This is a genomic window from Mycobacterium innocens (assembly GCF_900566055.1).
GTDB lineage: Bacteria > Actinomycetota > Actinomycetes > Mycobacteriales > Mycobacteriaceae > Mycobacterium > Mycobacterium innocens.
On the sequence record NZ_UPHQ01000052.1, the window covers coordinates 1 to 57,182 of the forward strand.

Annotated in this window: 51 protein-coding genes, 1 other RNA gene and 7 pseudogenes; 27 read left to right on the forward strand and 32 right to left on the reverse strand. The window is 65.5% G+C overall.

Annotated features, from left to right (window positions below):
- Positions 1-1,286, forward strand: a pseudogene (locus tag EET03_RS30090) (hypothetical protein); the annotation flags it as partial.
- Positions 1,287-1,713: 427 nt separating this feature from the next.
- On the opposite strand, the gene EET03_RS06345 reads toward EET03_RS30090, so the two are convergent.
- The 8 genes from EET03_RS06345 to EET03_RS06380 are packed head-to-tail and all read right to left on the reverse strand — an operon-like array spanning position 1,714 to position 9,299.
- Positions 1,714-2,052, reverse strand: a complete 339-nt coding sequence (locus tag EET03_RS06345) for a DUF6285 domain-containing protein (RefSeq protein WP_075543367.1) — start codon at positions 2,050-2,052, stop codon at positions 1,714-1,716.
- Entirely contained in the window at positions 2,049-3,014 is a 966-nt protein-coding gene (locus tag EET03_RS06350) for a phosphotransferase family protein (RefSeq protein ID WP_075543366.1), read from the reverse strand. Before EET03_RS06350 ends, EET03_RS06345 begins: the two co-directional genes overlap by 4 nt.
- Positions 3,011-4,249, reverse strand: a complete 1,239-nt coding sequence (locus EET03_RS06355) for an acyl-CoA dehydrogenase family protein (RefSeq protein WP_075543365.1) — start codon at positions 4,247-4,249, stop codon at positions 3,011-3,013. The genes EET03_RS06350 and EET03_RS06355 overlap by 4 nt, the downstream gene beginning before the upstream one ends.
- Positions 4,250-4,260: 11 nt before the next feature.
- Positions 4,261-4,881: a TetR/AcrR family transcriptional regulator gene (locus tag EET03_RS06360; protein ID WP_075543364.1), complete on the reverse strand. Its 621-nt coding sequence runs from the start codon at positions 4,879-4,881 to the stop codon at positions 4,261-4,263.
- On the reverse strand, positions 4,881-5,777 hold the full coding sequence (locus EET03_RS06365; RefSeq protein WP_075543363.1) for a hydroxymethylglutaryl-CoA lyase: 897 nt from the start codon (positions 5,775-5,777) through the stop codon (positions 4,881-4,883). The genes EET03_RS06360 and EET03_RS06365 overlap by 1 nt, the downstream gene beginning before the upstream one ends.
- Positions 5,774-7,015, reverse strand: coding sequence for a CaiB/BaiF CoA transferase family protein (locus tag EET03_RS06370; RefSeq protein ID WP_075543362.1), 1,242 nt, complete (start codon positions 7,013-7,015; stop codon positions 5,774-5,776). Before EET03_RS06370 ends, EET03_RS06365 begins: the two co-directional genes overlap by 4 nt.
- The gene (locus tag EET03_RS06375; RefSeq protein ID WP_075543361.1) at positions 7,012-8,193 is read right to left on the reverse strand and encodes an alpha/beta hydrolase; all 1,182 of its coding nucleotides are present in this window, start codon (positions 8,191-8,193) and stop codon (positions 7,012-7,014) included. Before EET03_RS06375 ends, EET03_RS06370 begins: the two co-directional genes overlap by 4 nt.
- A gap of 2 nt (positions 8,194-8,195) precedes the next feature.
- Positions 8,196-9,299, reverse strand: a complete 1,104-nt coding sequence (locus tag EET03_RS06380) for a homogentisate 1,2-dioxygenase (RefSeq protein WP_075543360.1) — start codon at positions 9,297-9,299, stop codon at positions 8,196-8,198.
- 336 nt (positions 9,300-9,635) lie between these two features.
- Between EET03_RS06380 and EET03_RS30730 the strand changes: the two genes are divergently transcribed.
- Both EET03_RS30730 and EET03_RS06385 read left to right on the forward strand, forming a co-directional pair.
- On the forward strand, positions 9,636-9,872 hold the full coding sequence (locus EET03_RS30730) for a PPE domain-containing protein (protein WP_208649010.1): 237 nt from the start codon (positions 9,636-9,638) through the stop codon (positions 9,870-9,872).
- A complete protein-coding gene (locus EET03_RS06385) occupies positions 9,812-10,963 on the forward strand; it encodes a PE-PPE domain-containing protein (RefSeq protein WP_208649011.1) in 1,152 nt (383 codons plus the stop codon). Before EET03_RS30730 ends, EET03_RS06385 begins: the two co-directional genes overlap by 61 nt.
- Positions 10,964-11,200: 237 nt before the next feature.
- On the opposite strand, the gene EET03_RS06390 is transcribed toward EET03_RS06385, so the two are convergent.
- From EET03_RS06390 to hisN, 6 genes are all read right to left on the reverse strand, one after another.
- Entirely contained in the window at positions 11,201-12,172 is a 972-nt protein-coding gene (locus EET03_RS06390) for an NADPH:quinone oxidoreductase family protein (protein WP_075543359.1), read from the reverse strand.
- A gap of 51 nt (positions 12,173-12,223) precedes the next feature.
- Entirely contained in the window at positions 12,224-13,222 is a 999-nt protein-coding gene (locus tag EET03_RS06395; RefSeq protein WP_075543358.1) for an acrylyl-CoA reductase family protein, read from the reverse strand.
- Between the two features lie 138 nt (positions 13,223-13,360).
- The gene (locus EET03_RS06400; protein WP_075543357.1) at positions 13,361-14,569 is read right to left on the reverse strand and encodes an acyl-CoA dehydrogenase family protein; all 1,209 of its coding nucleotides are present in this window, start codon (positions 14,567-14,569) and stop codon (positions 13,361-13,363) included.
- Positions 14,570-14,601: 32 nt separating this feature from the next.
- Positions 14,602-16,023 carry an acyl-CoA dehydrogenase family protein gene (locus EET03_RS06405; RefSeq protein ID WP_099194023.1) on the reverse strand — a complete coding sequence of 474 codons (1,422 nt, stop codon included), beginning with the start codon at positions 16,021-16,023 and terminating at the stop codon, positions 14,602-14,604.
- Between the two features lie 82 nt (positions 16,024-16,105).
- Positions 16,106-17,212, reverse strand: a complete 1,107-nt coding sequence (gene amrS, locus EET03_RS06410; protein WP_063470735.1) for an AmmeMemoRadiSam system radical SAM enzyme — start codon at positions 17,210-17,212, stop codon at positions 16,106-16,108.
- Between the two features lie 19 nt (positions 17,213-17,231).
- Positions 17,232-18,014, reverse strand: coding sequence for a histidinol-phosphatase (hisN, locus tag EET03_RS06415; protein ID WP_075543354.1), 783 nt, complete (start codon positions 18,012-18,014; stop codon positions 17,232-17,234).
- A gap of 23 nt (positions 18,015-18,037) precedes the next feature.
- Between hisN and EET03_RS06420 the strand changes: the two genes are divergently transcribed.
- Positions 18,038-18,382, forward strand: a complete 345-nt coding sequence (locus tag EET03_RS06420; protein ID WP_075543353.1) for a hypothetical protein — start codon at positions 18,038-18,040, stop codon at positions 18,380-18,382.
- A 5-nt stretch (positions 18,383-18,387) separates the two neighbouring features.
- On the opposite strand, the gene EET03_RS06425 is transcribed toward EET03_RS06420, so the two are convergent.
- From EET03_RS06425 to EET03_RS06445, 5 genes and pseudogenes are all read right to left on the reverse strand, one after another.
- Complete coding sequence (locus EET03_RS06425) at positions 18,388-19,524, reverse strand: PPE family protein (protein WP_075543352.1); 1,137 nt, start codon at positions 19,522-19,524, stop codon at positions 18,388-18,390.
- 506 nt (positions 19,525-20,030) lie between these two features.
- Positions 20,031-21,171, reverse strand: a pseudogene (locus EET03_RS06430) (PPE family protein).
- Between the two features lie 372 nt (positions 21,172-21,543).
- On the reverse strand, positions 21,544-22,341 hold the full coding sequence (locus EET03_RS06435; protein ID WP_075543351.1) for a slipin family protein: 798 nt from the start codon (positions 22,339-22,341) through the stop codon (positions 21,544-21,546).
- Entirely contained in the window at positions 22,338-22,964 is a 627-nt protein-coding gene (locus EET03_RS06440; protein WP_075543350.1) for a hypothetical protein, read from the reverse strand. Before EET03_RS06440 ends, EET03_RS06435 begins: the two co-directional genes overlap by 4 nt.
- Positions 22,965-22,967: 3 nt before the next feature.
- Positions 22,968-25,310, reverse strand: coding sequence for a nitric-oxide reductase large subunit (locus EET03_RS06445; RefSeq protein WP_075543349.1), 2,343 nt, complete (start codon positions 25,308-25,310; stop codon positions 22,968-22,970).
- A gap of 237 nt (positions 25,311-25,547) precedes the next feature.
- On the opposite strand from EET03_RS06445, the gene EET03_RS06450 reads away from it, so the two are divergent.
- The 3 genes from EET03_RS06450 to EET03_RS06460 are packed head-to-tail and all read left to right on the forward strand — an operon-like array spanning position 25,548 to position 28,773.
- Positions 25,548-26,348 (forward strand): universal stress protein, encoded by an 801-nt coding sequence (locus EET03_RS06450; protein ID WP_063470742.1) that lies wholly within the window; start codon positions 25,548-25,550, stop codon positions 26,346-26,348.
- A 34-nt stretch (positions 26,349-26,382) separates the two neighbouring features.
- Positions 26,383-27,030, forward strand: a complete 648-nt coding sequence (dosR, locus tag EET03_RS06455) for a hypoxia response regulator transcription factor DosR/DevR (RefSeq protein WP_023371952.1) — start codon at positions 26,383-26,385, stop codon at positions 27,028-27,030.
- 9 nt (positions 27,031-27,039) lie between these two features.
- Positions 27,040-28,773, forward strand: a complete 1,734-nt coding sequence (locus EET03_RS06460) for a GAF domain-containing sensor histidine kinase (RefSeq protein WP_075543348.1) — start codon at positions 27,040-27,042, stop codon at positions 28,771-28,773.
- On the opposite strand, the gene EET03_RS06465 is transcribed toward EET03_RS06460, so the two are convergent.
- Positions 28,753-29,751: an Acg family FMN-binding oxidoreductase gene (locus EET03_RS06465; protein WP_075543347.1), complete on the reverse strand. Its 999-nt coding sequence runs from the start codon at positions 29,749-29,751 to the stop codon at positions 28,753-28,755. The genes EET03_RS06460 and EET03_RS06465 overlap by 21 nt on opposite strands.
- A 184-nt stretch (positions 29,752-29,935) precedes the next feature.
- Here EET03_RS06465 and EET03_RS06470 point away from each other — a divergent pair, with 184 nt between their 5' ends.
- The gene (locus tag EET03_RS06470; protein ID WP_099194337.1) at positions 29,936-31,327 is read left to right on the forward strand and encodes a WS/DGAT/MGAT family O-acyltransferase; all 1,392 of its coding nucleotides are present in this window, start codon (positions 29,936-29,938) and stop codon (positions 31,325-31,327) included.
- Between the two features lie 40 nt (positions 31,328-31,367).
- On the opposite strand, the gene EET03_RS06475 is transcribed toward EET03_RS06470, so the two are convergent.
- The 3 genes from EET03_RS06475 to EET03_RS06485 are packed head-to-tail and all read right to left on the reverse strand — an operon-like array spanning position 31,368 to position 33,237.
- Positions 31,368-31,796 carry a pyridoxamine 5'-phosphate oxidase family protein gene (locus EET03_RS06475; RefSeq protein WP_063470746.1) on the reverse strand — a complete coding sequence of 143 codons (429 nt, stop codon included), beginning with the start codon at positions 31,794-31,796 and terminating at the stop codon, positions 31,368-31,370.
- Between the two features lie 4 nt (positions 31,797-31,800).
- The gene (locus EET03_RS06480; RefSeq protein ID WP_099194024.1) at positions 31,801-32,817 is read right to left on the reverse strand and encodes an Acg family FMN-binding oxidoreductase; all 1,017 of its coding nucleotides are present in this window, start codon (positions 32,815-32,817) and stop codon (positions 31,801-31,803) included.
- Between the two features lie 18 nt (positions 32,818-32,835).
- The gene (locus EET03_RS06485; RefSeq protein ID WP_244232258.1) at positions 32,836-33,237 is read right to left on the reverse strand and encodes an MMPL family transporter; all 402 of its coding nucleotides are present in this window, start codon (positions 33,235-33,237) and stop codon (positions 32,836-32,838) included.
- A 58-nt stretch (positions 33,238-33,295) separates the two neighbouring features.
- Between EET03_RS06485 and EET03_RS06490 the strand changes: the two are divergent.
- The 4 genes and pseudogenes from EET03_RS06490 to EET03_RS06505 all read left to right on the forward strand — a co-directional run.
- Positions 33,296-33,667 (forward strand): annotated as a pseudogene (locus EET03_RS06490) (zinc-binding dehydrogenase); the annotation flags it as partial.
- A gap of 168 nt (positions 33,668-33,835) precedes the next feature.
- A complete protein-coding gene (locus tag EET03_RS06495; protein WP_075543346.1) occupies positions 33,836-35,206 on the forward strand; it encodes an HNH endonuclease signature motif containing protein in 1,371 nt (456 codons plus the stop codon).
- A gap of 29 nt (positions 35,207-35,235) precedes the next feature.
- Entirely contained in the window at positions 35,236-35,439 is a 204-nt protein-coding gene (locus tag EET03_RS30735; protein WP_075543345.1) for a hypothetical protein, read from the forward strand.
- 9 nt (positions 35,440-35,448) lie between these two features.
- Positions 35,449-37,032 (forward strand): FAD-binding oxidoreductase, encoded by a 1,584-nt coding sequence (locus EET03_RS06505; protein ID WP_075543344.1) that lies wholly within the window; start codon positions 35,449-35,451, stop codon positions 37,030-37,032.
- On the opposite strand, the gene EET03_RS06510 is transcribed toward EET03_RS06505, so the two are convergent.
- Positions 37,033-38,406, reverse strand: coding sequence for an FAD-dependent oxidoreductase (locus EET03_RS06510; protein WP_075543343.1), 1,374 nt, complete (start codon positions 38,404-38,406; stop codon positions 37,033-37,035).
- Between the two features lie 109 nt (positions 38,407-38,515).
- On the opposite strand from EET03_RS06510, the gene prfB reads away from it, so the two are divergent.
- The 11 genes from prfB (at position 38,516) to EET03_RS06565 (ending at position 47,602) form a co-directional block, all read left to right on the forward strand.
- A complete protein-coding gene (gene prfB, locus EET03_RS06515; RefSeq protein ID WP_075543342.1) occupies positions 38,516-39,634 on the forward strand; it encodes a peptide chain release factor 2 in 1,119 nt (372 codons plus the stop codon).
- Entirely contained in the window at positions 39,621-40,616 is a 996-nt protein-coding gene (locus EET03_RS06520) for a mechanosensitive ion channel family protein (RefSeq protein ID WP_099194025.1), read from the forward strand. The genes prfB and EET03_RS06520 overlap by 14 nt, the downstream gene beginning before the upstream one ends.
- Positions 40,617-40,618: 2 nt before the next feature.
- Complete coding sequence (locus EET03_RS30095) at positions 40,619-41,083, forward strand: Rv3103c family proline-rich protein (protein WP_081254898.1); 465 nt, start codon at positions 40,619-40,621, stop codon at positions 41,081-41,083.
- 44 nt (positions 41,084-41,127) lie between these two features.
- A complete protein-coding gene (gene ftsE, locus EET03_RS06530; RefSeq protein WP_075543402.1) occupies positions 41,128-41,817 on the forward strand; it encodes a cell division ATP-binding protein FtsE in 690 nt (229 codons plus the stop codon).
- Complete coding sequence (gene ftsX, locus EET03_RS06535) at positions 41,818-42,711, forward strand: permease-like cell division protein FtsX (protein WP_063470754.1); 894 nt, start codon at positions 41,818-41,820, stop codon at positions 42,709-42,711. It begins immediately after the preceding gene.
- Between the two features lie 2 nt (positions 42,712-42,713).
- Positions 42,714-43,211 (forward strand): SsrA-binding protein SmpB, encoded by a 498-nt coding sequence (gene smpB, locus EET03_RS06540; protein WP_075543340.1) that lies wholly within the window; start codon positions 42,714-42,716, stop codon positions 43,209-43,211.
- A gap of 51 nt (positions 43,212-43,262) precedes the next feature.
- On the forward strand, positions 43,263-44,483 hold the full coding sequence (locus EET03_RS06545; RefSeq protein WP_167470595.1) for an ATP-binding protein: 1,221 nt from the start codon (positions 43,263-43,265) through the stop codon (positions 44,481-44,483).
- Positions 44,484-44,506: 23 nt separating this feature from the next.
- Positions 44,507-45,517, forward strand: coding sequence for a tetratricopeptide repeat protein (locus EET03_RS06550; RefSeq protein WP_063470766.1), 1,011 nt, complete (start codon positions 44,507-44,509; stop codon positions 45,515-45,517).
- Between the two features lie 19 nt (positions 45,518-45,536).
- Complete coding sequence (locus EET03_RS06555; protein WP_063470757.1) at positions 45,537-46,382, forward strand: maleylpyruvate isomerase family mycothiol-dependent enzyme; 846 nt, start codon at positions 45,537-45,539, stop codon at positions 46,380-46,382.
- Positions 46,383-46,468: 86 nt separating this feature from the next.
- Positions 46,469-46,836: a transfer-messenger RNA gene (gene ssrA, locus EET03_RS06560) on the forward strand.
- A 43-nt stretch (positions 46,837-46,879) separates the two neighbouring features.
- Positions 46,880-47,602, forward strand: a complete 723-nt coding sequence (locus EET03_RS06565; RefSeq protein WP_099194026.1) for a site-specific integrase — start codon at positions 46,880-46,882, stop codon at positions 47,600-47,602.
- 23 nt (positions 47,603-47,625) lie between these two features.
- Here the strand turns inward: EET03_RS06565 and EET03_RS30100 are convergent, their stop codons facing one another.
- Both EET03_RS30100 and EET03_RS06575 read right to left on the reverse strand, forming a co-directional pair.
- On the reverse strand, positions 47,626-47,880 hold the full coding sequence (locus EET03_RS30100) for a DUF732 domain-containing protein (protein WP_167470596.1): 255 nt from the start codon (positions 47,878-47,880) through the stop codon (positions 47,626-47,628).
- A 599-nt stretch (positions 47,881-48,479) separates the two neighbouring features.
- Positions 48,480-48,739 (reverse strand): annotated as a pseudogene (locus tag EET03_RS06575) (type II toxin-antitoxin system PemK/MazF family toxin).
- On the opposite strand from EET03_RS06575, the pseudogene EET03_RS06580 reads away from it, so the two are divergent.
- Positions 48,683-48,997, forward strand: a pseudogene (locus tag EET03_RS06580) (hypothetical protein); the annotation flags it as partial. The pseudogenes EET03_RS06575 and EET03_RS06580 overlap by 57 nt on opposite strands.
- A 164-nt stretch (positions 48,998-49,161) precedes the next feature.
- Positions 49,162-50,346, forward strand: a complete 1,185-nt coding sequence (lipY, locus tag EET03_RS06585; protein WP_082274718.1) for a triacylglycerol lipase LipY — start codon at positions 49,162-49,164, stop codon at positions 50,344-50,346.
- A gap of 26 nt (positions 50,347-50,372) precedes the next feature.
- Here the strand turns inward: lipY and EET03_RS06590 are convergent.
- The 6 genes and pseudogenes from EET03_RS06590 to EET03_RS06620 form a co-directional block, all read right to left on the reverse strand.
- Positions 50,373-50,492: pseudogene (locus EET03_RS06590) on the reverse strand (universal stress protein); the annotation flags it as partial.
- Between the two features lie 3 nt (positions 50,493-50,495).
- Positions 50,496-52,286 (reverse strand): serine/threonine-protein kinase, encoded by a 1,791-nt coding sequence (locus EET03_RS06595; protein ID WP_075543335.1) that lies wholly within the window; start codon positions 52,284-52,286, stop codon positions 50,496-50,498.
- Between the two features lie 104 nt (positions 52,287-52,390).
- Positions 52,391-53,219, reverse strand: a pseudogene (locus tag EET03_RS06600) (phytanoyl-CoA dioxygenase family protein).
- A gap of 149 nt (positions 53,220-53,368) precedes the next feature.
- Complete coding sequence (locus tag EET03_RS06605) at positions 53,369-54,130, reverse strand: enoyl-CoA hydratase/isomerase family protein (protein ID WP_099194027.1); 762 nt, start codon at positions 54,128-54,130, stop codon at positions 53,369-53,371.
- Positions 54,127-54,891 carry an alpha/beta fold hydrolase gene (locus EET03_RS06610; RefSeq protein WP_075543333.1) on the reverse strand — a complete coding sequence of 255 codons (765 nt, stop codon included), beginning with the start codon at positions 54,889-54,891 and terminating at the stop codon, positions 54,127-54,129. Before EET03_RS06610 ends, EET03_RS06605 begins: the two co-directional genes overlap by 4 nt.
- A gap of 211 nt (positions 54,892-55,102) precedes the next feature.
- On the reverse strand, positions 55,103-55,300 hold the full coding sequence (locus EET03_RS06620) for a hypothetical protein (RefSeq protein WP_075543331.1): 198 nt from the start codon (positions 55,298-55,300) through the stop codon (positions 55,103-55,105).
- Positions 55,301-55,469: 169 nt separating this feature from the next.
- Between EET03_RS06620 and EET03_RS30740 the strand changes: the two genes are divergently transcribed.
- Entirely contained in the window at positions 55,470-56,135 is a 666-nt protein-coding gene (locus EET03_RS30740; RefSeq protein ID WP_075543330.1) for an SDR family NAD(P)-dependent oxidoreductase, read from the forward strand.
- Positions 56,136-56,445: 310 nt separating this feature from the next.
- Complete coding sequence (locus EET03_RS06635; protein WP_075543329.1) at positions 56,446-57,144, forward strand: MspA family porin; 699 nt, start codon at positions 56,446-56,448, stop codon at positions 57,142-57,144.
- The last annotated feature ends 38 nt before the right edge of the window (positions 57,145-57,182 follow it).

Genomic DNA, 57,182 nt, shown 5'->3' on the forward strand with positions numbered 1-57,182 from the left:
CCAGTGCGCAGGGGGTGCGCAATATTGCGACGGCGGCCACGGTGGTGGGCAATGACAATGCGACCGATGCTGCCAGTGCGATCGCGGTGGGGGAGACCAATGTGGCGACGGCGGCCACGGTGGTCGGGGATGCCAATAGCGGGGTGGCGGCCACTGCCGATGGCCGCATCAATGTGGCGACGGCGGCGACGGCGGTGGGTGATGGCAATAGTGGGGTTACCGCGGATGCCGATGGGGACATCAATGTGGTGACGGCGGCCACCGCGGTTTTTGATGGCAATCAGGCGATTTCGGCCAGCGCTGTCGGTGACACCAACATCGCGACCGCGGCCACGGTAGTGGGCAACGCCAACAATGGGGTTGCGGCCAGTGCGGATGGCAGCGTCAACATCGCGTCGGCGGCCACGGTGGTGGGGGATCGCAATGCTGGGGTGTTGGCCAGTGCGCAGGGGGTGCGCAATATTGCGACGGCGGCCACGGTGGTGGGCAATGACAATGCGACCGATGCTGCCAGTGCGATCGCGGTGGGGGAGACCAATGTGGCGACGGCGGCCACGGTGGTCGGAGATGCCAATAGCGGGGTGGCGGCCACTGCCGATGGCCGCATCAATGTGGCCACGGCGGCGACGGCGGTGGGTGATGGCAATAGTGGGGTTACCGCGGATGCCGATGGGGACATCAATGTGGTGACGGCGGCCACCGCGGTTTTTGATGGCAATCAGGCGATTTCGGCCAGCGCTGTCGGTGACACCAACATCGCGACCGCGGCCACGGTAGTGGGCAACGCCAACAATGGGGTTGAGGCCAGTGCGGATGGCAGCGTCAACATCGCGACCGCGGCCACGGTGGTGGGCGCCAACAATGGTGGGGTTGCGGCTAGCGCTGTCGGCGACAACGACTTCGTCACCGCTGCTACCGTCGTGGGCCCGGGCAACAACGGGGTCGCAGCCGACGCCGTAGGCAGCAACTTCGCCAACGCCGCTGTGGTCGTCGGCGGCAACAACAGCGACGTCCATGCGCAACGAGGCCACTTCAACGCGGCGGTCGTCGTAGGCAGTGACAGCACAGCCTTTGCGGGCGGTGAAACAGGCGAAGAAGGCAATCGCGACTTCGCGATCGTCGTCGCCAACAACGCCCAGGCTCGAGCATTCAATGGCAACAACGACATCGCAATCGCCAGAGCAGACGGCGCATCTGCGATCGCAGGTCCCGGCGACAACATCGTGGACATCCAGCCGCCGTTATTTGCGTTGTTATTGGGGGCCTTGCGCGGATTGTTCTCCTAACCATCTCCACCGGCGCACACCGGGTAGCGGTGCACGCCGGTCACGCCCACCGACCTGGGCGCAGCGAGGCGACCGAAACGCACGCAGATGATGCATCGAGCGCCGATCCGGGCAGTTCATCCAGTCCACGGGGCGGCGGCCGCACCGCGACATCAACGGTCCTTGGGGCAGGATGTAACCCCGTTGGCTGTCGAGGCGACGGCGGGCCGGTGATGTCAGTCAGTCGAGTCACCCGGGTCAGCGCCTGCCCGGAAATTCAGCATGCCCGCCGTTGTGCGATAAATCCAGGTGTGCAATGGATTTGTCGCTGAGTTGTCGCTCGAAGGTGGGCAAACCGGGTACCGGCTCGGTCAGAGACCAATGAGAAAGATGTGATTGCCCTGACCCAGCGCTCCGGTGACAGCCAAATCAGTACCGTCAAAACCGCCTATTCACTGTCGTATCCGGGATGAGAGACCGCCAACCGATGCCGTACCAGGGTGCGCAGACAGGCAATGACCTCGTCGTCGCGGCCGTCCAGGTCACCGGCCCGGATCGAAGCGGCGAGGTCGGCCTCATTGGGGAAGCCGAGGCCGGCCAGCGCCTCCCGGACGTCAGCGTCGCTGGGACTCAGCAATTCTCGCTCGACGATGCGCAGGGCGTTGGCCGCCACCCGGGCATGGAAGTTGACCTGTCCGCTGGTCGCCGGCCGTACGTCGCCTTCGAGGAATTCGGCGACGGCGGCCACGAGTTCAGCCGCGGTCGGACGGCCGTAGAGCTCGATCATCGTCCACCTCCCTCGAGCAGCTCGAGCAGATCCCATTCGTTCTCGCAGACCCGGCGCCCAATGGTCGCCAACTCGACCGACCGGGACTGACCACTCAAGTGCCGTTCCGCCTGGTACCGACAGATGACACCCCAACGCAGTGTGGCCAGTACCAACCACCAACGAAATGCCACCGGATCGACGGCAGCCCCGCTGGCCTCCTGGTATGCGCGCAAAAAGTCGTCGATGCCGCCCAATCCGCCGGCGCCTAGGTTGGCCGGAGCCCCGAACCGCCAGGCCCGCACACAAAACCAGGCCAAGTCCTCATACGTCTCCCCGACATGCACCAGCTCCCAATCCAGAACGGCCGCAAGGTCGGTCCCGTCGACGATCAGGTTGCCCATCCGGAAGTCGCCGTGCACCAGAACCGCTGCCGAGGGCGGCGGCCGATGCGCCGCAAGCCAGCGGAAGGCCCATTCGAAGGTGGCGGTGGTGTCGCCCATCGCATCGAGCCGATCACGCCATTGCGCAAGTGCATCCTCGCGGGCAAGCCCTGGGTCGTTCGAGTCGGCCCGGTGAATCGCGGCCAGCGCCTGTGCGCACTGGCCCAACAACCGCTGCCTCCCGGCTGTGTCGAGTTGGCGCTGGATGCGCCGGACGATCGTTTCCCCTTTGACCTCTTCGCAGATCAGGAACGGATTGCCCAGTGCCGCGGGCGAATCGTCGGCGAGCAGAATATGCGGTACCGGCGCGCCCGCGGCTGCCGCGGCGACCTGGACGCGGGCTTCGAGTTCCATACCGGCGTGCACGTCGTCGGGCGGGCCGATGCGCAGAATCAGCGGTCGACGCGCGGCGCCCACGACGGCGTCGAACGCCCAGGTGGTCCTGCTGGCACCGCCGGTGAGCACCCGCAGGTTTCCGATCGCCACCTCGGCGCCCAGCAACGGATCCAGCAGCGCGGCCAAGTCCTCCAACAGAGTCACTTCTTGCCGAACTTGAACAGCCGCTGCGCAACCCGGCGGATCTGAATCTCCTCCGCGCCCTCGGTGATCCGATAGCGGCGGTGGTGGCGGTAGATGTGCTCGAACGGTTCGTGACGGCTATATCCCACTCCGCCGAAGACTTGCATGGCCCGGTCGGCGGCCTCACACACCAACCGGTTGGCGCGGTAGTTGGCCATCGAGACCTTGTCCGAAACTTCCATGTGGTGATTGCGATCCAGATGCCAGGCGGCGTAATACACCAGCAGCCGCACCATCTGGGCCTCGGTCTGCAGCTCGACCAGCGGCCATTGGACGGCCTGGTTCACCGACAGCGGCTTACCGAACACCCTACGTTCGTTGGCGTAGTCGACGGCCCGGTCAATGCAGTACTGGGCGGCGCCCAGACTGCTGGCCGCCTGACGAATCCGGTTCTCGTGCAAAAAAGTCTGGCCCACCTCGAGGCCGCGGTCGACCTCGCCGAGCACCGCGTCATCGGGCACCCGGACGCCGTCCAACACCACCTCGCCGTGGTCGGTCGGCATGTTGAGGGTCCACCAGTAGTACGGAACGGTGAAGCCGGGAGCATCGGTGGGGACGAGAAACGCGGTGATGCCGTGGGCCTGGCCGGGCTCGCCCGAAGTTCGGGCGAACACCAGGTCGTGGGTGGCGCGGTGCACGCCGGTGTTGAATCGCTTGGCGCCGTTGATCACCCAGCCGTCCCCGGCGCGCTCGGCACGAGTCTCGAGCCAGGTGGCATCCGACCCGTGATTGGGTTCGGTCAAGCCGAACGCCATCGACCGCTCGCCGGTGATGAGCGCCTCGGTCCACTCCTTCTTCTGCGCTTCGGTGCCGAACCGGTCCATCATGATGACTTGCGGGAAGTTGCCGACGATGGAGGACTCGTTCTGCAAGTCATTGTGCAGCCCGAGCCCCTTGTGCGCCAAGTGTTCGCGGATGACTGCCATATCGACGTTGGTCCCGTCGCGGCCACCGAACCGTGACGGGAGGCCATAACGCAGCCAGCCCGCCCGGTCGGCGCGCCTGCGCATCTCGGCCAGCAGGTCCTCCCACTCTCGTCGAGGGATGCCATCGTTGTCCCAATCGGTGCGGGCATGCTCACGGCGATGGTCGAAATACTGGATGTGCTGGCGTTCCAGCGGTTTGATCCAGGACTCGATGAACTCGTCCATTTCGGCGAGCAGACCGGGAAGATGTTCCGGCAGACTGAAATCCACGATTAATCTCCTTAAGCGCCGTACAGAGTTTTCTTCCAGATCGTCGACAAGGTTTTGATCGCATCCGCGTCGCTGATGTCCAGACGCAGATTCTCGGGGCCCGAGCGGCCCACGAACACGGTGGTGAAGTTCTCGAACAACAGGGCGATCGCGGCCGCGGTGTGCTCCGGATGGAGCTCGGCGCCGTAGCCCTGCTCTTGAGCGCGGCGGACCGAGGCGGCCACGATGTCCATGCCGAAACGCCGGAATTCGTTCTGCACGAGAGCGAAACGCTGCTGGGTAGCGGCCAGTTGGGCAACAGCGATCATGATGCCGATATTCTGTTTGAAGATGTTCCAGTAACCGGTGACCACCGAGGTGAAGAATGTGTCGTCGTCGGGGGTATCCGGCAGCTGCACGCTCAGGCCGGACGGCGCGACGACGTCGTGCAGAAACGATTCCGCCAGGGCGGCCAGCAAGTCCTCCTTGTCGGAGAAGTACCGGTAGAACACCGCGGGCGACTTGCCGGCGGCCGAGGTGATGTCGGCCAGGGTCACTCCATGAAATCCCCGCTCGGCGAAGAGCTTTCGCGCGGCCTGCTCGATGGCCTGCCGGGTCTGGCGGCCCTTGGAGGTGAGCGTGCCGGCGGGCATCAGTTCCGGATCCGGTCGCCGGCGCGCAGCAGCGCACCCGGCAAGTCATGGCCGACAACCGATTTCGCAACCTCAGCCGCTGCGATGGCAGCCGGCAAGTCGACGTCGACCTGGAAACCGCTGTCGACCAGTAGATACACCAGATCCTCGGTGGCGATGTTGCCGGTGGCGCCCGGAGCAAACGGGCAGCCACCGAGTCCGCCGACCGAGGCATCCAGCCTGGTAACACCCGAGCACACCGCCGCATAGGCACTGGCCAGGCCCGCGCCCCGGGTGTTATGAAAGTGACCACCCAGCGGAATGTCGCCGATCACCGGACGTAGTTGTGTGATCAGCGAACTCACCCGGCCGGGGGTGGCGGTGCCGATGGTGTCGGCAATCGAGAACCGGTCCACACCCAGGTCGCGGGTTACCGCGGCGATGTCGAGGACCCGCTGCGGCGGGGTGGGCCCGTCGAACGGGCAATCCCATGCGGTGGCAACGATGACCTCGACGGTCACCTCGTCGCTTCGGGCGATGGCAAGGATCTCGCCGATTTGGCCGGTCGCCTCGGCGCTGCTGCGACCGACGTTGGCCTTGCTGAACGAGTCGCTGGCCGCCACCACGTACTCGATCGCGCGCAGGCCGGCCGCGATCGCCCGCTTGGCGCCGTTGGGACTCGCCACCAGTGCCGAGAACTCGATGTCGGGATAGTTGGGTAATTCGGCCGCGAGTTCGGCGGCATCGGCCATCGCCGGAACCTTGGACGGCGACACGAACGCCGTTGCCTCCACCTCCCGCACTCCTGTGGCGGCCACCGCGGCCAGCAACTCCAGCTTGGCCGACAACGGGATTGGCTTCTCGATCTGCAGTCCGTCGCGCAGCGACACCTCACGAATGGTTACCCGGGAACTCATATCACTCCTTCGGCACGCCACTCGTCCAGGTCCTGAGCGCTCTTGTCCAGCAGGCCGATATAGACGTCGTCGTTGTGCTGACCGGGGCGCGCGGGACCGGCGGTGCGCACCCTGCCCGGTGATTCGGAGAGCACCGGCACGATCCCTGGTCCCAGGACGGAACGCTCGATCCGTTCGTCATAGTGTTCGACTAGCATGCCGCGTGCCCGCAGCTGTGGATCGTCGACCACCTCCGCGACGGTATTGATCGGTCCGGCGATCACTCCTGCGGCGGAGAGTGTTTCGATGATCTCGCCGGGCCGCCGCTCGGCGGCCCAGGAGCCGATGATCGTGTCGAGCTCGTCCTGGTTGCGTCCGCGTGCCGCGTGCGTGGCGAATCGGTCATCGGTGACCAGTTCCGGACGCCCCATTGCCTTGCACAGGCGGGCGAACACGGTGTCCTGGTTCGCCGCGATCACCACCCAGGAGCCGTCGGCGCTGCGGTAGATGTTGGACGGCGCAATGCCTTCCAGCCTGGTTCCGGACGGCCCGCGCACCACACCGCCGACGTCGTAATCTGGAATCGTGGATTCCTGTACCGCCAAACATGATTCGGTAAGGGCGACATCGACCATTTGGCCCTTGCCGGTGACGCCGCGGCGATGCAGCGCGGCCAGCGCGCCCTGGGCGCCGAACATGCCGGCCAGGGTGTCGCCCAGCGAGAGCGCGAGCCGGGGCGGCGGCCCGCCGGGGAAGCCGTTGAGATGGCGCAGCCCGCTGGCCGCCTCGGCCACCGAGGCGTAACCCGCTTTGTGTGCGTCGGGCCCGGTTTGTCCGTAGCCCGACACCCGGACCAGGATGATGCCCGGGTTACGTTGGCTCAGCACGTCGTATCCCAGGTTCCACTTCTCCAGCGTGCCCGGGCGGAAGTTCTCCACGACGATGTCGGATTTTTCGACCAGCTCGAGAAAGAGCTCCCGGCCGCGCGGGCGTCGCAGGTCGAGGGTGATGGCGCGCTTGTTGCGGGCATGCACGGTCCAGAAGACGCGGTGCCCGTTGAGTTCGGCCTGGCCCCAGGTGCGTAACGGATCCGCGGCGCCCGGCGGCTCCACCTTGATGACGTCGGCGCCCATGTCGCCGAGCAGCCGGCCGACGAAGGGACCGGCGATCAAGGTGCCGAGCTCGAGTACCCGGATGCCGTCCAGCGGTCCGGTTGGGGTCGATTCCCCGTGTGCCGCACTCCCGGCCGGCTCGGTCATGCGGTGCTCGCGAAGTCGTGGCGGATCAGCCAGTCGGTCACGATCCCGACGGCATGTGCCAGCTTGTCACGTTGCTCGGGACCCACGTAATAGTGTGTAGCGCCAGGGATTTCGTACATCTCCTTGTCGGGGTACCCGATCGCTTCGAAGAGCCGCCGGGTATGGCTGGGCGTGCAGGCATCGTCTGCAAGGTTACCGATCACCAGCGCGGGAACGGTGAGATCACGCGCGCATGCCATGCCGTCGCCGCGGGCATCGTCGTAACTCCACTGCGACAGCCAGCTGCGTAACGAGCAGAATCGGGCCAACCCGACCGGGCTCATGTTCACCACCTGCGGATCACCCAGATAGCAGGTGCCAGGCGTTCGTTCGTTGGGATCGACGGTCGGATCCAGCCACCTCGGGTCGGCCATGGTGCCGTGTACGACGAAGCACAACTCATCATCGGGACGGCCCCGGGCCGCCAGTTCGGCCAGCGTGTCCTTGACCCACGCAGTGATACGGCGGTTGCGGTCGATCTGAGCCTGCCGGTATCGCGCCAGGAATTCCTGGGTGTAGGGCGGCTGGTTGGGGTTATCCGGGCTGTAAAGGTCCAGTTCGGGATCGCGCTTGGTGGGGTCGGTTTCGTCGAGGATCGACGCGTCGAGCCATTCGGTGAGCGTGCCGTGGCGGCTGATGTGCGCGGCCAGCAGCATGATGCCGTCGGCGGCGGGAAGCCCGAGCCGGGTCAGGTCAGGCCCGTCGCCGGACGGGCTGGACGTGACGGTCGGGTGCTGAGCCTGCTGCTGGTAGAACATCGACAGCGAACCGCCGCCGCTCCATCCGGCCAGCACTACCTTGGTGTAGCCCAGCCGCGTTTTCGCGTCCTTGATGCACTCGCCGAGGTCCTCGACCACCTTCTCCATCAGCAGCGCCGAGTCGGTGCCGCGGAACCGGCTGTTGCAGTAGATGACGTGGTGACCGGCTCGGGTCAGCGCGTTGATCATCGGCAGATAGGCGCCGCCGCCGATGGGGTGCATGAACACCAGCACGGTGTCCGACGGCTTATCCGTGGGCCGCAGCAGGTAGCTCTCCAGCACGGTGATCTCGGCCAGGCCGCCATAGACGTCGCGGACACCGGAATTGTTCTGGAAGGCAACGAGGTAGGGGATTCTGTCGTATTCGTGACGGGTCGTCATGGTCAGTGCTGTCCCAGGTCGTGATCCAGCACCTCGGCGCACGGGGTGAGTCGCCGGCGGGTATCGATGGCGACCACCTGCCAGTCGACCGTCGAATATTCGTGGAACTTGCGGCGCGCCCGTTCCCGTGCCTTTTCGGGTGCGCCGTGGTGAACCCCTTGGGGCGCATGGGAGATCAGCCCCGGTGGCATCGGAATGCCGTACAGCGAACCGCCGTGGAAGAAGGCGATCTCGTCGTAGTCGACGTTGCGGTGATACCAGGGTGTGCGCTCGGTGCCGCGGACGCCCTCGGCGGGTTTGGGCAGAAAGTTCATCACGTAGACCCCGGTGGCCTGCATGAACAGGTGCACCGTCGGCGGCAGGTGGACGCTGTCGGAGGTGATCACGTTGTAGTCGGCGATGTTGAAGGTGAACGGGAAGTTGTCGCCGCGCCAGCCTTCGACGTCGATCGGATTGTGTTGGTAGTAGAGGCTTGTCGGGCCTCCTTCCGGAAAAGGCCGGTGGATCAGCCGCACCTCGTATTCGTCACGGCCATCGTCGTCGATCGGGCCCGGCTCCGGGATGGTGGCCTGCGACGGGTCGAACGGGAAGTGCCGGCCCAGCGCGCCCGGCGGCGGCACCCGAAACTCGTCGGTGGCCTCGACCATCAGCAGGGTCGTTTCGCTGTCCGGTATCTGGCGCCAGGTGCAGGCCTTGGGGATATAGACCCAGTCACCCTCCCGGTAACGCAACGGGCCGAACTCGGTTTCGGCCGTGCCGCTGCCCCGGTGGACGAAGCACAGCAAGTCGCCGTCGACGTGGCGAGTGTAGAACGGCATGGGCTGGTGGCGGCGGCTCAGCAGAATCCGGCAGTCGGTGTTGTGGAACATCAGCAGCGGACCGCCGTTGGTATCGGTGGCGTCGCTGGGTTTGAGCTCGCTGGCCAGCACGTCCACGGGCCGCAGTGGGCCGACTGCCCGGTATGCGGTGGGGTCGTGGCGGCGGTAGATGTTGGCGGTCCGGCCGGTGAAGCCGCCGCGGCCCAGTTCGTCGTCCTTGAGCCCGTCGAGATCGGCATGCAGGCGCCGCGGTGTCCGGCCCTTACGCAGGTGAACGAAGGATTCCATACGTCGGCTCCAGGGGTCGGGCAAGTCAGGGGAAGTTCGGCGACATAAAACTGAAAGTGATATTACTTTTCTTTTCTACGGACGCAAGGGCCTGGCACCGAACAGTCTGGCGGCTCTGCGCCCGTGCGGGGGCGCGCCACCATCTCAACGGACCGAATAATCGGCCGGTGCCATGATGTCCGATGCCCCGTTGTCCAACACCGTTGACCCGAGCTGACTTCGACCCCGATTGATGTCAACCAAAGTTGGCTAAAACGGCAACTCGCGATGACAACCTCGGTGACGGTACTCGCAGTTGTCTACGCGCATTGACGTTCTGACGGTCAGGTGGGTGTGATGGAATTCTTGATGTTGCCGCCGGAGGTGAACTCTGCCCGGATTCTCGGTGGCCCCGGACCTGGGCCCCTGCTGGTTGCGGCGACGGCATGGGCGGAGCTGAGCGAAGATCTGGCCGCCAGCGCAAATGCGGTGTCGTCGGTGATTTCGGGGTTAGCGGGGGGTAGCGGGTCGGCATGGCAGGGCGCGGCGGCCGCAGCGATGGCGTCGCGGCGGCCACCGATGTCACGTTGGTGATCGGCGGCAGCGGCTATCCGCTTCCGTCGCAAAGCTATGTGAACACCGTGGTGGCCGACTACGTCACTCCCACTTTCCCGGGCTTTACCACGGCCAACGCGCAATCCCTGTACACGCATGCGCAGTCATATTGGATCACCGGCGTCAAGACGTTGACCGAGGACGCGTCGTGGGCCCAAGGCGTCACGATTCTGGACACCGCTATCCACGCGCAGCTGTCCGCCGGGAACAACGTTGTCGTTCAGGGCTTCTCGCAGGGCGCCGGAATTGCGTCACTGGAAGTGGCGAACCTCAAAGCCGATGCCGTACCGACGAGTTCGGTGAGCTTCTCACTGGTCGGTGATCCGATGAATCCCAACGGTGGCCGGTATTCCCGCTTCGACGGACGAACGTTGGCGAGCATGGGCAAGTCGTTCCCGGGCTCGACACCGGCCAATGACTACCCGACCGTCATCTACACGATCGAATACGACGGATTCGCCGACTTCCCGCAGTACCCGCTCAATATCGTGGCCGACGCCAACGCCATGCTCGGCGCGTTGTATGTGCACCCCCAGTATCCGGTGCTCACCTCGGCACAGGTCGCTACGGCTGTGCAACTGCCGACGCAGGGACCGACGATGACCACCTACTACATGATTCCCACCCAGGATCTGCCGTTGCTGGAGCCCTTGCGTGCGCTGCCGCTGGGAAATACGATCGCCGATCTGATTCAAGCCGACTTGAAGGTGATCGTTAACCTGGGCTACGGCAATCCCGATTACGGCTATTCGACCGGGCCGGCCAATGTCCCGACCCCGTTCGGGCTGTTCCCGGACGTCAGCCCGGGGGTTGTCGTTGCCGATTTGATCAGTGGGACCCAGCAGGGGATCGGCGCAGCGGCATCAGATCTCAGCGCGTGGCATGTCCCGACAGGAACCCTAGCACCAAATCCCTTGGCGCTGAGCGGCTTGACCCCGCCCATCGTCCCGGCACCCTCGATCGACGGCATCGTCCAGGGCCTGCAGACGGGAACACCAACCTCACCAACGCCGTCACGAGCGCGATCTCGTCGGCTTACGCGACCCTGCTTCCGACCGCAGATACCTTGAGCGCCATCCTCGTTTCTCTCCCGTCCTATGACGTCAACCTCTTCCTCGACGGAGTCAGGCAAGCGCTGCACGGCGACCCTGCAGGGATCATCAACGCGGTGGGCTATCCGATTGCCGCCGACACGGGACTGCTCACCTTCCTGAGCTTCTTCCTCGCGTATGCTTACTATTGGCGCGGCGCGGTCAATTGCCGGCGATTTCGCGTCGCTGGTCTGACCGGCTGCGCGAGCGTGCTCGCTAATCGCGGACGCGCAGGACGACTTTGCCTTTGGCGGTGCGATTTTCCAGCGACGCCACCGCGGCGGCGGCCTGCTCCAGCGGGTAGATCTCGGGCTCGGGAGGAGGTAGCTCGCCAGAACTGAGCAGTCGTACGAGTGCGGCCCACTGCTCGGACAGCGCGCCGGGGTGCTTTCCGGCCCAGGCGCCCCAGCCAACACCGACCACGTCAATGTTGTTGAGCAACAGCCGGTTCACCTTCACCGTGGGTATCTCACCGCCGGTGAAGCCGATGACCAGCAGGCGTCCCGCCGGGGCGAGTGAGCGCAGTGAATCGGTGAACCGGTCGCCGCCTACCGGGTCGACCACAACGTCCACGCCGCGACTGTCCGTCAGCGTCTTGACCGCGTCTTTGAACCCCTCGACCAGCACCACATCGGTGGCTCCGGCCGCCGTCGCGATCGCCGCCTTTTCCTCGGTGCTGACCACCGCGATGGTGCGCGACGCCCCGAGCACCGGTGCCAGCCGTAACGCCGACGTGCCGATGCCGCCGGCCGCACCGTGCACGAGTACCGTTTCGCCGCGCTGCAACCGGCCACGGACACTGAGGGCGAAGTACACCGTCAGGTCGTTGAACAGCAAGCCGGCTCCCGCCTCGAAGCTCACGTTGTCGGGCAGTTTGAAGACCCGGTCGGGGGAGAGCACCGCGACCTCGGCCATGCCGCCGGTGAGCATCGTCAGGCCGACGACCCGGTCGCCGGCCCGCACGTGCGCATCCTCGGGTGCGGTGCGGACCACCCCGGCGATTTCGGCTCCGAGCACGAACGGCGGCTCGGGCCGGTACTGGTAGCGGCCGCGGGTGAGCAGCGCGTCGGGAAACGCCACGCCGGCGGCGTATACATCGACCACCACACCGTCGCCGGCGGGTTCGTCGACCTCTCCCACCTCGACCGAGTCCGGACCGTCTAGCCGAGTCACCCGTGCCGCGCGCATGCCACCTCCTTGGTGAAGCCCCGTCAATCCCCGTCAGTCCCCGGCCCCAATCTAGAACCCGCCGGCTACCCGCACCACAGCCCGCCCCGTGAACGCGCCAGCCCGGACTTGGTCGACCACCTCGACGACATTCTTGACGTCGACCTCGGTGGTGATGTCGGCTAGATGGCGTGGCCGTAGCGAATCGCCTAGGCGTGCCCAAAGGTTGCGGCGCGGACCGATCGCCATCTGCACCGATTCCATTCCCAGCAGGGCGATGCCGCGCAGGATGAACGGCATCACGGTGGTATGCAGGGCTGGCCCGCCGGTGAGGCCGCTGGCGGCGACCGCCCCGCCGTAGTCGACTGCGCTCAACACATCGGCCAGTGTCGCGCCGCCCACGCAGTCCACCGCGGCCGCCCAGCGCGCGGTGGCCAATGGCCGCGGTTTGGCTTTCGGGTCGGTGGGAAGCCGGCCGATAATCTCGCTGGCGCCAAGCATTTTCAGTAGTTCGGCGGCCTGGGGTTTGCCGGTCGAGGCCACCACTCGATAGCCTGCGTCCGCCAGCAGGTCGACGCTGACCGTGCCGACGCCACCGGAGGCGCCGGTGACGACGACGGACCCGGCGTCTGGTGCGATACCCCAATCGATCAGCGCCTGCACGCTCATCGCTGCGGTGAAGCCGGCGGTGCCGATCGCCGCGCCGTCGTGCGGACTCAACGCGCCCATTGGTACCACCTGATCGGCTGGCAGCCGGGCATATTCGGCGTAGCCACCGTGGTGGCCCGTCCCGATCTGATAGCCGTGGGCCAGCACCATGTCGCCTACGGCGAACTCGGGCGACTGCGAGTCCACGACTTCGCCGGTCAGGTCGATACCCGGTATGACGGGGTACTTGCGCACCACACCGCCGCCCGGCGTCAGCGCGAGCGCGTCTTTGAAGTTGACGCTCGAATAGAGCACCCGGATGGTCACTTCACCGGGCGGCAGGTCGGCCGTTGTCAGCGTCTCCACCGCCGTGCTGATCCGGTCCTCGTCTTGGCGTGCCACCAGCGCTTGAAACGTGTCCATAGCGTTCGACGCTAACCGCACCGGCTGGATTGACCCTCGACCTGACCGGTGCGCCGTAGCTGCGGCGCTCGGCGCGAGCAGTCGCAAAAGCCCCCGACACGCCGAGCGTGCGGGGGCTTTTGCGTCTGCTCGCGAGCCTTACTTGAGCTCGGCCGACGACAGACCCAACAGCCGACGGGCGACCACCAGTTGCTGGATCTGCTGGGTCCCCTCGAAAATGTCCAGGATCTTGGAGTCGCGGGCCCACTTCTCCAGCAGCGTTTGTTCGGAATAGCCTGTGGTGCCGGCTAATTCGACGCTCTTCAGCGTCACGTCGCTGGCCATCCGGCCGGCCTTGGCCTTACTCATCGAGGCTTCTTTGGAGTTGGGAATGTTGTTGTCGGCCTGCCAGGCGGCGCGCAGCGCCAACAGGTAACTGGCCTCCCATTCGGCCTCCATCCGCAGGAACTCGGCCGCGGCGGAGCTCTGGACATGCGCGGGTTTGTCGTAGTCGATCTCGACCCCGGCATTGGTGAGAATCTTGCGGATCTCCTCCAACGCTGCGCGGCCGACCCCGATGGCCATGGCGGCAACGATCGGCCGGGTGTTGTCGAAGGTCTCCATCACCCCGGAAAAGCCTTTGCCCTCTTGGATTTCGGGGTTGCCCAGCAGGTTGCCCCGGGGAATGCGCGCGTTATCAAATCGAATTGCAGCGGTATCCGATCCCTTGATACCGAGTTTGTGTTCGAGACGTTCGACCGTGACACCCGGGTGCTCACGCGGCACGATGAACGACTTGATCGCTGCGCGGCCCTTGGACTTGTCCAGGGTGGCCCACACCACGATGTGGGTGGCGCGCGATCCGGCCGTGACGAATATCTTTTCGCCGTTGATCACATACTCGTCGCCGTCCAGGGTGGCGGTCGTCGACACGGCAGCCGAATCCGATCCGAATCCCGGTTCGGTGATGGCCATCGCCGCCCAAACCTTGCCCAGCCGCTCGAGTTGCTCTTCGGTGGCGACCGCGGAGATGGCCGCGTTACCCAGCCCCTGGTAGGGAACTGTCAGCATCAGCGCGACGTCCCCCCAGCAGGCCTCCAGCGTCTGCAGCAGTGCGGCCATGTTGGCGCCGTTGTGGTTGTCTGTGGTCGATTCGGTGTCGCCGAGCGCGTCGGCTCCGGCGAAGGCCACCGATTTGGCGTCCGCGACACCCTCGAACAGGCTCATCATGGTATCCAGTTCGACCGGGTACGCATGCTCTTTCAGATCGTATTTGCGCGAGACCGGCCGCATGATTTCGGCGGCACCCCGATGCGTCATGGTCATCACGTTCTGCAGTTTGCGAGGTAGTTCCAGATTGATTGCCATCGTTAGACTTTCAGCTCGGATCCGATAACGACTCAGATAACGACGACACCCTCGGCGACGCCGATGGCCCGCAGGTCGCGGTACCAGCGTTCGACCGGGTGCTCCTTGGTGTAACCGTGGCCGCCCAGCAGCTGGACGCCGTCGAGGCCGATTTGCATCCCCTTGTCGGCGCCGAGCCGCTTGGCCAGCGCGGCCTCCCGGGCGAAGGGCAGTCCCTGCTCGGCGCGGGACGCCCCGCGCCAGGTGATCAGCCGCAGGCCGTCCAACTCGATGGCGATGTTGGCACACATGAACGCGACGGCCTGCCGGTGCGCGATCGGTTCGCCGAAGGCCTGGCGTTCTTTCACGTAAGGGACGACGTAGTCGAGTACCGCATGTGAGGTGCCGACCGCCAGCGCCGCCCAGCCGAGCCGGGCCAGCGCGATCGCTTCCGAGTAGTCGCCGTCGGTCGCCTGGTCTTCACCCAGGCGCGCGCTCAGCGGGACGGAGACCCCGGTGAGCTCGACCTGGCCCAGGCCCGCGGCGCGGATGCCCATACTCGGGTCCGGTTTGACGGTCAGCCCCTTGGCCGACGACTCGACGATGAACAACGCCGGTTTGCCGTCCAGCTGTGCGGCGACGATGAACAGCTCGGCGGCGGCAGCGGCCGGGACCAACGACTTGACGCCGTCCAGCCGGTAGCCGGACGGGGTGCGGATGGCGGTGGCCTTGAGCCGGGTGGGGTCGAACAGCGGTTGCGGTTCGGCGATGGCCACACACGCCTGCGGAACGTTCTCGCCGGCGAACTCGGCCAGGTAGGTGGCCTGCTGGTCGGCGCTGCCCCAATGGGTCAGCGCTGCCGCCACACCGCCGGGGGCCAGGATCGGCAGTGCCAGCCCCATGTCGCCGTACGCCAATGCCTCGGCCACCAGCACGTTGGTCACGCTGGAGCGGTGCTCGGCGATGCCGTCGAAGTCCTCGGGAATGTTGATTGCGGTGATGCCGAGTTCGGCGGCTTTGGCGATGAGTTCGACCGGGTAGGTCGCGGCTTCGTCGGCGTCGTGTGCGGCGGGTCGCAGAATTTCTGCGGCTAACTCGTCCACGGTCTCGACGATCATCTTCTGGTCGTCGTCGGGTGTGAGGTCGAAATAGTCTTTGCCGCTGGCCTTGAGCCGGGTGGGGCCGCCGCGGAGGCCCTGCACCCGCCGGAACTGCCGGGTTGCGGCCCCGGAGGTGGAGAAGATCGTCTTGGTGCCGTAGCGCAACGTCCGGTTCAGCGGATCGCGCAGGTGGTACTTGTCCAGGAATTCCTGACCGACGATGGGTGTCAGGATGGCCAGCGCGACGTCGATGCCGCTCCGTTTGTGCGGCTGCATCCCGATTGCGGTTTGGCGGCCGCGGCGGGGCAGGCGCGATCGGGAGCGCTGAGCCGACGAGCCGGAAGCGGGTTCAGCAGCAGGAAGTGTGTTGGTCATGTCAGCTTGCCTCTGTCGTTGGGGCGATGCGATAACCCTATCTTACTCCCGAGTAAGATAAATGGGGTCGGTGTTAGTTAATTCACACCGTTGACAGGCTGGTGGGCAGCGGAAGCCGGCGCCGGCCCCAACCTCCCGCGGGGCCGTCGTACACACCGGCCAACTGACGGCCACACGCTCGGCAGCAGCCGTCATCGGTCAGCGCGTAACGCCGCATCGCATACCAGTCGCGAACCACCACCGCAGTCCCGCACCCCGGGCAGCATGTGGTGCCGCCTTCGGTGTCGTGGACGTTTCCGGTGTAGACGAACCGCAGGCCTTCCTCGATGCCGATCCGACGGGCCCGCGTCAGTGTGGCCGGCGGCGTCGGCGGCGTGTCGGTCATCTTGTAGTCGGGATGAAATGCGGTGAAATGCACCGGCACGTCGACGCCCAGGTTTTCGCGAATCCATGCGCATTCGGCGGCGAGCTCCGCATCGGTGTCGTTGCGGCCCGGGATCAGCAGGGTGGTGATCTCGAGCCACACGTTCGTCTCATGGCGTAGGTAAACGAGGGTGTCGAGCACGTCGCGCAGGTGGCCGACGCAGACCTTGCGGTAGAAGTCTTCGGTGAACGCCTTCAGATCGACATTGGCGGCGTCGATATGCCGGTAGAACTCCGCGCGCGGGGCCGGACACATGTACCCGGCCGTCACCGCGATCGCTTTGATACCCCGTTGGTGGCAGGCGTCGGCGACATCGGCGGCGTATTCCCAGAAGATCGTCGGATCATTGTAAGTGAATGCCACACTGCGACAACCCAATTCGTCGGCAGCACGAGCGATGTCGCCGGGACCGGCGCGGCTGGCAAGGGTGTCGGTTTCCCGCGACTTGGAGATGTCCCAGTTTTGGCAGAACTTGCAAGCCAGGTTGCACCCCGCGGTGCCGAACGACAGCACGGCCGACCCGGGTAAGAAATGGTTGAGCGGCTTCTTCTCGATCGGATCGACGCAGAACCCGCTGGAGCGTCCATAGCTGGTCAGCACAATCCGGTCGGCACGTCGGAGGCGGACGAAGCAGAGCCCGCGCTGCCCCTCGTGCAGCTTGCAGGCGCGCGGGCATACGTCGCACTGAATCCGGCCGTCGTCGAGGCGGTGCCAGTGTCTGGTCGGGATGGTGAACGGGTCGTCCGGCGAAGCAACGGGAGTCATGTCATTCTCAGACGCCAGGCTACGCCGCGTGGAGCCTGGCCAGAACCCCCTGGTGCAGTAGGCCGTTGGTCGCCACCGCGCTGCCGCCGTGCGGCCCGGGGGTGCCGTCCAAGCTGGTGAGTTGGCCGCCCGCCTCGCGTACCAGGATGTCCAGCGCAGCCAGATCCCACACCGACACCTCCGGTTCGGCGGCGATATCGACGGCCCCCTCGGCCACGAGGCAGTAAGACAGGAAGTCGCCGTAGGCGCGCACCCGCCACACCGCATCGGTCAGCTCGATGAAACGGTCTCGCACGCCGAGCTGTGCCCAGCCCGAGAGGCTCGAGAACGACAAGCTCGCCGAATCCAGTTCCGGCACTGAGGAAACCGACAGCCGGCGCGGTTGTGTGCCGTCAACTGAGGCAAACGCACCTTGGCCGTGCGCGGCCCACCACCGTCGTTGCAACGCGGGCGCGCTCACCACCCCGACGGACGGAACGCCGTCGTCGAGCAAGGCGATCAAACTGGCCCACACCGGCACCCCGCGCACGAAGTTCTTGGTGCCGTCGATCGGGTCGACGATCCATTGCCGTCCGCTGAAAGTAGCGGTTCCGCCGAACTCTTCGCCGAGGATGCTGTCACCCGGACGTTCCCGGGCGAGTGCGGCACGGATGTCGGCTTCAACCGCTCGGTCGGCGTCGGTCACCGGTGTCAGGTCCGGCTTGGTGTCGACGTGCAGGTCGAGCGCGCCGAACCGGGCGCGCGTCACCGCGTCCGCACGGTCGGCGAGCGCCAACGCAAGAAGTAGATCCTGCTGACTCACGCCAGCAGTCCTACCATGGCGGCGTGGGATGGGAATTGGGTGTGCTGCTCATTTTGGTTGCGGTCCTGGTGGTGTTTCTTGCTCCGCGGTTCTTTCCGCCGGGTCCGCGCGGTGCCCTGGCGAGCGGCACGCTGTTGGTGACCGGCGTCAGTCCCCGGCCGGACGCGATCGGTGAGCAGTTCGTCACCATCTCGGGCGTCCTCAACGGCCCAACCGTCAACGAGCACAGTGTCTATCGGCGGATGGCGGTCGACGTCAGCCAATGGCCGGTCACCGGACAGGTGCTTCCGGTCGTGTATTCGCCAAAGAATCCTGACAATTGGAACTTCGCACCGGCCGAGCCGCCACCCGGGTCGCGGTCCGACTAATCGAGTCACCCGGCCGCCGGTGGGTGTGCCATGACCGTGAGCCGCACCCCGTAGCGGGGCAGCACGCCGGAGGCACGCGACGGCGCCGGCACGGCCATTCCCGGAACGCCCGGCGCGCCTGCCCCAACCTCCTCGGTGCCCGGTATCGTCGTCAGGCCCGCGGGCGACAATGCCGAGACAGTCCGGGTGGCCGGGGCGGCCCAGCTCGCCGGCACGGATAGTTGTCCGATCGAGCCCGCCCGGCCCGCACTCGCAAGCACCGCGTTGCTACCCAATCCCATTCCGGCGCCGGTCGGCTGTTGCGCCGCCGCGAGCACCGAACCGGCCTCGGCCGGCAGGGTCTCCGTTGCGCTGGTCAACGCCGGAGCCAATGCGGCTTCATCTCCGATGACGCCGTTGACCACCGACTCGACGTTTGACATCGCGCTGAACGTCGCGTACACAGCAAAGATGCCATCGAGGATGACGAAGTCTTCCGGGACAAGGGTGGTCTGTAGTGCCTGAAATGCTTGCAGTGATTGGGATACCGCGGAGATCAGCTGCGACACCGGGTCGGTGGCGGCCGCGCTGGCGTTGGCTTGGGCGACCGCGGTGCTCTGGGCGCTGAGCCCGGCCGGGTTGGTGATCTGCGACGGCGAGGAGAACGGCGCCAGTTGCGCCGCCGCCGTCGAGCTGGTGGCGTAGCCGAACATCGTCGCCGCGTCCTGGGCCCACATCTCGGCGTACTGCGCCTCGGTGGCCGCGATCGCCGCCGTGTTCTGACCGAAGAAGTTGGTGGCGATCAACGCCATCAGCTGGATGCGGTTGGCCGCGATCGCCGGCGGTGGCACAGTCATCGCAAACGCTTGATCGAAGGCCGCCGCCGCGGCCCTGGCCTGCATGGCCGTCTGCTTTGTCTGGGTCGCCGTCGTGTAGAGCCAACCCACATACGGGGCGACCTTTGCGGCCATCGACTCCGATGCGGGGCCGTACCATTCCAAAGCGGTCAGGCCGGACACCACCGATTCATATGTCTGGGCGGTGGTGTCCAGCTCGGCGGCCAGCGTGTCCCAGCTGCCCGCCGCGGCCAGCAGCGAACCCGGGCCGGGACCGGTGTACATCCGGCCGGAGTTGATTTCCGGTGGCAATATTGCGAAATCCATTGTGTCACAGCTCCTTAGGTAGTTCGTACGGTGGGGCGTGCCCGCGATCGGTTCGGTGCCATCGTCGGTAGGTGCCGCGTTGGCGGTGTCGTGGAAGACAGGTTGTCGCCGTCGGTCCGAAATCCGGGACTAACAGCGCACCGGGTCAGTGAGATTGCGGCCCAGGACCTTTCGGGCTCTTTTCAGGTGGCGTCGTGTTTCAGGTGGCGTCGTGGGAGTTGGGTCGCTGGTGGGCCATTCGCACAGGGCATGTTGGGTGACCTTCGATTCCGGAATGCCCTAAAACTGGCAAGCCACAGCCGACCGCGTACGCCGGTTGGAGTGAATATTAGGCGACGGCTACATGAATTCGCAGTGAATTTGCCAGATGGACCAGAGAGAAAGGAAGTTTGCCGGGGCTGCTCGCCGTTCGCGATTTGCCCGATCGCTGGAATGGTCGGGCGCGGGTATCCCGGTAGCGACACCGCGGCCGGTTACCGGAGTCGACGAAGGGTTGTGGCCGGTGATCACCCGGCCGCCGGTGGGCGCGACATCACGGTGAGCCGGACCCCGTAGCGGGGCACGAGGCTCGAGGTTCGCTTCAGCGCGCCCGCCGGCATGCCGGGCACCCCCGGCACGCCGTGATCGGGTGCCTCGGTCCCCGGGATGGTGGTCAAGCCGGTGCCCGCCAATGCCGTTGCGGGGCCGGTCGACGACGGCGCGGTCCAGGACGGTGGCACGGACAACGGGCCGATCGAGCCCGCCTGGCTCATGCTCGCGGTTACCACGTTGGAAAGCCCTGCGCCAGAACTGCTTTCGGCCGCTGAGAAGACCGGGGAGAGGCCGGCCGGCAGCAACTCCGCTGGATTTTCGGTGGTGCCAAACAGGCCCAGGTTGTCCTCGGCCCCGATGATTCCGGCGGCGAACGACTCGACATCCTGTGACACGCCCACGGTTGCATAGACCGCGAATATGGCGTCAAGAATGGTGAAGTCTTCGGGCAGAATATTCGGCCAATCCTGGACCGCCTGCAGGGCCTCGGGCGCCAGGGAAGCCAACCACGACAACACGGTCGCGGTGTTTCCGGCGAAGCCGCCGGCGGCTTGGCTGACTGCGGCGCTCTGGGCGAGCACCCCGGCCGGGTTGACGCTCAGCTCAGGGGAGGAAAACGGTGTCAGCGCCGTGGCGGCGGCCGAGTTGCTCGCGTAGCCGTACATGGCGGCGGCGTCCTGGGCCCACATTTCCGCGTATTGCGCCTCGGTAGCCGCGATCGCCGCAGTGTTCTGCCCGAAGAAGTTCGATGCGATCAGCGCTTTCAGCTGGGTGCGGTGGGCCGCGACCACCGCGGGGGGAACTGTCATCGCATGGGCCTGCTCGAACGCGGCCGCTGCGGCTCTGGTCTGATCGGCGGACTCCTTCGCTTGCGCGGCAGTGGTTTCCAGCCACTCCACAAAAGGACCAGCCGTTGCCAGCATGGACACCGACGCCGGACCCCACCAGTACATCGCGGTCAGGGATGAGATCACCGAGCCGTAGCCCGCGGCCGCGGACGTCAATTCGGGTGGCTACCGTATCCCAGCTTCCTGCAGCAGCCAGTAACGAGCCCGGTCCCGGGCCACTGTAGATTCGCGCAGAGTTGATCTCCGGCGGCAAGAATGCGTAATCCATTGCGTCACAGCCCCTTGACTGTTGTGGCCTTCTCGGCCGCTTCGGCGTGGCGTCGGCTTCGGCGTGGGTGCGGGAATAGGGCACAGACCGTCGACGTGCATCACGACATGTGCGGCAGGCCGCGGGCCGCGGTCAGCGTATAGCCGGTCGACGGTAGCCGTACATGGCGGCGACTATCCCGCAAGCGGGCTTGCGGGTGCGGTGAACCGCGGTGTGCAGTGGCTGGTAGCTGGTGTGAACAGGGCTGTGGTGCAGTAGATCTGCAGGCCAGCCAGGAGCTGCGACTTTAAGTCACGGCGAAGCCAAATCACCTCTGGGATTATCCGTCTCTGGGATTATCCTGTGAGTTCCGCAGTCGGTGTGGTTGCCCGGTTAGCCGCGGCGGTTGAAGTTGTCGACAACGCTCTGCAACAGTTCAGGTTGCCGCAGAAACGGGGTGATGATGTCGACCGGCAGCGGGAAGACGACCGTGGAGTTCTGGTCGGCGCCCAGCTCCAAAAGAGTTTGCAGATAGCGCAACTGCAGTGAGGCGGGGCTCTTCGACAAAGTCTCGGCGGCTTGTCGCAGTTCCTCAGACGCCTGCAGCTCGCCTCGGGCATTGATGACCTTGGCGCGGCGTTCCCGCTCGGCTTCGGCTTCTCGGGCCATGGCCCGTTGCATCGACTCGGGAATTTCGACGTCCTTGATCTCCACCACACGAACCTGCACACCCCACGGCTCGGTCATCTTTTCGATGATGGTGCGTAGATCGCTGTTGAGGTCCTCGCGATGTGCCAGCAGGGTATCCAGGTCCGCACGGCCCAGCAGGGAACGCAGTGTCGTCTGCGCGATCTGCGATGTGGCCACCGCGTAGTTCTCCACCGCCAGAATCGCTTTCATCGGGTCGGTCACCTGGAACATGACGACCGCATTGACCCGGGCCGGCACGTTGTCACGGGTGATCACCTCCTGCGGCGGGATGGTCAGCGTGACCAGCCGCTGGTCGACCCGGATCATTTTGTCCGCCAACGGAATAAGAAACCGAAGTCCCGGTTGGTAGAGCGGGCGCACATGCCCCATCCGGAAGACCACCCCACGCTCGTACTCGCGCAGCACGGCGGGCGACAGCACGGCAAGCACTATCAGCACCACGACGCCGACAACGATGAAGCCGATCACCACACCGGTCACGATGTCTTGTCCTCCTTGTCTTCCCAGCCGCCCCAGCGCGTCGAATAGCGGTCGACCGCGGCAGCCACCTGGTCCTCGATCGCGGTGCGATGCGGCAGATGGTCGGGCGCATTGGACGGGGTGTTCCACAGGTGGCGGGCGAGCGGCAGTCCCAGCAGCACGACGACCAGCATGGTGCCCGTCAACACCAACACCTCAGCCGGCGAGTGGTTGGCGATCAACGTCGCCAGCGGCAGCACGATTCCCAAAGCAGCCACGCAGCAAGCGATCCCGCGGTGGAACCGTCCGGCATCCGAGTGCGGCCACGGATCCACCTCACGACTTATCTCCCGGCCGTGGTCCGACGTCGTGCAGCTGTCTTTTACCGGACAGCTGTTGCACACCACCGGTAACGGCCGATAACGCATGACCCGGTGCTTGGGATCGAACGAACTCGGCCACAGCCACTGGTCCTGTGGACAGACCCAGGCATCGTGGTCGGGGTGATACGTGAATTGACCGGTGCGCCAGCGTGCCGCACGCGCTGATGCCCGCCGCGCCATCGAGTCGAAGCTCCACCCGATGGCCAGCAACGCCAGCGAATACCCGGCGAACAGCCAGACCGAGGCAGCCGGCGGCGCCACCGCTCAGTTCCTCGCCGGCGACTTAACACCGGGTGTCGGCTCCGCCCGAACCTCGGTGTAAAGCGGATGTTCCGGCAATTCCTCGACCGTCGAACCGGAGCGGAAGTTGCGCAGCGCGGTCCAGGCGATCCATACGAACGGCAGCACGCCGCCGACGATGAGGATCAGATCACCGGGCATCCGCAGCCATTCGATCACCGCGTTGCCGGGCTTGGTGACGTAACCCAGCGACCGCGCCTCGAAATAGCCGTCGTTGACCGAGTGGTAGAGCTGCAGGATACCCAGCGGCAGCAGGGTGGCGAACACCATCCAGGCCAAGCCGATGTTCATGCCCCAGAACGAGATTCGCGCCAGCTTCTCCGGCCACTTGTCGGCCGGGATCACATAGCGGAAGGCGAACATCGCCAGGCCGACGGCCAGCATGCCGTATACCCCCATCATGGCCGCGTGCCCGTGGTTTGCCGTCAGCGCGGTGCCGATCTCGTAGTAGGACACCACCGGCAGGTTGATCAGGAATCCGAAGATGCCCGCTCCGACAAAGTTCCAGAACCCGACCGCGACCAGGAACATGACCGCCCAGCGATGCGGGAACGGGTTGCCGTCGCCGGACTGCTGGCGCGCACCCAGCTGCAGGAACGCCCACGCCTCGACCGTCAGGAAGGTCAACGGAATGACCTCGGCAGCCGAGAAGAAGGCGCCCAGCGCCATGTGCTCCACCGGGGTACCCGAGAAGTACAGGTGGTGCATGGTGCCGATGACGCCGCCGGCGGAGTACAGGATGACATCGAGGAAGATCACGCCCAGGGCAATGCGTTCACGCACCACACCCAGCAGCACGAACATGTAGGCCACCATCACGGTGGTGAAGAGTTCGAGGAAGTCCTCGACCCACAGGTGCACCACCCAGAACCGCCAGAAGTCGGCGACGGTGTAGTGGGTGCCGCTGCTGGCCAACAACCCGACGGCGTAGAAGGTGGGGATCGCCAGGCCGGAGAAGAAGAACAACCACGGCATGTTCATCTTCGACTCGCCCTTGAGCCGGGCGCGCATGCCGCGGAAGATGATGGCGATCCAGACGAACATGCCGACGATCAGCAGGATCTGCCACAGCCGCGGCAGGTCGAGGTACTCCCACTGCTGGGAGAGCAGCCCGCCCTGGGGAATCACCCCGTAGATGGAGAGCGCCTCGCAAATCAGCGAGCCGAACACCACGACGGCAACCGCGCCCAGCAACACGTAGGCCAGCAGGCCCTGGCGTTTGGGCTCCCGACGGCTGATGAACGGCACCAGGAAGATGCCGCCCGCCAGAAACGCCGCCGCGGTCCAGAACAGCGCCAGCTGCAGATGCCAGGTGCGGGCCAGGTTGTACGGCAGCAGCCGAGCCAAGTCCAGGCCGAAGAAGTTCGACAAGTCGGCCCGATAGTGCTCGGCGGCGGCGCCCAGCAATGTTTGGGCCAGAAAGAGCACCGACACGATCGCGAAGAACCAGATGGTCGCCCGCTGGGCCGGAGTCAGGCTCACCTCGCCGGGTTGGCGGAAGGAAAGGTTGGACGCCTCGGCGCTGTGCCAGCCGACCTTCTGGCTCCAGCGTCCGTAGATCGCGAACATGATCCCGATGCCGCCCAGCAACGCGATCAGCGACAGCGCCGACCACAGGATCACCGCTGCGGTCGGACCGTTGTCCACCCGCTGCTCGGCCGGCCAGTTGTTGGTGTAGCTGTACCTGTGGCCGGGCCGCTCGGCGGCGGCCGCCCATGCCGTCCAGGCGAAGAACGCGGTCAGGTCCCGGATTTGTGCCTTGTCGGTGATCAGCTGCGGCAGCAGCCCGTACTTGGTCGAGTTCTCCCCGAAGTAGGCCCCGTAGTGGTTTTGGATCCGCCCGAACGCCGCGGCCTGGCGGTCGGTGAACACCAGCGTCTTGGTATCGGGGTTGTAGCGGTTGGTCCGGAATTCGGTGACCACCCGATCGCGGGGGTCGGCCACGCCTTGGGCCCGTAGCTGATCGGCGACGTCGTCGGTGGCCATGCGCAGGTAGTCGGCGGTGTAGTCGGGCCCCAGGTAGGCGCCGTGGCCGAGCACCGAACCGTATTGCATGAGGCCACGCGCCTGGTAGAGCTCTTGGCCGCGGGTGATGTCGTCGCCGGTGAACAGGACCTGGCCCGATTCGGTGACGACCTTGTCCGGCATCGGCATCGCCGCGGTATACGTGCGGTAGACCAGGATTCCCATCACCAGGAAGCCGAAGATCATCACCAGGGCCACACCCTGAATCCAGCCCTTCCCGATCAAGGGGCGCGACGATTGCCGGCTGGGAATTGGCGATGACGATGTCTGTTGAGCAGCCATTCCGAGATCTCCTGTCTGGATGATGGGCTGTACCGCCGCGGATTCAACTCCTTGTTCACTTGCAACGACGGCTCGTAAACATCCAATTCGTCTATCGCCGCGCTGGCAATAGTGCGTTTGACTGGCCGGTGTTCTGTAGGGACCAATGGCACTGATATCGGGACCAACGCCCCTGGGTAAGCCGGGTGCCTCATCGATAACGTGCGAATAGCCAACGGCTCAGCAGAGGAGAGCACGATGAGCAACCCGTCAGCTCCGGCGGTGGTTGTCGGTATCGACGGATCGAAGGCGGCAACCCAGGCGGCGTTATGGGCAATCGACGAGGCGCTCAGCCGCGACATTCCGCTGCGGTTGGTGTATGTCATCGATCCGCTGGAGCCGTCGGGCGGTGGTGGTCGTGATGGTCGCCTAGGCACGGCGCACGCGGCACTTTTCGACGTATGCCGTGCCGTGGAAGCCACCGGACACCCGGTCAAGGTGGAAACCGAAGTCCTACGGGGCCGGCCGCTGACCAAGCTGATGGAGGAGTCCAGGTCGGCGGTGATGGTCTGTGTCGGGTCCATCGGGCTCAACCACGCGCGCCGCGGCGAGGGCTCGGTCGCGGCGACCCTGGCCGGATCGGCGCTATGCCCGGTGGCGGTCATTCAGGTGCCCCCCGGCGGAGTGCCGGTGCCGAAAGTCAGCACGGTGGTCGCGGAGGTGAACAACGGTTCGGTGCTGCGGCATGCGTTCGAGGAGGCAAGGCTGCGGGGAGTTGCGCTGCGGGCACTTTCGGCACGGATGGCCGAGACATCGGGCGACACCGGCGACGGAAACCGTTTGGCGCAAGCGCAACTGAGCCGCCGGCTGGCCCGGTGGACTCGGCTGTACCCCGACGTCAAGGTCGAGTCGACCGTCATCCGCGGACATGCCTGCCGTTACATCGCCGCCAACGCCAAGCCGGACCAGCTGTATGTCACCGACTCCCATGCCGCGCAGGCGTGCAACGTCTACAGCGCAGGATGCTCGGTGCTGACCGTACGCAGTGGCAACTTGTAGGAACAGTCAATCTCGGTATCTCAGGAGTGAAGTCTTGGTAACAGTCTTCTTGGTCGACGACCACGAGGTGGTACGGCGCGGCCTGATCGACCTGCTCGACGCGGACCCTCAACTCGAGGTCGTCGGTGAGGCGGGTTCGGTTGGCGAAGCCATGGCCAGAATTCCGGCGGCTAACCCCGATGTGGCGGTGCTCGACGTCCGGTTGCCCGACGGCAACGGCATCGAGCTGTGCCGAGATCTGTTGTCGCGCATGCCGGAACTGCGCTGTCTGATCCTGACCTCGTACACCTCCGATGAGGCGATGTTGGATGCGATCCTGGCCGGTGCCAGTGGCTATGTCGTCAAGGACATCAAGGGAATGGAATTGGCCCGTGCGGTCAAAGAAGTGGGCGCGGGACGGTCGCTGCTCGACAATCGGGCAGCGGCGGCGTTGATGTCCAAACTGCGGGGTGGTGTCGAGAAGCCGGACCCGTTGTCCGGCCTGACCGATCAGGAGCGGACGCTGCTGGGGCTGTTGAGCGAGGGTCTTACCAACAAGCAGATCGCCGACCGGATGTTCTTGGCCGAAAAGACGGTGAAGAACTACGTATCCCGGCTGTTGGCCAAGCTGGGAATGGAGCGCCGAACGCAGGCCGCGGTATTCGCAACGCAGTTGCAGCGCTCGCGGCCGGGCGCTGGATGACGCGCACCCATGGCTGACAACAGGCTTCCCGTCGGTACGGGCCTAACCCTGGATTCCGGTCTGCGTCCGCTGCGCCAAACGCTTTCCCAGCTCCGGCTGCGTGAGCTGCTGGTGGAAGTGCAAGAGCGGGTCGAGCAGATCGTGGAGGGCCGCGACCGCCTCGACGGGCTGGTGGAAGCCATGCTCGTCGTCACGTCGGGTCTGGACTTGGACGCGACCCTGCGCACGATCGTGCACTCGGCGACCAATCTCGTCGATGCCCGCTACGGTGCCCTGGAGGTGCACGATCGGGACAAGCGGGTGCTGCAGTTCGTCTATGAGGGCTTCGACGAAGAGACCGTCCAGCGGATCGGCCACCTGCCCCAGGGCCTCGGCATCATCGGCCTGCTCATCGACGAGCCCAAACCGCTACGGCTGGACGACCTTTCATTGCATCCGGCATCGGTGGGCTTTCCGGCCAACCATCCGCCCATGAGCACCTTCCTCGGGGTGCCGGTTCGGGTGCGCGACATGTCGCTGGGCACGTTGTACCTGACCGACAAGACCAACGGTCACCCGTTCAGCGACGACGACGAATTGCTGGTCCAGGCGCTGGCCGCGGCCGCGGGCATCGCCATTGCCAACGCCCGGCTGTACCAACAGGCCACGATGCGACAGTCGTGGATCGAGGCCACCCGTGACATCGCCACCGAATTGCTCTCCGGCGCCGAACCCGCGACGGTATTTCGGCTTGTCGCCGAGGAGGCGCTCAAGCTGACCGCGGCCGACGCGGCTCTGGTGGCAATTCCGGACGACGAGAGCGTGCCGGCCGCCGACGTGACGGAGCTGCTGGTGATCGAGACGGTGGGCAGCGCTGTGGCTTCCGTTATGGGGCAAGTTATTTCGTTGGCAGACACAGCGCTTGCGGATGTCTGCGTCGACAGCAGCCCCAAACAGGTCGAGAAGTTTGCGCTGGACGGTGTCGACGTCGCGGGTCCGGCCCTGCTGTTGCCGCTGCGGGCTACCGATACGTGCGCCGGCGTCGTCGTGCTGTTGCGTCACGACAGTTCCGGACCGGCCACCGAGGACCAACTCGAGATGATGGCGGCCTTCTCCGACCAGGCCGCGCTGGCGCTGCAGCTGGCCAGCTCGCAGCGGCGGATGCGTGAGCTCGACGTCGTGACCGAGCGCGACCGGATCGCACGCGACCTGCACGACCACGTGATCCAGCGGCTCTTCGCCGTCGGTCTGGCGTTGCAGGCTGCCGTTCCGCGGGCGCGGGTTCCCGAAGTGCAGCAACGACTTTCGGAAGCGGTTGATGATCTGCAGGGGGTCATCCAGGACATCCGCACCACGATTTTCGACCTGCACGGAGGCTCGCAGGGGATCACCCGGCTCCGGCAGCGAATCGATGCCGCCGTCGCCCAATTCGCCGGCTCGGGATTGCGCACCTCGGTGCAATTCGTCGGCCCGCTGTCGGTGGTCGACAACCTGCTGGCCGATCACGCCGAGGCGGTGGTCAGGGAAGCGGTCAGCAACGCCGTTCGCCACGCGCGGGCCACGACTCTGATGGTCCGGGTCAACGTCGCCGACGACTTGTGCATCGAGGTGAGCGATAACGGATGCGGAATGCCCGACCAGTTCACCGCCAGCGGCCTGATCAATCTGCGCCGGCGCGCTGAGGAGGCCGGTGGTGCATTCGCCATAGAAGGCGCCGCCAGTGGCGGCACATTGTTGCGCTGGTCAGCCCCGCTCCTCCAGTAGCTCCCGGAGCCCGTCGACGACCTGCGACAGACTACGCCGCGGCGTGGCCGGTAACGGGTCGGCATTGATCGGCGCCCAACCGACTCGAAGCAGCATCTGCGGGTAGCCGCTGTCGCCGAACACGTCCGCGCGAACGGCGTCACGCGTGCTCTGGAGTTCCAATGGTTCGGTGATCGGGCAGGACGCCAATCCCATGGCGGTCGCGGTCAACAGGACGGCGCTGGTTGCCTCCCCGGCCCGCAGCCGAGACACCCGGTCGTCGTGGTCGGTGCCCAGGGCCAGGATGACGCCGCCGTCGTCGGCGGGCGAGACGCCGGAGGGTTGGGCCAGCGCCGGCGCCGCGAACAGCCGGCCGGGGATCGGGGCGCTGCGATCCGACGGCGGAGTGTTCCGGGCCGGAACCCCGGCCACTCCGCCGTACCGCCCACTCCACGTTGTGAGCTCGCGGATATACCCTTCGTCGCCCGCATGGCTCCACACAGCTTGGGCGACAATTGATCTCATCTTGTCCAGCGCGTCGACCCGGCGGAGCATAACCCCACAGCGAGCCGCCCGCGCGGCCATCTGGGCGACGTCACCTCCGGCCACCGGCCAGCTGCTGTAGACGCGACGGTCGGTCCGGCGCCGCGGGATGGCCGCGGCGAGCGCGATGTCGACGTGATCGGCATCCTGGGCCTGGACCTCGATGGTCGCGAGGCGGCGGGGGTTGTCCGGATCGGGCAAGCGGTTTACCTTGGCGCGCCAGCCCATCGACGCCAAGGCAACGACACAATGATGCAGCGCGACACCGCAGCTGATGATCAGATCGCGCCCGTCCGGGTCGGTGCTGTGCAGTTGCATGTCGGGCTCGGAGAACAGGTCCAGACTTGCCGCGCTTACCCGCCACCGCCACGGTTGGGTGTTGTGGACCGAGGGTGCGCGGGTGGCCAGCGTGAGGACCGCTCGAAGGGCGCCCGCGTCCGGGAATTGGGCATTCATGGCTGCCTTTCCGGTTCAGACCAGCCGTCCCATCGCTGTCATGCATCAAGGATCGGGGCGGGGCAATTGATCGTGGCAGAGGACGAAGCCCTCGGCAAGCAGGGACCTTTGGCCCTGCTGCGATGCCCGGGCGCGAGGCATAGTGGTACCGAGAGTTGCAGATAACTGGGAAAAGACGCTGATGATGACTCACCTGACGACGCTGGATGCCGGGTTTCTCAAGGCCGAAGATGTTGATCCGCGAGTCAGTCTGGCCATCGGTGGCCTCGCGGTCATCGAAGGCCCAGCCCCTGACCAGGATGTGCTGGTGTCGCTGTTTGCCGAGCGCATTCGCGCCTGTCCGCGGTTCGGGCAACGGTTGCGGCTGCACCCGTTGGACCTGGGTGCTCCCGAATGGGTGGACGACCCGGACTTCGACATCGACCGGCACGTGCGGCGGGTTGCGGTGCCGCATCCGGGCGACGACCGCGAGCTGTACCGGCTGGTCGCCGACGTGATGGCCCGGCGTTTGGACCGCGACCGCCCGCTGTGGGAGTTCTGGGTCATCGAAGGTCTCACCGACGACAGGTGGGCAATGCTGACCAAGGTCCACCACTGCATGGCCGACGGAATCGCGGCTTCCCACATCCTGGCCGGATTGTGCGACCCCAGCGGTCATGTCGCTCGGGACAGTTTCGCGGACCAGACCCACGCCGCGCTGAAACCAGAGTTGGGCGCATCGAATCCACTGAGCCTGCTGAGCGGCCTATGGACTGCCCCCGGCGCGATCACGTCAGGTATCGTCCGCATCGTCCGGGGCGCCGGCGAACTGTTCGCCGGTCTGTTGACCCCCGCCGAGTCGACGCTGAACGGGCCGCTGAGCGACTTGCGTCGGTTCGCCGGGGCGCGGGTCTCGCTGGCCGATCTCGATTTGGTGTGTCAGACGTTCGGTGTCACCATCAACGACGTTGCCCTGGCGGCGATTACCGAGAGCTACCGCAACGTCCTGGTCTCGCGTGGGCAGCGGCCGCGGCCGGGTTCGTTGCGCACCTTGGTACCGGTTTCGGTCCGTTCTACGGACGCCTTCGGCGAGATCGGCAATCGCGTATCGGCGATGCTTCCGAATCTGCCTGTGGAGGAAGAGGATCCGGTGCAGCGGCTGCGAAGCGTGCATGAACGGTTGAGCCAGGCCAAGACCAGCGGTCAGCCGCAGGCCGGAAATGTGTTCATGTCGGTTGCGAATCGCCTTCCATTCGCGATGACGGCCCGGGCGGTCGGCCTGCTGATGCGGTTGCCCCAGCGTGGGATCGTGACGGTGGCGACGAATGTGCGCGGGCCGCGTCACCCGCTGAAGGTCTTGGGCAAAAGGGTGGTCGCGGTATTCCCGGTTCCGCCGCTGGCGATGCACCTGCGAACCGGTGTTGCGATGCTCAGCTACGCCGACGACCTATGCTTCGGCATTCTCACCGACTATGGCGCGGTGGCCGACATCGATCAACTGGCGCGGGGAATCGAAGCCGCGGTAGCCCGGCTGGTGGCAATCAGCAAGCGGCGCAAGGCCCGTCGCAGCAAGGGGACGTTATCCCTGGTCGTGTGACCGTATTTGTTCTGTGCGTTCGTCGACCGGTGACCGGTCGTCACGCAAACGTCTCGGTGCGGTCCGGCTCCGGTCCGAACAAGAAACGCCGGCCGGTGATTTCGGACGGGATAATCCGCACGTAGTGCAGCTTCAACGTCGCGACCCATGGCCGCAGTTGGGCCTGCTCGGCTTTCTGGACCTCTGCGTCGGTACGCAGAACCCGTGCATGGCCTTTGACGATGACACTCCAGCCTTCCACCGCATTGTGATCGTCGGCCTCGAATGCGACCGGGCTATTCGTCACGGCGAGAAACAATTTCGTGCCCTCGGCCGTTCGGAAGAGCACTGTGCGGTCCTGCACGACATAGTTGACCGGGAAGATCTCGGGCTCGCCGGCGATGCTTGTCACCAGTCGGCCGAGCGCGGCGCTGCTCAGGAGTTTCCAGCTCTCGTCGTCTGATAGGAAGGTAACTGGCTCGTCGGGCATCGGCTCAACCTTTCTCGGGCTTTTCGCGAATTTCAAGGACGGTGTTCAGCGGCCGCCGCGGTGTGGGCGGGGGAGCGTCGTCGATCGGCGGCGTGATCCCCACGCGTACCAGGACTTGCGGCTCGCCGGGGTGGCCGATCAGGCCGCGGACGATGTTACGGCTTTCGCTCGATTCGATGAGATGGGACAGCGTGCAGGTCGCCATACCGGCCATGGTGCATTCGAGCAGGACGGTCGACAACGCTTCGCCGCACCGCAATACGTCCAGCTGGGTGTCGTCAGGTGTGGACAGCACCAGGATTTTCGACCAGTCGGCCGTGATCTGCGGGCGGCGCTGCTGGTGGCCCCGCACCGGGAAATCCCTGCCGACGTCGACTCGGAGGCGTTCGGTATCGGATGCCAGTGAGCTCGGTGGTACACCCTCTGCCAATGCGAATGGCGAAGTCCACCAGTCGAGTTCGGCATGATAAGACGGATCGTCACGGCGCAGGGCTTCGCTGTACTGTGACGCCTGCACCAGTAGTGGTCGTTGCTCGTCGGCGAGGACATCCAGCATCGCGGCGTCGTCGTCAATGGCGGCGCGCAGTGCAGGCTCGAAAAGGTCCCAGTAACTGGGGCGGTCCAACGGAAGCCGATCGGTTCGGCGGTGCAGAATCGCCTCGGCCCGCTGTCGCTGGGCCGCGGTGACGTGATCGGTGGGGCGAAATTCGACTGTGGCCAGGTGGTCGGGGCGGCTCGGGGTGGGGAAGCGAGTGATGCTCGGCTGCCACTGCACGGCCGTCATCGCGACGCGCAGGTGATCGAGTGCCGCGCCGCAGCTGAGGAGTGCTTCACGGCCGGAATGATCTGTGGCCCGTACGATTCGATGGCGATCGACGAACAGGTGGGCGGTGTAGACGTGGGCATTGTGCTCTACGACCCACCGCCACGGTTGACTGTTGTGCACCGACGGGGCGCGGCAGGCCAGTAGCACTGCGTTCGCGAGCACCTCGATGTCCACACCGTTGACGTTACGGGCCATTGTCCGTGGTTGATAGGGTCATTCGTCATTTCGGCAAATGTCTAGTGTCACTGTGGTTTCACGGTAATCGGCGGGCCGTTTGTTGAGGGTGGTATCGGGCGGGTCGCAGGTTGCGGGTGTCCAGCGGGATTCACGGCTCGAGAGACGCGCAGAATCCGTCGCTGACCGAGCAGTCAAGGCAGGCTTGCGGATTCGTCGATGCCGATGGGCTCGTGCAGGCGCGCCAACGGCGCGGGCGCCCACCAATTCCACTGGCCCATGAGGTACATGAACGCCGGGAACCAGGATCATCCGCACCACGGCGGCGTCGACCAGCACCGCTATCGTGAGCCCGAGACCGAACATCCGCATGAACGAGACGTCGGCAGAAGTCAGTGCCGCAAAGCTGATCGCCATGATCAACGCTGCGGCGGTGATCATGCGGCCGGTGTGGGCGAGGCCGCGGGAGACGCTTTCGTCATTGGCGGCTTGTCGTGGGGCCGGGGCCATCATCTCCGCGACGGGCGGTCACGGTGCGGATTCGGTGATCGACGCCGTCGGCACGGACACATCGATGACTGACGCGATCAACGCGGTCCGGCCCGGTGGCACCGTCTCGGTAGTCGGATTGCATGATCTGCAGCCGTTGCCGCTGCCCGCGCTGCCCTGCCTGTTACGCAGCATCACGCCGCGAATGACCACCGCGCCGGTGCAGCGAACCTGGCCGGAATTGATTCCATTGCTTGCATCCGGTCCGCTCGACGTCGACGGCATCTTCACTGCCAGAATGCCATTGGACGAAGCGGTCAAGGGCTACGCGATTGCCGGGTCCCGGTCCGGTGAGCAGGTGAAGGTTTTGCTCACGCCGTGACGGTGATGCGCGCGGTAGCGGTGACAGCCGGTAGGACGCCCAGACAAGACAAATCAACCCAAGGACACGCCAACGGACCGTCAGTCAGTGCGAGGGTCAGCACCGGCAGCGGGAGGGCCCCATCGGTTCATCACCATCAATGGCGGTGGCCCACGATAGCAGTCGAACATGCTTTCGACTAGTCGAGAAGAGGTCGTCGCGGCCTTCGATGCGCTTAAGGCGACAATGGCACGGCTGCTTGAGCTCTCCTTCGACGCGTTGACCACTCCCGAACGGCTGGCGTTGCTGGAGCACTGTGAGATGACGCGGCGTCAGCTGCCCAGCATCGAACACTCGCTGATCAATCAGATTGCCGAGCAGTCCACCGAGGAGGAATTGGGCGGTAGGCTGCCGGCCGCGTTGGCCAGCCGGCTGCGGATCACCCGCGCTGAGGCCGGCCGGCGGGTGGGCGAGGCCGCCGAGTTGGGGCAGCGTCTGGCCTTGACCGGCGAGCCGTTGGCGCCGCAGCTGACCGCCACCGCTGGCGCACAGCGCGCCGGGCATATCGGCGAGGGGCATGTTCGGGTGATCCGCGACTTTTTCCGCCACCTGCCTGTCGATGTGGACATCGAGACGCGGGAGAAGGCCGAAGCGCATCTGGCCCGGTTGGCCGCCCAGTACCGGCCCGACCAACTGGCTAAACTCGCGCAGCGGCTGATGGACTGCCTTAACCCCGACGGCACCTATTCCGATGACGACCGGGCGCGGCGGCGCGGCCTGATCCTGGGCACGCAGGGTCTTGATGGGATGTCGCGACTCAGTGGCTGGCTGACGCCGGAAACCCGCGCCAGCGTCGAGGCGGTTCTGGCCAAACTAGGCGCCCCGGGCATGTGCAACCCGGCCGACGAGAGCCCGGTAGTCGACGGCCCGGCTCCCGAAGCGGCCGCCCAGCGTGATACCCGCTCGGAAGGCCAACGCAATCACGACGCCCTCAACGCCGCGTTGCGCGGGTTATTGGCCAGCGGAAAGTTGGTGCAGCACAACGGGTTACCGGCCAGCATCATCGTGTCCACTACGCTCAAAGACCTCGAATCGGCGTCCGGAAGAGGACTCACCGGCGGCGGCACCCTGCTGCCCATGTCGGATGTGATCCGCCTGGCCCGCCACGCGAGTCATTATCTGGCGATCTTCGACCACGGGAAACCGCTGGCGCTGTATCACAGCAAGCGGCTGGCCTCGCCCGGGCAGCGAATTGTCTTGTACGCCAAAGAACGTGGCTGCTCAGCGCCGGGCTGCGATGTGCCGGGGTATCGCTGCGAGGTCCATCATGTGCGGGAGTGGGCCACCTCCCGTCGCACCGATATCGACCAACTCACCCTGGCCTGCGGAGCCGACCACAAACTCCTCGACACCGGCTGGACCACCCGCAAGAACGCCAGGGGAGACACCGAATGGATCCCACCGCCCCACCTAGACCACGGCCAACCCCGCACCAACACGTTCCACCACGCGGAAAAACTCCTCCGCGACGCAGACGATGACGACGACGAAGGGGGTTGACCGGGCCGGTGTCATGGCATGCTGAACGCATGGCAGGCAAGGAAATCGATCGGGTCCGGGCGACAAGCGCGCTCGCAGTGATCAAACAGCACCCCGGAATGGTGCTGTTCGCGTTGTCACCGGTGCTGGCATTGCTGGCCGTCATCTGGTGGCTGGCGGGCGCCGGCTGGGCCATCGCTGCGACGCTGGTGCTGCTGGTGGTGGGCGGAGCCGTCGTCGTCGTCAAACGCTGACCACAGAGCATGCGTTCGTGGTGGGGTTGGGGTGACGTCGAGGATGCGCTGTCGGAGCGGGAGACGCAGGCACTGGTGTCGCGCGTCGCAGCGCTGCTGCCCGGCCATGACCTGACCGACCACCAACCCCCGGATCCGACGGCGCTCGGGTTGGCGCCCCCGCGGATCACCCCACCGACGTCGCTGGCCGGGCTGTGCTCGACCGATCCACTCGATCGCGCCGGGCATGCCCGCGGCAAGGCGTTTCGCGACGTCGCGCGCAACCTGCAGGGCCGCCTCGACCATGTCCCGGACCTGATCGTGCGGCCGCGCGGCGAGCAGGACGTGGTCGACGTGCTGGATTGGGGTACGCGCGAGCACGTCGCCGTCATCCCGTACGGGGGCGGCAGCTCGGTGGTCGGTGGAGTGGAGCCGCGCTTCGACGTGCCGGCGGTCACGGTCGACATCGGCGCGCTGGACGCAGTTCTCGACATCGACCGGGTCGGCCGGGCCGCGCGCATCCAGGCGGGCGCGCTCGGGCCGATGATCGAAAACCAGCTTCGCCCACACGATCTCACGCTGCGCCACTTCCCGCAGTCCTTCGGCTTCTCGAGCCTCGGCGGCTGGTTGGCCACCCGTTCCGGCGGACATTTCGCCACCCTGTACACCCACATCGACGACTTGACCGAGTCGATGCGTGTTGTCACCCCGGCCGGAATCAGCGAGTCGCGGCGGCTGCCCGGGTCCGGCGCCGGACCTTCCCCGGACCGGCTGTTCCTCGGGTCGGAGGGCATCCTCGGCATCATCACCGAGGCGTGGATGCGGTTGCAGGACCGACCGCGCTGGCAGCTCACCGCGTCGGTCGCCTTCGACAACTGGACCGCCGCGGTGACGGCAACCCGGACGATCGCACAATCCGGCCTCTACCCGGCGAACTGCCGGCTACTGGACCCGGCCGAGGCGTTTCTCAATGCCGGCACCCCCGTCGGCGGCGGGCTGCTGGTGCTGGCTTTCGAATCGGCGGACCACCCGATTGACGCGTGGCTCGACCGGGCCGTGGAGATAGCCGCCGACCACGGCGGCCGGGTAACCGCGCGGCGCGCCCGCGAAACAGCAACCAGCACAACAGAAAACGATGCCTCCAACAACTGGCGCTCGGCGTTCCTGCGGATGCCCTATCAGCGAGACGCCCTGGCCCGCCGCGGCGTCATCGCCGAAACCTTCGAAACCGCTTGCATCTGGGCCGGATTCGACACCCTGCACGCCGCGGTGACCGATGCCGCCCGGACCGCGATCGCACACGTCTGCGGTACCGGCCTGGTGACCTGCCGATTCACCCATGTCTACCCCGACGGCCCGGCCCCGTACTACGGCATCTACGCGGGCGGACGCTGGGGTTCGCTCGACGCGCAGTGGGACGACATCAAAGCCGCCGTGTCCGAGGCGATCAGCACGGCCGGCGGCACCATCACCCACCACCACGGCGTGGGCCGCGACCACCGTCCGTGGTACGACCGGCAGCGCCCCGACCCGTTCGCGGCGGCCCTGCGCGCGGCGAAGTCCGCGCTCGACCCGGCCGGCATCCTCAACCCGGGTGTGCTTGTGGACCCCTGATCAGCCGTGCCCCACCCGCAGCAACTGGGCGACGTTGGGCAGCTTGACGCGGGGACGCCCGTGCGGCTCCCCGGCCGCCCGTTCGAAGTGATCGATGATTTTCCACTGCGCCGTCGTGACCAGCCGAGGTTGCCGGGATGCCAGCCAGGCGGCCAGCTGCTCGCCATGGTCGGGTGGGAATTCCGTGAGCGCTTCGGTAGCCGCCAAGTCGGCGATCAGGGTGTCGACGGTGTCTTGGGAGTCCTTCTTGTTGGTGCCGATCACACCGGTCGGGCCGCGTTTGATCCACCCCACCACATATTCGTTGCGGCTGCCTTCCACCCGGCCAGCGGTGTTGGGAATGGTCCCGCGTTTCTCGTCGAAAGGCAGTCCGGGTGTCGGCACTCCGCGGTAGCCGACGGAACGCACCACCAGCTGCACCGGCAACTCCTCGCGCTCGCCGGTGTCCCTGGCCGAAACCCACCCGCTCTCGTCGGCGACCAGTTCGTTGCGGCCGAGTACGATCTGCTCCACCTTGCCGTCGCCTCTGATCTCGATCGGGGAAGTCATGAACCGGAACACAATCTTGCGGTGGCCGGGACGCGGTGGGCGCCGGGCGTAATCGCGCAGCACCTTGATGTTCTGCTTGGCGGTCTTGCCGGCCGCCGCCGCGTCCTCGTCGCTGATGCCCTCCAGCTGGGCCGGGTCGACCACCACGTCGACCCCCTCCAGCTCACCCAGTTCCCGCAACTCCAGCGTGGTGAACGCCGCCTGCAGCGGACCGCGCCGGCCGACGAGCACCACTTCCCGGACGCCGCAGGGGCGCAGCGACTCCAGCGCGTGATCGGCGATATCGGTGCACGCCAGCACCTCGGGGTCGGTGACCAGGATGCGCGCGACGTCGATTGCGACGTTGCCGTTGCCGACCACCACAGCCCGGGCACCCGACAGATCCGGTGCGGCATGTTCGAAGTTGGGATGTGCGTTGTACCAGCCCACGAAATCGACGGCGGCGATGCTGCCCGGCAAATCCTCCCCGGGAATGTTCAGCGGCTTGTCGGACTGTGCCCCGACGGCATAGACCACCGCGTCGTAGCGCTCGGCGAGTTCGGCGGGGGAGACGTGTTCGCCCACCACTATGTTGCCGAAGAAGCGGAAGCGGGGGTCTTCGGCCGTCTTCTCGAAGGTTTTGCTGATCGACTTGATCTTGGGATGGTCAGGGGCGACACCGGAGCGAACAAGTCCCCAGGGCGTCGGCAACATCTCCAGCATGTCGACGGCAACGTCGATGTGGTCGGAGCCGTCGGCGGCCTTCAGCAGCGATGCCGCGGCGAAGAACCCCGACGGCCCGGAGCCGACGATGGCGACGTGGTAGGGACGGTGGTGTGGCCGCATGCTCGAGCTTTCTGTTCGTGCCCGGAATGGGATGTGCCGCAGTCGCGCGATGCACTGGTCCCATGATGCTAGACGCTGACCACGGTAACTCCCGGTAACGTGGTCGGCTGTGGAACCCGACCGTCAAGCCGACATCGCTGCCCTTGACTCCACCCTGACCACGGTGGAGCGGGTGCTCGACGTCGACGCTTTGCGGGCCAAGATCGACAAGCTCGAGCACGAGGCGTCCGACCCCAAATTGTGGGACGACCAGGCTCACGCGCAGCGCGTGACCAGCGAGTTGTCGCACGCCCAGGGGGAGCTGCGCCGGGTCGAGCAGCTGCGTAGCCGCCTTGACGACCTGCCGGTGCTCTACGAGCTCGCTGCCGAGGAAGAGGGGGAAGCCGCCGCCGAAGCCCTGGCCGAGGCCGACGCCGAGCTCAAGGCGCTGCGCGCCGACATCGAGGCCACCGAGGTGCGCACCCTGCTGTCGGGCGAATACGACGAGCGTGAGGCGCTGGTCACAATCCGTTCCGGCGCGGGCGGGGTGGATGCGGCCGACTGGGCCGAAATGCTGATGCGGATGTACATCCGCTGGGCCGAGCAACACAAGTATCCGGTCGAGGTCTTCGACACCTCCTACGCCGAAGAAGCCGGCATCAAAAGCGCCACCTTCGCGGTGCATGCGCCGTTCGCCTACGGCACCTTGTCGGTAGAACAGGGCACCCACCGGCTGGTGCGGATCAGCCCCTTCGACAACCAGAGCCGGCGCCAGACGTCGTTCGCCGAAGTCGAGGTGTTGCCGGTGGTAGAGACCACCGACCACATCGACATCCCGGAGGGCGATGTACGGGTCGACGTCTACCGGTCCAGCGGCCCCGGCGGCCAGTCGGTGAACACCACAGACTCTGCGGTGCGTTTAACCCACATCCCAACGGGTATTGTCGTGACTTGCCAGAACGAGAAGTCGCAGCTGCAGAACAAGGTGGCGGCGATGCGGGTTCTTCAGGCAAAGTTGTTGGAACGCAAGCGTTTAGAAGAACGAGCTGAGCTTGATGCGCTGAAAGGCGAGGGCGGCAGCTCGTGGGGTAACCAAATGCGGTCCTACGTACTGCACCCCTATCAGATGGTCAAGGATCTGCGGACCGAATACGAGGTAGGCAATCCGGCGGCCGTCCTGGACGGAGACATCGACGGGTTCCTGGAAGCGGGGATCCGGTGGCGCAACCGAAAAGATGACAGCAACTAACACCACAGTTCTAGCCCTCTCGGTGGCCCGGCGCTGGCACGATTTCTGGCGCGGTCACATCGGCGAATGGATCATCACCCGGGGCCTGCGCGTCGTCATGCTGCTGATCGCTGCGGTGCTGGCGGCCCGCTTCGTCAGCTGGGTGGCCCAACGGGTGACCCGGCAGCTCGACCTCGGCTTCGCCGAAAGCGACGCGCTGGTGCGCTCGGAGGCGACCAAGCACCGACAGGCCGTGGCGTCGGTGATCTCGTGGGTGTCGATCGTGCTCATCGGCATCGTCGTGGTCATGCAGATCGCCGACGTCCTGCGATTTTCGGTGGGCGGCCTGGTCGCGCCGGCCACGGTGGTGGGGGCGGCGCTGGGCTTCGGCGCCCAGCAGCTGGTCAGGGACCTGCTCGCCGGTTTCTTCATCATCGTCGAGCGGCAATACGGTTTCGGAGACCTGGTCAAGCTCACCATCGTGGGGTCGGCAACCGATGCGACCGGCACCGTCGAGAACGTGACGTTGCGGGTGACCAGGCTGCGCTCCGCGGACGGCGAGGTGTTCACCGTCCCCAATGGTCAGATCGTCAAATCTGTCAACCTCTCCAAGGACTGGGCCCGCGCGGTGGTGGATATCCCGGTCTCGACCAACGCCGACCTGAACCGGGTCAACGAGGTCTTGCACCAGGAGTGCGAGCACGCGCGCGACGACGCGGTGCTGGGGGAGTTGCTGCTGGATTCACCCACCGTGATGGGGGTGGAAAGCATCGAAGTCGACACCGTGACACTGCGCCTGGTGGCCCGAACGCTGCCCGGCAAGCAGTTCGAGGCCGGTCGGCAATTGCGGGTGCTGGTCATTCGCGCGCTGGCCCGCTCCGGCATCGTGACCGCGGCCGACGCCACGGTGGGCCTGGTCGAAGACCCTGCGGTGCCGGCTGCCAAAGCTACCGAAGCCGCCGAAGCCGCCGCGTCCGGCGAAGTCAAGGGTGCGGTGCGGTAGCGATGAAGTTCTCGCTCAACGTGCTTGGTAAGCGCGGCGACGATGGCGCGCGGCGCGCCCCGAGCCACCTGTTCGGCGGCCGGGTGCGCACCTCGACGGTGGTGTTGATCATCGTGTTTCTGGCGGTGTGGTGGACCTATGACACCTACCGTCCGGAACCGGCCCCCCCAAGGCCTGCGCAGGTCGTGCCGCCGGGCTTTGTGCCCGATCCCGACTACACCTGGGTGCCGCGGGAGAGAGTGGCACCACCCGTGACAACGCGGGTGCGGCCGACGCCCACCACCACGGCGCCGACGACGGAACCGACGACCACCACCACGACGACCTCGGCTGGCCCGCCGCCGCCGCCGTGTCTGCTGCCGCCGCCCTTCTGCCCGGCGAGCACGACTCCGAGCACCCCGACGCCGTCGCAGCTACCGCAACCAGGACCGGGTCCACCGCCCAGTTCGACGCCCCCGGCCAGTTGAATTTCGCTTCCCAGCGAAACTCACCGCTACACTGGCGTGCCGTGATGATCACCCTGGACCATGTCACCAAGCAATACAAATCGTCGGCGCGTCCGGCGCTGGATGACGTCAACGTCAAGATCGACAAGGGTGAGTTCGTCTTCCTGATCGGCCCGTCGGGTTCGGGCAAGTCGACCTTCATACGGTTGTTGCTCGCGGCCGAGACGCCGACATCCGGAGATGTGCGGGTGTCGAAGTTTCATGTCAACAAGCTGCGGGGTCGGAACGTCCCGAAACTGCGTCAGGTGATCGGCTGCGTCTTTCAGGATTTTCGGCTATTGCAGCAAAAGACCGTGTACGAAAACGTCGCATTTGCGCTGGAGGTGATCGGCAAACGCACCGACGCGATCAACCGGGTGGTGCCCGAGGTGCTCGAGACGGTGGGATTGTCGGGCAAAGCCAACCGGCTGCCGGACGAGTTGTCGGGCGGCGAACAACAGCGGGTCGCGATCGCCCGCGCCTTCGTGAACCGGCCGCTGGTACTGCTGGCCGACGAGCCCACCGGCAACCTCGACCCAGACACCAGTAAGGACATCATGGATTTGTTGGAGCGGATCAACCGAACCGGGACCACGGTGGTGATGGCCACCCACGATCACCACATTGTCGACTCGATGCGGCAGCGGGTCGTCGAGTTGTCGCTGGGCCGGCTGGTTCGTGACGAACAGCGCGGCGTCTATGGGATGGATCGCTAAGTGCGCTTCGGCTTCCTGCTCAACGAGGTCCTGACCGGCCTTCGTCGCAATGTCACCATGACGATCGCCATGATCCTGACGACCGCGATCTCGATCGCCCTGTTCGGCGGCGGACTGCTGGTGGTCCGGCTGGCCGACAACTCCCGAGCCATCTACCTCGACCGCGTCGAAACCCAGGTCTTCCTGACCGACGACGTCTCCGCCAACGATCCCGCCTGCGACAGCGACCCGTGTAAAGCGCTGCGCGAGAAGATCGAAAAGCGATCCGACGTCAAGGCGGTGCGCTTCCTCAACCGTCAGCAGGCCTATGACGACGCCATCCGGAAATTCCCGCAGTACAAGGACGTGGCCGGAAAAGATTCCTTCCCAGCGTCATTCATCGTCAAACTGGAAAATCCCGAGCAGCACAAGGACTTCGACACCGCTATGCAGGGCCAGCCCGGGGTGCTGTCGGTACTCAACCAGAAGGATCTGATCGACCGGCTGTTCGCCGTGCTCGACGGGCTCAGCAATGCCGCGTTTGCCGTGGCGCTTGTCCAGGCCATAGGCGCGGTCTTGTTGATCGCCAACATGGTCCAGGTCGCCGCCTATACGCGGCGCACCGAGATCGGCATCATGCGATTGGTCGGGGCCAGCCGCTGGTACACCCAGCTGCCGTTCCTGGTGGAGGCGATGTTGGCCGCGACCGTCGGCGTCCTCATCGCCATCGGCGGCCTGATCCTGGTGCGGGCGATGTTCTTGGAGAATGCGCTGAACCAGTTCTACCAAGCCAATTTGATCGCCCGCGTCGACTACGCCGACATCCTGTACATCGCGCCGTGGCTGTTGCTGTTGGGTGTGGCGATGGCCGGGCTGACGGCTTACGCGACGCTGCGAATCTACGTGCGGCGATAGCGATGGCCAATAAGGCGCCGGGCAAGCAGGCCAAGATCGGCCGAAAGATCATCGCCACCAATCGCAAGGCCCGGCACAACTATTCGATCATCGAGGCCTTCGAGGCCGGCATGGCACTGCAGGGGACCGAGGTGAAGAGCCTGCGCGAGGGGCATGCGTCGTTGGTCGACGCGTTCGCCACTATCGACGACGGCGAAATCTGGCTGCGCAACTTGCACATTCCGGAGTACCAGCACGGCAGCTGGACCAACCACGAACCGCGGCGCAACCGCAAGTTGCTGTTGCACCGGCGTCAGATCGACACGCTGATCGGGAAGCTCCGCGAAGGCAACTTCGCGCTGGTGCCGTTGTCGCTGTATTTCACCGACGGCAAGGTCAAGGTCGAGATCGCGCTGGCCCGCGGTAAGCACGCCCACGACAAACGCCAGGACCTGGCGCGCCGCGACGCCCAGCGCGAGGTTGTCCGGGAGCTGGGCCGCCGCGCCAAGGGCATGGGCTGACGGCGCTGACTGGCGCGCAGGGGCGGGTTGCGGTATTTACGGGGGATGGCCGTGACTGAAGACCCTGTTATTCGCGAGTTGTCCGCAGCGGTGCAGCGCAGCCCCGAAGTCGTCGAGCTGCGTGTGCATTTGGCTACCTTGTTGGCCGACAAGGGGCGCTATGCCGAGGCGTTGGGACACTGCAGCGCGGCATTGAGTCAGGACGCCGGCAACGCCGGCGCGCTGAACCTGCTGCAGCGGTGCAGTACCGCGCTGGCCGAGCCCATCCCGCCTCAGCCGCAGGCTCCTGCCGAAGCCGGCTTCGACTGGTCCAGCGCCGAAAAAGAAGTTGCCGACATCATCGAGCCTGCCTTCGTCGAGGCGGCCCCCGACGTCCTGGCCGAGGGGGATTTCGACGTGCTGCAGCGCAGCCAGGTGCGGCTGTCCGACGTGGCGGGCATGGTCGACGTCAAACAGCAACTGGAACTGTCGTTGCTCGGGCCGCTGCGCAATCCCGATCTGATGAAGGCATACAAGGTGTCCGCTCGCGGTGGGTTGCTCCTATACGGGCCACCTGGATGCGGCAAAACCTATATCGCCAAGGCGGTTTCGGGAGAGTTGGGCGCCAGCTTCTACCAGCTGGGAATCGCCGACGTGCTGCATCGTTACCAGGGCGACAGCGAGCGCAGCATCCGTTCGGCCTTCGACAATGCCCGCCGCAACGCTCCCTGTGTGCTGTTCTTCGACGAAGTGGACGCGTTGGGGCATCGGCGTTCCGCGCTGAGCGGCAGCTCGGGCATCCGCACCATCGTCAACACGTTGCTGGAAGAACTCGACACCGCTACGTCCGCCAACGACGGGGTCTATGTGCTCGGTGCCACCAATGCGCCCTGGGACGTCGATCCGGCATTGCGGCGGCCCGGGCGTTTCGATCGGATGATTTTCGTGGGGTTGCCTGATGCCGAGGCCAGGGCGGGGATAGTCCGGTTTCATTTGAAGGATCGGCCGGTCGCCGGGATCGATCCCGCCGCGGTCGCCAACCGCACCGAGGGGTTCTCGGGTGCCGATCTGGCGCATGTTTGCGACAGCGCCACGCAATTGGCGATGGCCGATTCGATGCGCAGCGGGCAGGTTCGTCCGGTGATGATGGCCGATGTGCACGCGGCCGTGGCGCAGATCAGGCCCAGCGCCGGACCTTGGTTCGAAACCGCGCGCAACGTCGTCGAATTCGCCAACGGCGACGGCACCTACGACGAGTTGGCAAAGTATCTGCGGCGCAGGAAGATTCGGTGACGTCAGACACGGACACTGATCACGTGGCCGAAGCTGTCCACCTCGCCAGTGCCTACGTCGACACGGGAAATTATGAGCGGGCCCGGGATGTCCTGCGCCGTGCGTTGGCGGAAAACCCGACTGATCCGGTCCTGCTGGCGCACCTCGCCCGGGCTGAGTACATGCTGGCAAACTACGACATTGCCTCTCATAGCGCGTACGGCGCGTTATCTGCAGCGCCGCAGTACGAGTTCGCCATGCGGCTTTACGCGCTGTCACTCGAAGGCCTGGGTCGCTCGTACGATGCCCTTTGGATGGCCTGGCGGACCGTGCTTACTCATCCCAACGAACCTGCGGCGCAGCGGCTTTACGCGAAGCTGCTGCAAAATTCGCGCCAGCTTACATCGGCGCTACTCGTAGTAGACGAGGCATTGCGCCTTGATCCCACGAGTGTCGATGCGTTGGTGCTGCGCGGTTCCATCCTGCATGACCTGCGTCGTATCCCGGAATCCACCGCAACGTATCAGGAGGCCTTGGCGTCGGATCCAGACAACGCCACGGCGCTCCACAACATTGCCGTCAATCGGCTTCTGGCCGGTAAGTTCTCACTCGCGCTGCGTGGATTTCTGAGGGCCGCGAGAAATGACCCGACGCTAGGAGATCTCGCGCGCCGCAATATCGCCGACCTTGTCACGAAGATGCTGAAAAGTCTGACTGTCGTCGCGGTGCTCCTCGGATTGTTTGTCGTTTTTGTCGGCGCCGCGCACCACGAGGGCGAGCCAACCTCCAGATTGCGAGTGTTGGTCGGGCTGTTCACCGCTGTGCTGATCGCCATCCTTGGCTGGCTATTGCGAGCGATACCTCGTGGGGTTATTTCGTACATCTTTCGCAACCGTGGCTTTGTCGCCGCCCGCTTGATCCACGCGGCCTCGGCAGCGTGTGCTGGGGCTGGGGTCACCGTTTTCGGCGGGTCGGCGTGGGCGGTCGCGGCTGGGGGAATGTTGATTGTCATTGGTTTGATTCTCGCGCGGGCCGGCGTGACGCTCGGATGGTGACCGGCCTACTATCCGAGCCATGGCCGATCGTCCGCTGACCCAACTCGACAAGTCCGACGTCCTGGCCGGGCTTTTCGCCGTGTGGGACTCCCTCGATGCGCTACTGGACGGACTGCCCGAGGCGGATTGGCAGTCGATGAGCCCGCTGCCCGGCTGGAATGTCAAGGCGGTCGTGTCGCACATCATCGGTACCGAGTCATTCCTGCTCGGCATCGGCGCACCGGAGGCCGATATCGACGTCTCCACACTCGAGCATGTGCGCAATCCCATCGGAGTGATGAACGAGAGCTGGGTGATTCATCTCAGCGGAGAGTCGGGCACTAGTTTGCTGAAGCGGTTCCGCGAGGTGACCACCAAACGCCGCAAGGCCTTGGAGAGCATGGCGGACGCCGACTGGAACGCGGCGACCACGACGCCGGCGGGCCCCGACACCTACGGGCGCTTCATGCGGATCCGTACCTTCGACTGCTGGATGCACGAACAGGACATCCGCCAGGCGCTGCAGCGGCCGTCGTCCGACGAACAATTGGGCGGTCGGACCGCCGAGCTGTCCCTCGACGAAATGTCTTCCAGCATGGGGTTCGTCGTAGGCAAGCTGGCCAAAGCGCCCGACGGCTCCCGGGTGCTGTTCGACCTGACCGGCCCGTTGGCCCGCACCATCCGGGTCAGCGTCGACGGCCGCGCGCAGCTGGTCGACGACTTCGGCGGACAAGAGCCGACCGCGACCATCCGGCTCGATGGGCTGCAGTTCACCAGGCTCGCCGGCGGTCGTCCGATGAGCCCAGCTCGCAGCCAGCACGTGGAACTCGGTGGCGAGAAGGATCTCGCGGGTCGGATCGTCGAGCGTCTGAACTTCGTGATCTGATCGGGAAGATAATCTCGTTGCCCGTTGTTGGTAGACGCGTACCATTGATTGTCTTGCCGGAAGTCGGCAAGGGTGCTCGAAGACATGGGGCTGAACGGTTTCGACTTCGCGCATCGAATCAAGGGAAGCGTGCCGGTGCAGGCAAGAGACCACCGTAAGCGTCGTTGCAACCAAATAAGCGCCGATTCACATCAGCGCGACTACGCTCTCGCTGCCTAAGCGACGGCTAGTCTGTCAGACCGGGACCGCCCTCGACCCGGACCCTGGCATCAGCTAGAGGGATCAACCGAGGAGTTCGGTCGCGGGGCTCATCGGGACACCAACAGCGACTGGGATCGTCATCCTGGCTAGTTCGCGTGACCAGGAGATCCGAGCAGAGACATAGCGAACTGCGCACGGAGAAGCCTTGAGGGAATGCCGTAGGACCCGGGTTCGATTCCCGGCAGCTCCACCGAATAACCGCAGGTCAAACGCCATATCGTGATAAGCTCCCCGTCATGTCAAGTGATTTGTCAAGTTCACACTGGGCATCGATACGGAAGCGGCCACGAAAGAACGGCACCACCGCCCACACTGTTCTTTACTGGATCGACGGGCGCCAGACTGGAATCACCTTCGACGATCCGCGTCAGGCCGACGCGTTGGCAACGCTCATCAGGGCCCATGGAGCACGCCGTGCACTGTCTATGCACGGGATTGACCCGACCCCACGCACCCGCGACCCACAGCCGCCGCTCACCGTGGGAACCTGGATCGGCCGTCACCTCGACGCGCTGTCGGGCATCGAACGCAAGACCCTCACCGAATACAAGCGCTACCTCACGCGCGACATCGAACCCATACTCGGGGCCGTTCCGCTGGCCGCGCTGCGGCGTTCCGATATCAGCTCATGGGTCAACACGCTGCGCGATGGTGGCGCCAGCGGCAAGACGATCCAGAACAAGATGGGCTTCTTGTCGGGCTGCCTCAACGCCGCGGTCCGGGAAGGCGAGCTGACCGCTAACCCGGCTGCCGGCATCCGGCTACCGCGCACGGTGCGCCGCGAAATGTGCTTCCTCACCCGCGATGAGTACCAGATACTGCGCTCCTGTTTCGCCGCTCGATGGCATCCTCAAGCGCTTTATGACATTCTTACGCAAGGAGATTACCAGCCGGGGGATTTTTTGTGCCTCGAGAGGAAAGCATCTCAATTATTGGTGGGAGCTGAAAACCGTTGGTAGTGAATATATTTCAGGCAGGGGCATTAGCGCACTAGCGACGACGTTAGCTCCGGGCAATACGCACTCACGGCTGCGAACACCACATTCGCCGCATCAATCGGGCGCATCGTCGAATTGCTGGCCATATACGCACTCGCCACCTCGGCGCCCGAATGTCCCTGCCTGACAAGAGCGCATATGCGCTTGCCGTCGGCTATCACCAGACTTGGGTCGGTGATGGTCAGACCGTAAGACTGCAGCATGGAAATATAGGCCGCGTCCCGATCGATACCGCCCACTGATGGGGTGGGTAGCTGCAGATGCTCGGCTAGGCCTGGTGAGTCCGGCAATGTGTACGGTGCCGGCAATGTGTACGGTGCCTCTGTTGGCGGAGCTTGGTTACCGACCCTAGTAACCGTCGGAGCCGACATGTGAGCCATGTCGCCCGCGGCCACCCGCGACCACGCAACCATCACCGCACTGGCGACCGCCAAACTCGCCAGTACTATGCCGGCGGCCCACCGCTCCGTCTCGCGCCATGTATGCGCCGGGGCTGGGCTCGGGTCATCCGCTGACCATGCCAACTCGACAATCGGTTCAGGCACCACCACAGTCTCGTCACAGCCCACACCGAGGGCCGTGTCGTCGTTAGCCGAGCCTGGCTCAGCCATGAGGGTAACTGTAGATCTTCTTGCGGTGGGCCGCACTTGGCATTGTCAAGTTACTTCTAGGTTTTCCCAGGTCGCTGCGTGCCGTTCGGTGCTTGTTACTCGTCTTACATCCCTGTATTTTCGCAGCTAAAAGGCCATTTCATGGGGTTTTAGAACAGGTTCGATTCCCGGCAGCTCCACCACTTGATGGGCCGGGTCGGCGGCCCATTTGCAGGCAACGACAGCCATCACCGACCGAGGTATCGTGCCACGGCGTGTTCACCGCCGTGCACATCGACGAAGTCGATCGTCCGGATCTGGTCGACCTGATTTCCGGCTCTGGGCGGAAGACCGCAGGTTGTGCCTTTGTCGACGTCGGTACTACGGTAACGGCACTCCACGGCATCGAGCCGGGACTGATGACCACGGCGTAGTGCCGCCCGCGTTGCTCGTGCCCTCGCTGCGCATCACCGAAGTCGACCCTGCAGACCGCTCCCCGAATCACCACGCGTCCGGTTCGGTGGACACGTCCTCGTCTCGAAGCCGCTCAGCGTCGGTGCGAGCCTGCTTGATCCACACTTCCCGTTCGAGCAGCGGCAGCGCCCGGGGGATGACGTCACTTTTGCGTTCGCCGCTGCGCATTGCGGCCTTGATGATCTCTTCATCTTTTTCAGTAGATTGCAAGCCGATGGTCGCCGTCATGCGGACGAAGGTGCGCCCATGTTGCACATCGTCGAGCAATTGTTCAAACACGCAATCGGCACCCCGAGGCTGCGTTCGTCTTCTCGTCTTCCTTACCTGAGGTCCACCTGGAAGCCGGTTTCCGGCAAACCGCTACGTGATTCCCCGGCCTCGGCATAAGCTCCGGCTACTCGGTGATCGGTATCGGCTGGGCAACTCGACGGGTTGCCCGAAGGGTGGAGCGGCACGGTGTCGTATGTTCTTGCGTCTCCCGAGCTAATGTCCGGCGCGGCCACAGAGGTGGTTTCGATTGGTTCGGTGGTCGCAACCGCAAACCAGGGCATGGCCGCGGCCACCACTGAGGTATTGGCCGCGGCCGCGGATGAGGTGTCAGAGGCGATCGCGGCCTTCTTTTCCGCCCACGGCCGGGACTATCTAGCTGTCAGCGCACACGCGGCGGCTTTCCATGAGCGGTTCGTGCAGGCATTGACCGGCGCTGCCGGGGCGTATGCCACCGCCGAAGCGGCCGGCGCTGCGCCTCTTGCGACCTTTGGGCAGGCGGTGCTCGGCGTTCAGCTGGAAATCCAGCAGATCCCCACGACGATTGCCGCCGGATTCAGCTCCGGGCTCGCATCTCTGACTTCAGTGCCAGGTAATCCACTCCTGATGCTGCTTGCCAGCGACATCCCGCCGCTGTCGTGGGTCCTGGGCAACTCCCCGCCACCACTGTTGAATTTGCTGCTGGGGCAAACGGTGCAGTACACCACGTATCAGGGGATGAGCGTCGTGCAGATCACGCCGGCCGCTCCAACCGGCGAATACGTGGTTGCCCTGCACGGTGGCGCGTACATTTTCCCGGCCTCGTTCTTCCACTGGATCAATTACTCGGTGACGGCCTACCAGACCGGCGCGACCTTCGAAGTGCCGATTTACCCATTGCTCCAGCAAGGTGGTACCGCCGCCACGGTCGTACCCCGAACAGCCGGCTTCATCTCGTCGCAGATCGCGCAACACGGAGCCCAGAATGTCAGCGTGGTCGGCGACTCCGCGGGCGGCAACCTCGCACTGGGGGCCGTCCAATACCTGGTCAGCCAATCCGAACCGGTACCTTCGTCGATGGTGTTGCTGTCTCCGTGGCTGGATGTGGGGACTGGGGGACTCGGCGCGGTGTGGGCAGGCAATCTTCCTGCGAACAACTATCTGGTCAGCCCGCTGTATGGGTCACTTGGCGGTCTTCCGCCGACGTATGTCTACTCCGGTTCGCTGGATCCACTTGCACAACAAGCGGCCGTCCTCCAGCAAGCAGCCTTAGCCCAAGGGGCCCCGATGAGCTTCGTTTTGGAACCCGGCGGAATTCACGACTGGGTTCTGCTGACTCCGGGCGGGTTGCTGCACTGGCCGCAGATCAACCAGCAACTCGGTATCGTGGCCTGATCGCACGGTGGTGAACGGCCCTACCGTCAGGACTGAAGCGCCACGATCAGGGGGATCTTGGCCCTGTTGAGCACCGCCGCCCCGACCGAACCCAGCAACATGCCTGCGAATCCGCCGCGGCCGTGGCTGCCGACGACCAGCAGTTGCACCTACCCAGCCGCCTGCAGGGTGATCTCGGAGATTTCCGTCCGGCTCTCGCCATTGGTGGTGCCCAAGGTGGAGATCCACACCAGCACATTGGAGGTCTTGGTCCGGTTATCCACCGTTATGCGGTTGTGTCCCGGCTGCAGTGGCGTGTTCGGGGTCAGCGCGGTGGTGTCGGCCAATTTGGTCGGGGTTTGGTCGGGTGACGAGCGGATCTGCACCTGGGTTCCCGTGCTGGACACGTCGATCGTCACGGCGCTCAGCGCGGTCGGTTGGGCCAGGTGCAGCAGCAGCCCCATTCCCTCGATGAATTTCGGGAACGGGACCGCGTCGCGATAGGTAACGGTGGACCACGCCGTGTTCGGGTTGCCGTCGATGGCCAGGTTGGCCTGCTGCGGATTGTCGGGGGCGCCGTCGGGTGAAAAAACCGTTGCGCTCACCGGCTTGACGATTGGTCCGGGGCGGGTCCGGGTGCCGAAACCGTGCGTGAAGTACAGAACCGCCGCCGCGGTCAACACGATGACACCGACGACGGCGACGAGCGCGGCGAGCCGGAGTTTTCTGCCTTTCGGCGCCTTGTCTCGCGGCGGTGTGGCGCCGACCTCCGACCGGCGTCGCCTCGGACGAGCTCCGGCTGACAAGTTGACGATTTTGTCGGCGTCGAGGGTTTCGCCGTCCCACAGGCCGGTGATCTCGACCTCGTCCCCGTCCGCGAGCTGACCTGCGACGAGGTCGGTTTGGATCTCGACGGGAAGTGGAGCGCGCCGGTTGCCGAGCGGCTCATATGGGACTACTTGGAACGACAGGATCCCGAACTGAGATTGGGCTTCGACCGCGCTTTGCGCTACGGCGCGCGCCGTTCCGTGAACAACCAGACGCTCGAGACGCTGCGTGGCCGGACGTCCGCCCGAACCGAGGTCCTCGGCGGGGCCCGGCCCCGACGTTTGCAAGCGCGCCGGGGCGCCCTGCTGGGTGAGAGCTAGGGCGAACTCGGTGCAAGTCGGGTAGCGCTGGTTGGGGTCTTTGGCCAGCGCCCTTGCCAGGACGGCGTCGAGGTGCGCGAGTTCGGGCCGGCGCTCTGATATCCGCGGTGGCGGCGTATTGAGATGGTTGCTGACGACGACGGCGCGATTCGAATCTTGAAAAGGGGGGGCGCCGGTTAATAGGTAAAACGTCGTCGCAGCCAGCGCGTATTGATCCGCCCGGCCGTCCAGTGGCTTGCCCAGCAGCTGCTCGGGGGCCACGTAACTGATGGTTCCGATGGCGACGTTGACGTCGGTGAGGTTGCTGACGTCGTCGATTCTGCGGGCGATGCCGAAATCGGTTAACAGCACCCTACGCCGGTGGCCATCGGGCGCGGTCACGAGGATGTTCTCGGGTTTGACGTCACGATGCAGCAGCCGGCGATCATGACCGAAGTCGAGCGCCTCGGCCACCGCCGTCACGATTTCCACGACGTCTTGCTCTGGCATGCCGTCCGGGTAGCGTTCCCGGACCAACCGACCCGCGTCGGTGCCGTCGACATACTCCATCGAGATCCAGAGCCGGCCGTTGAACTCACCGCGATCGAGAACGCCGACGATATGAGGGTGCCACAGCGTCGCCGCCAATTCGGCTTCGCGTTTGAATCTCGCCTGAAACTCCTCGTCGGCTGTGGCAGCCAACGACAAGACCTTCAGCGCGTCGTGACGCGGCAGCCGGGGATGCTGGGCGAGGTAAACCTCACCCATCCCACCGGTGCCGAGGAGGCGCTGAATCACGTAGCCAGCGAATACCTCACCGTTGTTGAACGGCATGCCCGAAAGCCTACAAACCGGCAGGGCCGGGTAGCGAATCCCGCCGATGAGGTGCCGGCCCGCGTCAGCACGACACACAGCTGTTTCGGCGCGGCCGTGACGACCTACAAGTCCGGCGCACTTTCCAACAGCCGTAGCGGGTGCAGGCCGTCGACCGCGCCGACGAGCGGCGGGTGGATGCTGTAGCCGAGCATGCGACGAATGTCCTCGGAGACCGTTCGGGCGATCTCGCGCGACACCGACCGCGACACCGACAAGGTGAAGGCCTCCATCGGCCGCAGCCACCGTTGGCAGTATTGGGCGGTGACGGCAAGACGCCCACGGCTGGTCGTGTTGGCGCCCCCGCCATGCCAAAGGGTGCCGACGAAGAAGACGCACGAACCGGCGGGCATGACGACCGGTATCGCGTGATCGCCTGCGCCCGGCCGACGGTTACCCCACCGGTGGCTGCCGGGAAAGAGCACCGTGGCGCCATTGTCGGCGGTGAAGTCGTCGATCGCCCAGATCGTTGCCGCCGCCAACGGTTCCCGTGGACGCGGGTAGAACCCGTCGTCATGGTGGGCCAGCTGGGCCAAGCAGGTAGTTGGGCATCAGCAACCGATCGAGCAGCGCCAGCACCCGCGGATTATCGACAAGCCGGTCGCATACGCGTGTCCTGCTCAGCATGCTGTAGATGCGTTGCGTGCGGCGGCCCTCGAAAGAGTCGCGCCCGGTGTGCCCCAGCCAGGGACGCAGGACCTCACGAATTTGCCGGCACTGCTCGGCGCTGAGCATGCTCTCCCAGATGAGGTAGCCGTCGCGGTCGAGGGCCGCCAAGTCGGTCTCGACGATCGCGGCGTCTACCGTGCTTCCGCCGCTTGGTATCCGCTTGTACCGATGCGCCAGATCGCCCCGGAGGTCCTCCAGCGTCGTGACGGGCTCGTCGATGTTCATTGGCACTCGTCCTTATTCGGGCTGGCACACCACCGGTGCCTTTCCCCTGACCACATTAGGCTGACTTCGACTCTAAGGGGGTGCAGGCGCCGACGGACGCCGAGCCCACGCTGCCCGACAGCCGGAGCCGGGCTGCTCCGTGTGTGACTTCAGCGACCGGTAAAGGTTGGGGCGCGACGCTGGGCTGCTGCCGCCACGCCCTCGCGGAAGTCGGCGGTCGCCTGCAGCCGGGTTTGCTCTTCGAGCTCGCGGGCGGTCGCCGCGGCGACAGCCTCGGCGAGTCCGGCGCGCATGGTGGCACGGATGCTTATCAGCGCCAAGGGAGCCGAGGCGGCGATGCGCTCGGCGAACCGAATCGCCGCCGGGCGCACCTCACCGTCGGCGGCCAATTCGTCGACTAACCCTGCCGCGTGGGCGATTTCACCTCCGTAATGCTCTCCGGTGAGCAGCCACTCGAGCGCTTTCTGCTGGCCGACCACGCGCGGCAACGTGGCGGTGATGCCGAAGCCGGGATGCAACCCGAGCCGGCTGAAGTTGGCCGCGAACTTCGAGGAGGGTGCGGCCACCCGGAAGTCCGCGCTGAGGGCAAGCCCGAGTCCGCCGCCGATCGCGGCGCCGTGCACCGCGGCGACAACCGGCTTGCCGGTGCGGAACAGCCGGGCGGCCTGAACGTAGAGCTCGCCGGGCGACACACGATCCCCGGCGGGCCGGGCGAAGTCGGCGCCGGCGCAGAAGTGTTTTCCTTCCGCGCACAACACGATCGCTCGGCATTGGGCGTCGTCATCCAGCCGCTCGTACGCGTCGGCGATGCCCTCGATCAAGGCGGTGTCGAAGTAGTTGTTCGGAGGTCGATGGATCTCCACGACGGCCACGTGGCCGCCGCGTTCGACGGTGACATCCGGGGTGTTCACAGCCGATCCAGGAATTCGCGCACCGCGGCGTTGAACGCCCCGGGCTGGTCCATGTTCGCCGCGTGCCCCGCATTGTCGATGACAACCTTGCGGGCCCTGGGGATTTTGCGGGCCATGTAATCGGCGCTGGCCAGGAAGTCGGTGTCCTGGGCGCCGACGACGACGAGCGTGGGCACCGTGATGCTGTCGAGCGACGTGATCACCCGAGCGTCCTTCTGGGCCATGACACCGCGGGCGGAGCGGGGCAGCCCCTCGGGATGCTGGTGTACGGCCTGCGCGAGTTCCGGTGACATGTCGGTGAGCGCTTCGCCCCGTTCGAGTCGTTGGGCGCGCCGTTCCACCCATGCGTTCCAGTTGTCGCGGGCCGCGTCGTTGCGGTAGCCGGGCCCCGTGTCGACCAGCACCAGCGCCGCCACCCGCTGCGGATGGGCGAGGTGGAAGGCCAGGGATAGGTAGCCGCCCAAGGACATGCCGCCGAGCACGGCCCGATCGGCGCCCGCGGTGTCGAGAACAGCCGCCATGTCGGCGACGCTGATCTGCTCGCTGTAGCGGTCCATGTCCTCGGGCGCGTCGCTGCCGCCGTGGCCGCGCTGGTCCCAGACGATCACCGACCGGTCGACGCTCAACGCATCGATGTTGGGGTCCCACATGCCCGCGGTGGCGCCGAAACCGTGCGTGAGCAACAGCGGCACACCCGGCGCCTGCGGATTGTGCACCCGCAAGGCCAGCGTGATCCCATCGTCGCGCTGTAATCGGTTCACGGCACCACCTTTGATACCACCTCAGACCCGCACTGGACGGCCGGGTAGAGGGCGTCGGGACCGCGCGCGACCAGCGCTGCGCCGAGCCGGTCCGCCCAGCGATGATGCCCTCCGCCTTCGTCTCGCCAGGCCCAGAGTCGGCGGGTCAAATAGTGCAACGGATACTCCTTCGTCATACCGATCGCGCCATGCGTCCGATGGGCTACCGCCGTCACCAGTTGTGCGCCGGGACCGCCATACCGACCCAGCAACGCTCGGCCAGCGCGGCCGAGAACGCCCGATCGACCCCGGCGCCCATCCCGCGGCCGGGCTGGAATGTCCCCCAGGGCAGCGTCTCGGCCAGGAACGCGCGAACCTGCTCCCGCAACTCCAGCCCCGCGGCGGTCAGCGCAGCAGGCGATGTGAGCATAGTTGGCAGGCTAACCACAACCTCGCTGTGAAGCGAGGAGAGTGGCCGCAGTCGGGGCGTGACCACTCGTCTCGTTCCGTTACGGCCAGAAGTGCCTTGACATTCGGAATGATGGCTCACGGGCAATCCCATATCTTCGGCAGCACAGGCGCTTTCGCCAATTGGTCCAGTGAAGGAGCGCCAGGTATGCGTCGATCTTCCGAAAGGGCGTTTCGACGGTCGCACCGTTGTCATCACCGGCGGTGGGTCCGGCATCGGCCGATGCACAGCGCACGAATTGGCCAGCCTCGGCGCCAAAGTCCTCATCACTGGCCGCAACGTCGACAAGCTCGAGCGGACGGCCGCCGAGATTCGTCAGGACGGTGCCAGCGTCGGCGCCAAAGTGCACTATGTGTTCGACGTTCGCGACGCGGAGCTGGGTCGTTGGGCAATGGCCGCGATGCTGGCGGATCACGGCGTCATCGACGGCTTGGTGAACAATGCCGGGGGCCAGTACCCGATGCCGCTCGAGTCCATCGGCAAGAAAGGCTGCGACGCCGTCCTGGCCAGCAATCTCACCGGCGGATTCCTGGTTGCCCGTGCGGGGTTCATGTCGCGGCTGCTGGTTCAGGCGCCGACCAGAAAAGATTCGGCGCTAAAATCCGTTCTTTTGGCACTTGACATTTCGGTTCTGACAGATCATTCCGATACGGCCCCAGTCTTGTGCGACGCCTCCTGCTTTGCCCGGACGTCGCGCTTCCGGTTCCTGGGTGAATATCGGGGTGAAGAGAAAATCGTCGATTATGGCCGGGACGTCATCGTCGGGTTCTGCGGAAGCGATGCCGCTGCTGCCTAGCAGAGCCGTCACCCATATTCCGGTGCTGGCTATCAGGATGGCCAGCACTGTTCGAGCGAACCTGTGCAGGGTCATTGATCGCCCTCTCTGCCATCTTCCACGAATCTCTGGCTTTGCCTGAAGTTTACTCCCCCAGCACCCTTGAGCATTCCGGCAAACGGGAATCGCTCGGCCACCAGTGGTGAGCGACGCAGGCGTTGCCAGACTGCCTCTTCTGAATTGCAAAGCAGCTACAAACGCGCAACAACTCTGATTTCATCAACCAGCAAAGCCGTGAAGGATTGGGGCGGTGCTTAGCGTATCGGCTGTGATGCCGATTTTCTCGGTAGTTCGCCGTGCCGCGGTTCTTGCCGTGTGCCTCGTCGTATCAATGACCGCGCCGTCGGCGGGTGCCCAACCCGACGCCGAACCCCCTCCCGGTGCAGTGCCACCGTCCGACGGGTCGGTACCTCCCGGCGCACCGGCCAGGGTGAACACTCCTGACGGCTGGGTCCTGGCCCTCGGCGCGAAGGACGAGAGACACGTTCCGGTGGCGCCGCTGACCACCGCGCTGTCCTCCCGCGAATACCTCTCCAGCGGAATCTTTGGCGCTTCGCTAACCGGGCCGGAAAACTCCCGAGGCGTCCTCGAGGTCGGGTACGAGATCGGGTGCGGGATCGACCAGAGCACCTCCAACGGCTTCGTCATGGCAAATGGCAGCGCAGTCTCTCCCTCGCTCGCCGCCCAGCTGCCGCTGGGGCCAGGCCAGCCGCCGACTGTCATACCGCTGGCCAGTGGGCAGTACAACAACGTGGTCAGCGTGGGCCTCAAGCCCGGATTCGTGGTCATCGTGCCGGTGGTCCGCAAAGAGTTCAAAGGGCCAAATCCCTGGATTATGATCAGCGACTTCCACATCAAGATCGACGGGTGCGTCGGCCAGTCGTTTATCCGCTCTTATGCGACCATGACCCGCGTTACCGATGAATCCGACGTGGTGCTGTCCTACGTCGGCTCCACCAAGGCCGTCTGACCGCAATTGCCGAAGGCGAGCAGAACGGGCCGAAATCC

Coding starts and splice junctions, on each gene's coding strand:
- EET03_RS06345 (WP_075543367.1), bottom strand. CDS start 2,052: ATGATCGAGCTCTACGGCCGTCCGACCGCGGCTGAACTCGTGGCCGCC.
- EET03_RS06360 (WP_075543364.1), bottom strand. CDS start 4,881: ATGCCCGCCGGCACGCTCACCTCCAAGGGCCGCCAGACCCGGCAGGCC.
- EET03_RS06365 (WP_075543363.1), bottom strand. CDS start 5,777: ATGAGTTCCCGGGTAACCATTCGTGAGGTGTCGCTGCGCGACGGACTG.
- EET03_RS06370 (WP_075543362.1), bottom strand. CDS start 7,015: ATGACCGAGCCGGCCGGGAGTGCGGCACACGGGGAATCGACCCCAACC.
- EET03_RS06375 (WP_075543361.1), bottom strand. CDS start 8,193: ATGACGACCCGTCACGAATACGACAGAATCCCCTACCTCGTTGCCTTC.
- EET03_RS06380 (WP_075543360.1), bottom strand. CDS start 9,299: ATGGAATCCTTCGTTCACCTGCGTAAGGGCCGGACACCGCGGCGCCTG.
- EET03_RS30730 (WP_208649010.1), top strand. CDS start 9,636: ATGGAATTCTTGATGTTGCCGCCGGAGGTGAACTCTGCCCGGATTCTC.
- EET03_RS06385 (WP_208649011.1), top strand. CDS start 9,812: ATGGCAGGGCGCGGCGGCCGCAGCGATGGCGTCGCGGCGGCCACCGAT.
- EET03_RS06390 (WP_075543359.1), bottom strand. CDS start 12,172: ATGCGCGCGGCACGGGTGACTCGGCTAGACGGTCCGGACTCGGTCGAG.
- EET03_RS06395 (WP_075543358.1), bottom strand. CDS start 13,222: ATGGACACGTTTCAAGCGCTGGTGGCACGCCAAGACGAGGACCGGATC.
- EET03_RS06400 (WP_075543357.1), bottom strand. CDS start 14,569: ATGGCAATCAATCTGGAACTACCTCGCAAACTGCAGAACGTGATGACC.
- EET03_RS06405 (WP_099194023.1), bottom strand. CDS start 16,023: ATGACCAACACACTTCCTGCTGCTGAACCCGCTTCCGGCTCGTCGGCT.
- amrS (WP_063470735.1), bottom strand. CDS start 17,212: ATGACTCCCGTTGCTTCGCCGGACGACCCGTTCACCATCCCGACCAGA.
- EET03_RS06425 (WP_075543352.1), bottom strand. CDS start 19,524: ATGGATTTCGCAATATTGCCACCGGAAATCAACTCCGGCCGGATGTAC.
- EET03_RS06445 (WP_075543349.1), bottom strand. CDS start 25,310: ATGGCTGCTCAACAGACATCGTCATCGCCAATTCCCAGCCGGCAATCG.
- EET03_RS06450 (WP_063470742.1), top strand. CDS start 25,548: ATGAGCAACCCGTCAGCTCCGGCGGTGGTTGTCGGTATCGACGGATCG.
- EET03_RS06460 (WP_075543348.1), top strand. CDS start 27,040: ATGGCTGACAACAGGCTTCCCGTCGGTACGGGCCTAACCCTGGATTCC.
- EET03_RS06465 (WP_075543347.1), bottom strand. CDS start 29,751: ATGAATGCCCAATTCCCGGACGCGGGCGCCCTTCGAGCGGTCCTCACG.
- EET03_RS06470 (WP_099194337.1), top strand. CDS start 29,936: ATGACTCACCTGACGACGCTGGATGCCGGGTTTCTCAAGGCCGAAGAT.
- EET03_RS06475 (WP_063470746.1), bottom strand. CDS start 31,796: ATGCCCGACGAGCCAGTTACCTTCCTATCAGACGACGAGAGCTGGAAA.
- EET03_RS06480 (WP_099194024.1), bottom strand. CDS start 32,817: ATGGCCCGTAACGTCAACGGTGTGGACATCGAGGTGCTCGCGAACGCA.
- EET03_RS06485 (WP_244232258.1), bottom strand. CDS start 33,237: ATGATCACCGCCGCAGCGTTGATCATGGCGATCAGCTTTGCGGCACTG.
- EET03_RS06495 (WP_075543346.1), top strand. CDS start 33,836: ATGCTTTCGACTAGTCGAGAAGAGGTCGTCGCGGCCTTCGATGCGCTT.
- EET03_RS30735 (WP_075543345.1), top strand. CDS start 35,236: ATGGCAGGCAAGGAAATCGATCGGGTCCGGGCGACAAGCGCGCTCGCA.
- EET03_RS06505 (WP_075543344.1), top strand. CDS start 35,449: ATGCGTTCGTGGTGGGGTTGGGGTGACGTCGAGGATGCGCTGTCGGAG.
- EET03_RS06510 (WP_075543343.1), bottom strand. CDS start 38,406: ATGCGGCCACACCACCGTCCCTACCACGTCGCCATCGTCGGCTCCGGG.
- EET03_RS06520 (WP_099194025.1), top strand. CDS start 39,621: ATGACAGCAACTAACACCACAGTTCTAGCCCTCTCGGTGGCCCGGCGC.
- EET03_RS30095 (WP_081254898.1), top strand. CDS start 40,619: ATGAAGTTCTCGCTCAACGTGCTTGGTAAGCGCGGCGACGATGGCGCG.
- ftsE (WP_075543402.1), top strand. CDS start 41,128: ATGATCACCCTGGACCATGTCACCAAGCAATACAAATCGTCGGCGCGT.
- smpB (WP_075543340.1), top strand. CDS start 42,714: ATGGCCAATAAGGCGCCGGGCAAGCAGGCCAAGATCGGCCGAAAGATC.
- EET03_RS06555 (WP_063470757.1), top strand. CDS start 45,537: ATGGCCGATCGTCCGCTGACCCAACTCGACAAGTCCGACGTCCTGGCC.
- EET03_RS06565 (WP_099194026.1), top strand. CDS start 46,880: ATGTCAAGTGATTTGTCAAGTTCACACTGGGCATCGATACGGAAGCGG.
- EET03_RS06595 (WP_075543335.1), bottom strand. CDS start 52,286: ATGCCGTTCAACAACGGTGAGGTATTCGCTGGCTACGTGATTCAGCGC.
- EET03_RS06620 (WP_075543331.1), bottom strand. CDS start 55,300: ATGCTCACATCGCCTGCTGCGCTGACCGCCGCGGGGCTGGAGTTGCGG.
- EET03_RS06635 (WP_075543329.1), top strand. CDS start 56,446: ATGCCGATTTTCTCGGTAGTTCGCCGTGCCGCGGTTCTTGCCGTGTGC.